At 49.9% G+C, this 52357-nt stretch carries 55 protein-coding genes; 9 read left to right on the top strand and 46 right to left on the bottom strand.

Features of this window, described 5'->3' with window-relative positions:
- The coding region (locus tag G548_RS18180; RefSeq protein ID WP_022794566.1) for a transposase at positions 1 to 377 on the top strand (377 nt) is incomplete at its 5' end.
- Positions 378 to 421: 44 nt separating this feature from the next.
- Here G548_RS18180 and murA read toward each other — a convergent pair.
- The 20 genes from murA to prfA all read right to left on the bottom strand — a co-directional run bounded on the left by murA (position 422) and on the right by prfA (position 17622).
- Positions 422 to 1723: a UDP-N-acetylglucosamine 1-carboxyvinyltransferase gene (murA, locus tag G548_RS0112890; RefSeq protein WP_022794567.1), complete on the bottom strand. Its 1302-nt coding sequence runs from the start codon at positions 1721 to 1723 to the stop codon at positions 422 to 424.
- Between the two features lie 221 nt (positions 1724 to 1944).
- Positions 1945 to 2190, bottom strand: coding sequence for a DUF1146 family protein (locus tag G548_RS0112895; protein ID WP_022794568.1), 246 nt, complete (start codon positions 2188 to 2190; stop codon positions 1945 to 1947).
- Positions 2191 to 2528: 338 nt separating this feature from the next.
- Positions 2529 to 2933 (bottom strand): F0F1 ATP synthase subunit epsilon, encoded by a 405-nt coding sequence (locus G548_RS0112900; RefSeq protein WP_022794569.1) that lies wholly within the window; start codon positions 2931 to 2933, stop codon positions 2529 to 2531.
- A 27-nt stretch (positions 2934 to 2960) separates the two neighbouring features.
- Positions 2961 to 4376 (bottom strand): F0F1 ATP synthase subunit beta, encoded by a 1416-nt coding sequence (atpD, locus tag G548_RS0112905; protein WP_022794570.1) that lies wholly within the window; start codon positions 4374 to 4376, stop codon positions 2961 to 2963.
- Positions 4377 to 4427: 51 nt separating this feature from the next.
- Positions 4428 to 5294: an ATP synthase F1 subunit gamma gene (atpG, locus tag G548_RS0112910; protein ID WP_022794571.1), complete on the bottom strand. Its 867-nt coding sequence runs from the start codon at positions 5292 to 5294 to the stop codon at positions 4428 to 4430.
- 40 nt (positions 5295 to 5334) lie between these two features.
- On the bottom strand, positions 5335 to 6843 hold the full coding sequence (gene atpA / locus G548_RS0112915; protein WP_022794572.1) for a F0F1 ATP synthase subunit alpha: 1509 nt from the start codon (positions 6841 to 6843) through the stop codon (positions 5335 to 5337).
- Positions 6844 to 6858: 15 nt separating this feature from the next.
- A complete protein-coding gene (locus tag G548_RS0112920) occupies positions 6859 to 7407 on the bottom strand; it encodes a F0F1 ATP synthase subunit delta (RefSeq protein WP_022794573.1) in 549 nt (182 codons plus the stop codon).
- On the bottom strand, positions 7404 to 7895 hold the full coding sequence (gene atpF / locus G548_RS0112925; protein WP_022794574.1) for a F0F1 ATP synthase subunit B: 492 nt from the start codon (positions 7893 to 7895) through the stop codon (positions 7404 to 7406). Before atpF ends, G548_RS0112920 begins: the two co-directional genes overlap by 4 nt.
- Positions 7896 to 7985: 90 nt before the next feature.
- A complete protein-coding gene (gene atpE, locus G548_RS0112930; protein ID WP_022794575.1) occupies positions 7986 to 8198 on the bottom strand; it encodes a F0F1 ATP synthase subunit C in 213 nt (70 codons plus the stop codon).
- Positions 8199 to 8267: 69 nt separating this feature from the next.
- Positions 8268 to 8996: a F0F1 ATP synthase subunit A gene (gene atpB, locus G548_RS0112935; protein ID WP_051143874.1), complete on the bottom strand. Its 729-nt coding sequence runs from the start codon at positions 8994 to 8996 to the stop codon at positions 8268 to 8270.
- A 58-nt stretch (positions 8997 to 9054) separates the two neighbouring features.
- On the bottom strand, positions 9055 to 9423 hold the full coding sequence (locus tag G548_RS0112940; RefSeq protein WP_022794577.1) for an ATP synthase subunit I: 369 nt from the start codon (positions 9421 to 9423) through the stop codon (positions 9055 to 9057).
- Between the two features lie 470 nt (positions 9424 to 9893).
- Positions 9894 to 10523 carry a uracil phosphoribosyltransferase gene (upp, locus tag G548_RS0112945; RefSeq protein WP_022794578.1) on the bottom strand — a complete coding sequence of 210 codons (630 nt, stop codon included), beginning with the start codon at positions 10521 to 10523 and terminating at the stop codon, positions 9894 to 9896.
- Positions 10524 to 10715: 192 nt separating this feature from the next.
- Entirely contained in the window at positions 10716 to 11210 is a 495-nt protein-coding gene (locus G548_RS0112950; RefSeq protein WP_022794579.1) for a peroxiredoxin family protein, read from the bottom strand.
- A gap of 160 nt (positions 11211 to 11370) precedes the next feature.
- Positions 11371 to 12630, bottom strand: coding sequence for a serine hydroxymethyltransferase (locus tag G548_RS0112955; protein WP_022794580.1), 1260 nt, complete (start codon positions 12628 to 12630; stop codon positions 11371 to 11373).
- Between the two features lie 215 nt (positions 12631 to 12845).
- Complete coding sequence (locus G548_RS0112960) at positions 12846 to 13391, bottom strand: TIGR01440 family protein (protein ID WP_022794581.1); 546 nt, start codon at positions 13389 to 13391, stop codon at positions 12846 to 12848.
- 24 nt (positions 13392 to 13415) lie between these two features.
- Positions 13416 to 13853 carry a ribose 5-phosphate isomerase B gene (gene rpiB, locus G548_RS0112965; RefSeq protein ID WP_022794582.1) on the bottom strand — a complete coding sequence of 146 codons (438 nt, stop codon included), beginning with the start codon at positions 13851 to 13853 and terminating at the stop codon, positions 13416 to 13418.
- 72 nt (positions 13854 to 13925) lie between these two features.
- Positions 13926 to 14381, bottom strand: coding sequence for a low molecular weight protein arginine phosphatase (locus G548_RS0112970; protein ID WP_022794583.1), 456 nt, complete (start codon positions 14379 to 14381; stop codon positions 13926 to 13928).
- 25 nt (positions 14382 to 14406) lie between these two features.
- On the bottom strand, positions 14407 to 15459 hold the full coding sequence (locus G548_RS0112975; protein WP_022794584.1) for an L-threonylcarbamoyladenylate synthase: 1053 nt from the start codon (positions 15457 to 15459) through the stop codon (positions 14407 to 14409).
- A 223-nt stretch (positions 15460 to 15682) separates the two neighbouring features.
- Positions 15683 to 16549 (bottom strand): peptide chain release factor N(5)-glutamine methyltransferase, encoded by an 867-nt coding sequence (prmC, locus tag G548_RS0112980; RefSeq protein ID WP_022794585.1) that lies wholly within the window; start codon positions 16547 to 16549, stop codon positions 15683 to 15685.
- Positions 16549 to 17622: a peptide chain release factor 1 gene (gene prfA, locus G548_RS0112985; protein ID WP_022794586.1), complete on the bottom strand. Its 1074-nt coding sequence runs from the start codon at positions 17620 to 17622 to the stop codon at positions 16549 to 16551. The genes prmC and prfA overlap by 1 nt, the downstream gene beginning before the upstream one ends.
- A gap of 210 nt (positions 17623 to 17832) precedes the next feature.
- Between prfA and G548_RS0112990 the strand changes: the two genes are divergently transcribed.
- Entirely contained in the window at positions 17833 to 19161 is a 1329-nt protein-coding gene (locus G548_RS0112990) for an FAD-dependent oxidoreductase (RefSeq protein WP_022794587.1), read from the top strand.
- Positions 19162 to 19219: 58 nt separating this feature from the next.
- Here the strand turns inward: G548_RS0112990 and G548_RS0112995 are convergent, their stop codons facing one another.
- The 8 genes from G548_RS0112995 to G548_RS0113035 all read right to left on the bottom strand — a co-directional run bounded on the left by G548_RS0112995 (position 19220) and on the right by G548_RS0113035 (position 26662).
- Positions 19220 to 19798, bottom strand: coding sequence for a thymidine kinase (locus G548_RS0112995; protein WP_022794588.1), 579 nt, complete (start codon positions 19796 to 19798; stop codon positions 19220 to 19222).
- An 84-nt stretch (positions 19799 to 19882) separates the two neighbouring features.
- Entirely contained in the window at positions 19883 to 20125 is a 243-nt protein-coding gene (locus G548_RS0113000; RefSeq protein WP_022794589.1) for a type B 50S ribosomal protein L31, read from the bottom strand.
- An 88-nt stretch (positions 20126 to 20213) separates the two neighbouring features.
- Positions 20214 to 21491 (bottom strand): transcription termination factor Rho, encoded by a 1278-nt coding sequence (gene rho, locus G548_RS0113005; protein ID WP_022794590.1) that lies wholly within the window; start codon positions 21489 to 21491, stop codon positions 20214 to 20216.
- Between the two features lie 385 nt (positions 21492 to 21876).
- On the bottom strand, positions 21877 to 22848 hold the full coding sequence (gene glpX / locus G548_RS0113015; protein WP_022794592.1) for a class II fructose-bisphosphatase: 972 nt from the start codon (positions 22846 to 22848) through the stop codon (positions 21877 to 21879).
- An 18-nt stretch (positions 22849 to 22866) separates the two neighbouring features.
- Entirely contained in the window at positions 22867 to 24153 is a 1287-nt protein-coding gene (locus G548_RS0113020; protein ID WP_027847403.1) for a UDP-N-acetylglucosamine 1-carboxyvinyltransferase, read from the bottom strand.
- A 241-nt stretch (positions 24154 to 24394) separates the two neighbouring features.
- Positions 24395 to 25039 carry a fructose-6-phosphate aldolase gene (gene fsa, locus G548_RS0113025; protein WP_022794594.1) on the bottom strand — a complete coding sequence of 215 codons (645 nt, stop codon included), beginning with the start codon at positions 25037 to 25039 and terminating at the stop codon, positions 24395 to 24397.
- Positions 25040 to 25181: 142 nt separating this feature from the next.
- The gene (gene fba / locus G548_RS0113030) at positions 25182 to 26045 is read right to left on the bottom strand and encodes a class II fructose-1,6-bisphosphate aldolase (protein WP_022794595.1); all 864 of its coding nucleotides are present in this window, start codon (positions 26043 to 26045) and stop codon (positions 25182 to 25184) included.
- A gap of 248 nt (positions 26046 to 26293) precedes the next feature.
- Positions 26294 to 26662, bottom strand: coding sequence for a response regulator (locus G548_RS0113035; protein ID WP_022794596.1), 369 nt, complete (start codon positions 26660 to 26662; stop codon positions 26294 to 26296).
- A 114-nt stretch (positions 26663 to 26776) separates the two neighbouring features.
- Here G548_RS0113035 and G548_RS0113040 point away from each other — a divergent pair, with 114 nt between their 5' ends.
- Positions 26777 to 27298 (top strand): DUF2529 family protein, encoded by a 522-nt coding sequence (locus G548_RS0113040; protein WP_022794597.1) that lies wholly within the window; start codon positions 26777 to 26779, stop codon positions 27296 to 27298.
- Between the two features lie 60 nt (positions 27299 to 27358).
- Here the strand turns inward: G548_RS0113040 and G548_RS0113045 are convergent, their stop codons facing one another.
- The 4 genes from G548_RS0113045 to G548_RS0113065 all read right to left on the bottom strand — a co-directional run bounded on the left by G548_RS0113045 (position 27359) and on the right by G548_RS0113065 (position 31924).
- The gene (locus G548_RS0113045; RefSeq protein ID WP_022794598.1) at positions 27359 to 28960 is read right to left on the bottom strand and encodes a CTP synthase; all 1602 of its coding nucleotides are present in this window, start codon (positions 28958 to 28960) and stop codon (positions 27359 to 27361) included.
- 542 nt (positions 28961 to 29502) lie between these two features.
- Positions 29503 to 30039, bottom strand: coding sequence for a DNA-directed RNA polymerase subunit delta (rpoE, locus tag G548_RS18185; protein WP_169435249.1), 537 nt, complete (start codon positions 30037 to 30039; stop codon positions 29503 to 29505).
- 161 nt (positions 30040 to 30200) lie between these two features.
- Entirely contained in the window at positions 30201 to 31652 is a 1452-nt protein-coding gene (gene panF / locus G548_RS0113060) for a sodium/pantothenate symporter (RefSeq protein WP_022794601.1), read from the bottom strand.
- Positions 31652 to 31924, bottom strand: coding sequence for a YhdT family protein (locus tag G548_RS0113065; protein WP_022794602.1), 273 nt, complete (start codon positions 31922 to 31924; stop codon positions 31652 to 31654). Before G548_RS0113065 ends, panF begins: the two co-directional genes overlap by 1 nt.
- Positions 31925 to 32115: 191 nt before the next feature.
- Between G548_RS0113065 and G548_RS18190 the strand changes: the two genes are divergently transcribed.
- Positions 32116 to 32307, top strand: coding sequence for a hypothetical protein (locus G548_RS18190; RefSeq protein ID WP_022794603.1), 192 nt, complete (start codon positions 32116 to 32118; stop codon positions 32305 to 32307).
- A 275-nt stretch (positions 32308 to 32582) separates the two neighbouring features.
- Here G548_RS18190 and G548_RS0113075 read toward each other — a convergent pair whose 3' ends face one another.
- Positions 32583 to 33068: a GNAT family N-acetyltransferase gene (locus tag G548_RS0113075; protein ID WP_022794604.1), complete on the bottom strand. Its 486-nt coding sequence runs from the start codon at positions 33066 to 33068 to the stop codon at positions 32583 to 32585.
- Between the two features lie 183 nt (positions 33069 to 33251).
- Between G548_RS0113075 and G548_RS0113080 the strand changes: the two genes are divergently transcribed.
- Positions 33252 to 34712, top strand: coding sequence for a carbon starvation CstA family protein (locus G548_RS0113080; RefSeq protein WP_022794605.1), 1461 nt, complete (start codon positions 33252 to 33254; stop codon positions 34710 to 34712).
- A 41-nt stretch (positions 34713 to 34753) separates the two neighbouring features.
- On the opposite strand, the gene argS is transcribed toward G548_RS0113080, so the two are convergent.
- From argS to G548_RS0113125, 9 genes are all read right to left on the bottom strand, one after another.
- Complete coding sequence (gene argS / locus G548_RS0113085; protein ID WP_022794606.1) at positions 34754 to 36424, bottom strand: arginine--tRNA ligase; 1671 nt, start codon at positions 36422 to 36424, stop codon at positions 34754 to 34756.
- Positions 36425 to 36428: 4 nt separating this feature from the next.
- The gene (locus tag G548_RS0113090) at positions 36429 to 36866 is read right to left on the bottom strand and encodes a YwiB family protein (RefSeq protein WP_022794607.1); all 438 of its coding nucleotides are present in this window, start codon (positions 36864 to 36866) and stop codon (positions 36429 to 36431) included.
- Between the two features lie 159 nt (positions 36867 to 37025).
- Complete coding sequence (locus tag G548_RS0113095; RefSeq protein ID WP_022794608.1) at positions 37026 to 37844, bottom strand: carbohydrate ABC transporter permease; 819 nt, start codon at positions 37842 to 37844, stop codon at positions 37026 to 37028.
- Positions 37844 to 38788: a carbohydrate ABC transporter permease gene (locus tag G548_RS0113100; protein WP_027847406.1), complete on the bottom strand. Its 945-nt coding sequence runs from the start codon at positions 38786 to 38788 to the stop codon at positions 37844 to 37846. Before G548_RS0113100 ends, G548_RS0113095 begins: the two co-directional genes overlap by 1 nt.
- A gap of 89 nt (positions 38789 to 38877) precedes the next feature.
- Positions 38878 to 40194, bottom strand: a complete 1317-nt coding sequence (locus G548_RS0113105; protein ID WP_022794610.1) for an ABC transporter substrate-binding protein — start codon at positions 40192 to 40194, stop codon at positions 38878 to 38880.
- 143 nt (positions 40195 to 40337) lie between these two features.
- The gene (locus G548_RS0113110; protein WP_022794611.1) at positions 40338 to 41714 is read right to left on the bottom strand and encodes a response regulator; all 1377 of its coding nucleotides are present in this window, start codon (positions 41712 to 41714) and stop codon (positions 40338 to 40340) included.
- Positions 41711 to 43159, bottom strand: coding sequence for a sensor histidine kinase (locus G548_RS0113115; RefSeq protein ID WP_022794612.1), 1449 nt, complete (start codon positions 43157 to 43159; stop codon positions 41711 to 41713). Before G548_RS0113115 ends, G548_RS0113110 begins: the two co-directional genes overlap by 4 nt.
- Positions 43156 to 44145, bottom strand: coding sequence for a substrate-binding domain-containing protein (locus tag G548_RS0113120; RefSeq protein ID WP_022794613.1), 990 nt, complete (start codon positions 44143 to 44145; stop codon positions 43156 to 43158). Before G548_RS0113120 ends, G548_RS0113115 begins: the two co-directional genes overlap by 4 nt.
- Before the next feature lie 125 nt (positions 44146 to 44270).
- A complete protein-coding gene (locus tag G548_RS0113125; protein ID WP_022794614.1) occupies positions 44271 to 45257 on the bottom strand; it encodes a cyclodeaminase in 987 nt (328 codons plus the stop codon).
- Positions 45258 to 45397: 140 nt separating this feature from the next.
- On the opposite strand from G548_RS0113125, the gene G548_RS0113130 reads away from it, so the two are divergent.
- Positions 45398 to 46381, top strand: coding sequence for an aldo/keto reductase (locus G548_RS0113130; protein WP_022794615.1), 984 nt, complete (start codon positions 45398 to 45400; stop codon positions 46379 to 46381).
- Between the two features lie 75 nt (positions 46382 to 46456).
- Positions 46457 to 46696 (top strand): hypothetical protein, encoded by a 240-nt coding sequence (locus G548_RS0113135; protein ID WP_022794616.1) that lies wholly within the window; start codon positions 46457 to 46459, stop codon positions 46694 to 46696.
- A gap of 66 nt (positions 46697 to 46762) precedes the next feature.
- Here the strand turns inward: G548_RS0113135 and G548_RS0113140 are convergent, their stop codons facing one another.
- The 3 genes from G548_RS0113140 to G548_RS0113150 all read right to left on the bottom strand — a co-directional run bounded on the left by G548_RS0113140 (position 46763) and on the right by G548_RS0113150 (position 49362).
- Positions 46763 to 47596 carry an STAS domain-containing protein gene (locus tag G548_RS0113140; protein WP_022794617.1) on the bottom strand — a complete coding sequence of 278 codons (834 nt, stop codon included), beginning with the start codon at positions 47594 to 47596 and terminating at the stop codon, positions 46763 to 46765.
- A gap of 82 nt (positions 47597 to 47678) precedes the next feature.
- Complete coding sequence (locus tag G548_RS18195) at positions 47679 to 49115, bottom strand: NAD(P)H-binding protein (RefSeq protein WP_022794618.1); 1437 nt, start codon at positions 49113 to 49115, stop codon at positions 47679 to 47681.
- 64 nt (positions 49116 to 49179) lie between these two features.
- On the bottom strand, positions 49180 to 49362 hold the full coding sequence (locus G548_RS0113150; protein WP_022794619.1) for a hypothetical protein: 183 nt from the start codon (positions 49360 to 49362) through the stop codon (positions 49180 to 49182).
- A gap of 182 nt (positions 49363 to 49544) precedes the next feature.
- Here G548_RS0113150 and G548_RS0113155 point away from each other — a divergent pair, with 182 nt between their 5' ends.
- Both G548_RS0113155 and G548_RS19265 read left to right on the top strand, forming a co-directional pair.
- Positions 49545 to 50507: an L-lactate dehydrogenase gene (locus tag G548_RS0113155; RefSeq protein WP_022794620.1), complete on the top strand. Its 963-nt coding sequence runs from the start codon at positions 49545 to 49547 to the stop codon at positions 50505 to 50507.
- A 163-nt stretch (positions 50508 to 50670) separates the two neighbouring features.
- Complete coding sequence (locus tag G548_RS19265) at positions 50671 to 51717, top strand: SEC-C metal-binding domain-containing protein (RefSeq protein WP_022794621.1); 1047 nt, start codon at positions 50671 to 50673, stop codon at positions 51715 to 51717.
- 47 nt (positions 51718 to 51764) lie between these two features.
- On the opposite strand, the gene G548_RS0113165 is transcribed toward G548_RS19265, so the two are convergent.
- A complete protein-coding gene (locus G548_RS0113165; RefSeq protein ID WP_022794622.1) occupies positions 51765 to 52151 on the bottom strand; it encodes a DoxX family protein in 387 nt (128 codons plus the stop codon).
- Positions 52152 to 52357: the final 206 nt, after the last annotated feature.

Genomic DNA, 52357 nt, shown 5'->3' on the forward strand with positions numbered 1-52357 from the left:
CCGACCGCTATGGGTACCAGCGGGATCTCAAACGGTATGAAAGCGAAGACTGCAGCGAGTGTCCGTTGAAACCCCAATGCACCACCGCCGAGGGCAACCGGCAGGTTCGCATCAACCCGGTATATGAAGAGGGCAAGGCGATCGCCCGCCGGGCGTTAACGAGCGACGAGGGAGCGTCCACCTATGCCCGGCGCAAGATCGAAGCCGAAAGTGTTTTTGGGCACTTGAAAGCGAATCGTCGCTTTCGCCGGTTTGCCCTGCGGGGCACCGCCAAGGTGACCACGGAATTTGGATTGTTGGCCGTCGCCCATAACTTACGGAAAAAAGCGGAAAAAACGAAAAAAGAAGCCGGAGAAACATCTCCAGCTTCCGCTTAAAAGAGCTATCATTCGATTTTTGGGACAGCCCCTGAGTCGTTAAACTAGGAGCGTTGGGCTGTTTTCAGGGAAGTGTCTGCTTCCTCGTCTGCATTCACGCGCTTTACATTCGCGCCGAGACCCTGCAGCTTTTTATGAAAGTCAACATACCCGCGGTCAAGATGACGAAGCTCTGTTACCGTTGTTTCTCCCTCCGCTACGAGCCCGGCAACGATTAAAGCTGCTCCGGCGCGGAGGTCAGTAGCTGATACTTCAGCGCCCTGCAGTTTTTTCGGACCGCTGATGATTGCGGTGCGTCCTTCGATCTTGATGCTTGCATTCATGCGCTGAAATTCCTCGACGTGCATGAAGCGGTTTTCGAAAACCGTTTCTGTAATAAGGCCGGTGCCCTTCGCCTGGGTTAAAAGCGCCATAAACTGCGCCTGCATATCTGTTGGAAAGCCGGGATGCGGCATCGTTTTAATATCCACCGGCTTTAAAATATCCGGGCCTGTGACAAGCATGCCTCCGTCGCTTTCTTCAATCTTTACGCCCATTTCGCGCATTTTTGCTACAAGCGGACGTAAATGTTCATGCATTGCGCCTTCGACGAATACTTCTCCCCCGGTAATCGCAGCAGCAATCATAAAGGTGCCTGCTTCAATCCGGTCCGGAATAATTGTATGCTCCGCTCCGGTTAATTTATCTACACCTTCAATGCGGATAGTACCGGTTCCGGCGCCGCGCACTTTGCCTCCCATGGCATTAATAAAGTTGGCAAGGTCCACGATTTCCGGTTCCTCTGCTACATTTTCAAGCGTGGTAGTGCCTTCTGCAAGAGCAGCGGCCATCATAATATTTTCAGTAGCGCCGACGCTTGGAAAATCAAGATAAATGCGTGCTCCCTGCAGGCGTTCTTCTACTTTCGCTTCAATATAGCCGTTGCCGATTTCGACGTGAGCTCCCATCGCTTCAAACCCTTTAAGGTGCTGATCAATCGGCCGGGAGCCAATCGCGCATCCCCCCGGAAGCGCAATATGGGCGACCCCTTTTCTTGCTAAAAGCGGGCCCATGACGAGAAACGAAGCCCGCATCTTGCTGACATACTCAAACGGGGCTTCTGTGGAAAGATCACCCGTAGCGTCAGCCGTCCAGCGGTGATCCTCGTAATTAACTTCTGTTCCGACGTGGCGCAAAACATTGGAGATCGTGTCTACGTCTGCGAGCGGCGGCACATCATAAAGTGTGCTGCGTCCTTCTTCTGCCAAAAGAGTAGCTGCAATAACAGGCAGAACCGCGTTTTTTGCTCCTTCTGCTTTGACGGACCCCTTTAGGCGTCTGCCTCCCTGTACAATAATTTTATCCAATTTAATTCCCTCCGCTATACTTATGCATATTATCTTTTTGTGCTGCGTACTTTACCTAAAGAGCTGTGCATTTCTTTCGTCCATTTGTCTAGCCTTTTCATTAGTCGCTTCCCTTCTCAAAACGTTACAGTGGCAAAGAGACAGTTTTTCCGTGTCAATTCCGGCAGCATCGATGAATTTCATACAGAATCCTTTACCCGCTCCCGCATTTTCATAATCTTTTATGCCAAAAGTGTGAAAAACAGGTAACGGAGGTACAAAGAAAAATCAAAATAATCGATAAAGAAACTGCTTACAGAGTAGCTGATTGCAATAGCGAACAATATAATCAAAAGCCTTCCCTTCAGGCTTTCCGGTCTTCGGATAAAAACGTCAAACCGAAACGCCTGCAGACACCACCAGGTCAGGATAAAAAAAGAGAGATGAAGCAGGATATGTATTAGTGCTTCCTGGCCGTCCGGATTCATGCCATCATGCCTTTCTTTGTTGCCGTACAACGTTCTTTGCGAATTTTGAGCCACGTTTTAGAATAATCAAATGCATAAGAGAAAACAAGAGACAAAGGTTCTGCTACTATGTGCGGCGGTTGTTGGGTTGATGGATCTTGTAATGTTTTTAGGAATGTTTATATAACTATAAGCATATTTAATTATAAAGGACTCGTATTCAAACATCTATAGTTCTATCTTCTTTAGAAAGGCATATATTGTTAATATGAATTTCCGTTTTCCCAGCCGGGTCCAATACGAATGTAAAACAAAAGAACCGTTTCTCCTTTTGGAAAAACGATTCTTCAGATGTATCTTTATGAGCCTTCGGAAACCTTCAGGCGGGTATTAGCCCGTTTTAAGGCAAGCCGTGCCCGCATGACGTCTATTTCCTCTTCATTTATCCGATTCAGTCGTTCTTCTGCCCGTTCTTTGGCGATGCGGGCCCGTTCCGGATCGATCTCTCCTGGAGTTTCTGCAGATTCCGCCAAAATATTAACGGCGTCAGAGCGGACTTCTACGAATCCTTCACTCACGGCCAGTAACTTTACTTTGTTGTCATACTTAATGCGGACTGCATCAATTTTTAGAGGAGCCACGGTTGGAACGTGGCCGGGGAGAATCCCCATTTCGCCACTTTCCGCACGAACACTGACCATCTCTACTTCTCCATCAAAGACGGACCCGTCCGGAGTCACTACGCTGAGATGCATCGTTGCCATCTGTGTTCTCCCTCCCCCGTGTCGTCCTTAGGACATAGATTTTGCTTTTTCTACTACATCTTCAATCGGGCCGACAAGGCGGAAGGCGTCTTCCGGCACGTCATCGTGCTGCCCGTCAAGAATTTCCTTGAATCCGCGTACCGTATCCTGCACGGATACGTACGTACCCTTCTGGCCGGTAAACTGCTCTGCCACGTGGAAATTCTGTGAAAGGAAGAACTGAATGCGGCGGGCACGGTTTACCGTGAGCTTGTCTTCTTCGGAAAGCTCTTCCATCCCGAGGATGGCGATAATATCCTGGAGTTCATTGTATTTTTGAATTGTTTGTTTTACCTGCTGGGCGACATCGTAATGCTCTTCGCCAACAACCTCCGGTGCAAGCGCACGTGATGTGGAGGCGAGCGGATCTACAGCCGGATAAATACCCATCTCTGTTAACCGGCGCTCCAGGTTGGTTGTTGCGTCCAGGTGGGCAAACGTTGTTGCTGGTGCCGGGTCCGTGTAGTCATCGGCCGGTACATATACTGCCTGAATCGAGGTAACCGAGCCTTTTTTCGTGGATGTGATACGCTCCTGCAGCTGACCCATTTCTGTTGCAAGCGTCGGCTGATAACCAACGGCGGACGGCATCCGGCCGAGAAGGGCGGATACTTCCGAGCCTGCCTGCGTGAAACGGTAAATGTTGTCGATAAAGAGAAGCACGTCGGCCCCTTCTTCATCACGGAAATGCTCTGCCATTGTCAGGCCGGTCAGAGCTACGCGCATCCGGGCACCCGGCGGCTCGTTCATCTGGCCAAACACCATGGCTGCTTTGTTAATAACCCCGGAATCGCTCATTTCAAAGTAAAGGTCGTTCCCTTCACGGGTACGCTCCCCTACTCCCGCAAAGACGGAAATCCCGCCGTGCTCCTGGGCAATGTTGTTGATGAGCTCCTGAATAAGTACGGTTTTCCCTACGCCGGCACCGCCGAACAGGCCGATTTTTCCGCCTTTAACGTAAGGTGCAAGCAGGTCTACGACCTTAATGCCTGTTTCAAGCACCTGCGTTTCCACAGCGAGCTCGTCAAACTTCGGCGGCTTGCGGTGGATCGGCTTGCGTTCTACGCTGTCTGCCACCTGCTCTTTCATGTCAATCGGTTCACCGAGAACGTTAAATACGCGGCTTAGCGTATCGTTTCCGACCGGTACCGAAATAGAGCCTCCTGTGTTGGTCACCTCAGTTCCGCGAATAAGACCGTCTGTCGAAGACATCGCGATCGTACGCACGGAGTTATCGCCCAAATGCTGCGCAACTTCGAGGGTGACATCTATTGCATCTTTATTTTCAGTTGCCGGCTGTGATACGCGAAGCGCGTTGTTTAGTTCCGGAAGCTGGCCGCTTGGAAACTGAACATCAATAACCGGTCCCAAAATCTGAGTAATTCGACCGTTTTCTTCACTCATTGTAATCGTTCCCCTCCTTACTGTCCGGCTGGGCCGGACGAAATGGTTCTTTTATTCAAGCGCAGCTGCGCCGCCGACGATCTCTGTGATTTCCTGCGTAACAGCCGCCTGGCGGGCACGGTTGTAGGAAAGTGTTAAATCATCGACCATGTTGTTGGCATTATCGGTTGCTGCACTCATCGCTGTCATCCGGGCCCCGAACTCACTCGCCTTGGCATCGAGGAGGGCACCGTAGATTAAGCTTTCCGCGTACTGCGGGAGAAGCTGCTTTAAAATTGCTTCCGGCGAAGGCTCGTACTCGTACTGAGCTGTGCCTTTGCTGTCTTCTTCACTTACTTCCTCCGTCAGCGGCAGCAGTTTCTTTTCGGTCACCTTCTGCTGGATCGGATTAATAAAATGGTTGTACCAGATATACAATTCGTCCACGTCTTCATTTGCATACAGATCGACCGCAAGACGCGTAACATTTTTAATATCGTTAAAGGACGGCTGGTCCGGCAGGCCCGTGATTTCATCGAACATCGGAATGCCGTAGCGCTTTAACAGGTCTCTTCCTGTCCGGCCGATCACAATGACGCTGTATTCGTCCTTCGACTGGTGGCGCTCCCGCAGCTTTTGCATTAAATCCCGAAGAATATTCGAGTTGTACGCCCCTGCAAGCCCCTGGTCTGTAAATATGGCAATATAGCCGGTTTTCTTTACAGGCCGTTCTTCAAGCATAGGGTGGGAAATACCGCTGCTGCCGGCGGCGATGCCGGAAACAACGTCTTTAATTTTTTTCGTGTACGGCTCATATCGCTGAGCGTTTTGCTGGGCCTTATTCAGCTTCGACGCAGAAACCATTTCCATGGCACTTGTAATCTGCTTCGTTTTTTTCGTCGACTGAATACGGCCTTTAATTTCTTTTAAGGAAGCCATCTGTTCACCACCTTTTGAACCTTTTTACGTGCGGGACTCTTTATTTTGAAGGATTAAATGACTTCTCAAACGATTGAATCGCCTGCTTGAACTCTTCTTCGTCCGGAAGTTTTCCAGTGTCACGAATGCCTGCCAGAAGCTCTGAATGACTCGATTCAAGATACGCAAGCAGTTCTTTTTCATAACGGCGGATGTCTTCTGTCGGAATGTTGTCCAGGAAGCCTCTTGTCAGGGCAAACACAATTGCTACCTGCAGCTCCATGCGAAGCGGCTGGTGCAGTCCCTGTTTGAGCACTTCTACTGTTCTTCCACCGCGGGCCAGTTTATCCTGTGTCGCTTTGTCCAGGTCGGAGCCGAACTGGGAGAAGGCTTCGAGTTCACGGAACGAGGCCAGATCCAGACGGAGCGTACCGGAAACCTTTTTCATTGCCTTTGTCTGGGCCGAGCCGCCGACACGGGATACGGAAATACCCGGGTTGATGGCCGGACGCACACCGGAGTTGAAAAGGTTCGCCTGCAGGAAGATCTGGCCGTCAGTGATGGAAATCACGTTTGTTGGAATGTAGGCGCCTACGTCCCCTGCCTGGGTTTCAATGATTGGAAGTGCTGTCATTGAACCAGCGCCTTTTTCATCACTCAATTTCGCTGCCCGTTCGAGCAGACGGGAGTGAAGGTAAAAGACGTCCCCTGGGAAGGCTTCACGGCCCGGCGGGCGGCGAAGAAGGAGGGAAAGTTCACGATAGGCGTTTGCCTGTTTTGTTAAGTCATCATACACAATAAGCACGTGCTTGCCGTTGTACATAAACTCTTCGCCCATGGAAGCTCCGGCGTACGGCGCCAGGTAAAGCATTGGGGCCGGCTCGGAAGCCCCTGCGTTTACGACAATCGTGTAATCAAGCGCGCCTTTCTGGCGGAATGTATCCACGACCTCTGCCACCGTGGAGTCTTTCTGGCCGATGGCTACATAAATGCAGATAACATCTTCGTCTTTCTGGTTCAAAATCGTATCGATCGCAACAGCCGTTTTACCGGTCTGGCGGTCGCCGATAATGAGCTCACGCTGGCCGCGGCCGATAGGAATCATCGTGTCCACGGCTTTAATGCCGGTTTGGAGCGGTTCGGATACCGACTGACGATCCATAATGCCAGGCGCTCCGCTTTCAATCGGCCGGCTTTTCGTCGTGTTTGTGGAGCCGAGTCCGTCTACAGGCTGGCCGAGGGCGTTAACTACACGTCCGAGCAGCTCTTCGCCGACCGGCACTTCCATGATGCGGCCGGTCCGTTTAACCTGGTCGCCTTCACGAATTTCTTCATAGGCACCGAGAATAATAATACCTACGTTGCCTTCTTCAAGGTTCTGCGCCATACCCATGACGCCGTTTTCGAATTCCAGAAGTTCACCGGCCATGGCGTTGTCCAGGCCGTAGGCACGGGCGATACCGTCCCCTACCTGAATGACGATGCCGACTTCTTTGGATTCTGTCTCCGCTTCAAACTGTTCAATCTGCTGTTTAATTAAAGAACTAATTTCATCGGGTTTGATACTCACCAGGATTCACCCCATTCATGATAAATTCGTTTGCGTTATATTACGCTGCAATCGGTCTAGCTGACCTTGAATGCTTCCGTCAAAAATTGTATGTCCGACGTGCACCTTCATGCCGCCAATGAGCGAAGGATCCACTCTGTTTTCAATATAGAGTTCGCGCTTGCCGACCCGCTGGGCAAACTTGCGGGAAACTGCCTGCTTCTCTTCATCCGATAATGGTTTCACGGTATAAACGACCGCATTGGCAATGCCGAGACGGTCGTTAATCAGTGCAATCACTTCCACTGCCACTTCATCAATCAGGTGAAGCCGTTTCCGGTCAAGCAGCACGCTCAGCATTGAACGGCTGCGCTCACTCCAGGAACCAAAAGTACTTGCTATGAAAGACTGTTTTCTTTCACGGCTGATGGACGGATACCTGAAAACCTGGGCAATCTCCGGATGCGTGTGGAACACTTCGAGCATCGCTTCCCATTCCTGCTTGGTTTCTTCAAGAGCACCGTGTTCTTCTGCACTTTTTAAAAGTGCGCGGGCATAGCGTTTCGCCAGGGTTGGATTACTCATAAGCGACCGCCGCTTTCCTGTACGTATTCCTGAATCAGTTTTTCCTGTTCTTCTTCATCCAGTTCTTTTTCAATAATTTTCGTCGCAATTAACACAGAAAGCTGGCCGACCTGGGCACGAAGCGCTTCCACTGCCTGCTCCCGCTCTCTCGTAATATCAGCGAGGGCATTGTCTTTCATACGGTTGGCTTCTTCGTGAGATTCCCGGATGATTTCCTTTGACTGCTCCTGAGCTGTTTTACGGGAGGTTTCGATAATAGACTGCGCTTCTTCACGCGCTTTCTCCATTTCCACCCGCTGCTCTTCTAAATATTTTTCCGCTTCCTGACGGTGATTTTCCGCTGTCTCTATTTCATTGGAAATGTGGTTTTCGCGTTTTCTCATTTGTTCCACAATTGGACCCCAGGCGAACCGGCGAAGCAAAAGCAGTAAAATGACAAACGTAAAAAGTGAGAAAAGCACATCTCCTAACGCAAATGTAGATGGCAAAAGATTTCACTCCTTTCTTAGATATACAAAAGGAATGGCGAAGCCAGTTCCCCCACTCCGCCATTTTGCTTCCCTTTCCAAAACGTATGTTTATTGGAAAAGCGTGATAAAACCAACAACGACTGCGATGATCGGAACTGCCTCAACAAGACCAATACCGATGAACATAAGTGTCTGCAATCTGCCGCCAAGCTCCGGCTGACGGGAAGTACCGTCGATCGCCCCTTTGATTACGATTGCGTTACCAATACCTGCACCAATTGCTGCTAAACCTGCTGCGATTGCAGCTGCTAAAAGACCCATGTGCAAATCCTCCTTAAATTAGTTTAAAACTATATTGTTGTTTCGTTGTTTCTGCAGATGCTGCTGTGATTAATGCTCTGTTTCCACTTTATGCGAAATATAGACCATGGTCAGTACCAGAAAGATAAACGCCTGGATAAAACCGATAAATATGCTGTATCCCTGCCAGGCAACCATTGGAATAATGCCAAGTGCGGTCCCGATGGGAAAAGTTGTCCCTACCGTCGCCAGAAGCGTCAGCAGTATTTCTTTGGCATAAAGGTTGCCGAAAAGCCGCGCTCCGAGTGTCAATGTGTTGGTAAACTCTTCAAGAATATTAATTGGGAAGAGAAATTTCTTTGGACGGAAGTAGTTCTTTCCGTACTCTTTCACTCCGCGGATCTTGATGCCGTAGAAGTGCGAAAGCACAATGACCATTACGGCAAGCGTCATCGTTACGACCGGATCCGCTGTTGGTGATTTCCACCAAAGCACGTGTGTCTCATGATTAATCAGCATGAACGGAATCCCGAGCATGTTCGCTACCAGAATGAACAGAAAGATCGTAATTCCAAGTCCGAAGAAACGCTCCCCGGTTTTCCAGTCCATTGTGCTTCCAATCATGTTGCGAACGAATTCAATAATCATTTCAAACACGTTCTGCATGCCGGTCGGTCTCATCGAGAGAGTCCGCGCACTCACCACACCAATGATAAATACAATGACTGCTGCAATAGTCAGCATCATGACATTGGAAAGATTAATGTGGAAGCCGGGTATACCAAACAAATCATAGATATACGGCGATTCGTGCTGTATATTCAAGTCTCAGTCACCCCTTTACTATGTTAGTCGATTGTGCGCTGCAGCCAAAAAATTACTTTTCTTTGCTGAAGTGAACGGATAAAGCGTAAAGCAGCAGATAAGGACTGAACAATCCAATCACCAGGTAAAGCAGACGGAATTGTTCCGGAAACCGGACATACAGCATGGCAATGACTACCCCTACTGCGAGCCTTGTGGCCATGCCAAACGGAAAAATCTTTTTTTCCGCGAGTACCGCCTTCTGGATTCGTTTTGTCTCCCGGTGGGCGTGCCAGATGTTAAAAGCTCCTCCGCACGCTCCTGCAAATAAGCTCACTGCTTCCTGCCGGAACGTTGGAATCAGCGCCGGAGCTATGTACAATACAAGCATTCCAGCCAATCCTATAAATAACGAGCGGAGATACAAGCTTGTATCATTCATGCGCGGGCCACCTTTTCCTCCGAAACAGACTGATTAGTCCGTTAATACACTACGAAATCCATTGAGAGAATTTTTACACAACTTTACGTAACAATAGTTGTCCCTTACATGTTTTAGGCAAAAAAAAGAAACAATTGCGTGAACCATGCCTTTTATGCAGGAATTCCAAACTTCTCCCATATGTAAACCTTATCATACGTTCTTCATCATCGTACAATAGCCGCCCCGTAATGTCAATGGACGAAAATTAATAAAACCCTGTGTTGTCGCGTGTTTCAGGCATTTTTTATTTTGTGTCCATTAAGTGACATTTTCATAAATTTAAGTCAAGAAAAAGTTGGTCAGATAGCATGAACGTCCGGCATTCATTCTATGCGTAAAAGCTATCTGACTGTCCCGCTTCATTATTAGAATACACCTTTACAAATCAAAGAGCTTTTCCTTCCGTATGGGAAAAGCCCTCTCCTGTATTATTTGGTGCCAAACAAACGGTCGCCCGCATCTCCGAGACCCGGAACAATATAGCCTTTGTCGTTTAACTTTTCATCCATCGAAGCCAGGTAAATGTCCACATCCGGATGTGCTTCCTGAACGAGCGCCACTCCTTCAGGAGCTGCGATTAAACACATGAGCTTGAGATTCTGGGCTCCGCGCTTTTTCAGACTGTTCAACGCTTCAATAGCAGAACCGCCCGTTGCAAGCATCGGATCAATCACAATAAATTCCCGCTCTTCGACATCACTTGGCAGCTTCACGTAATACTCGACCGGCTGCAGTGTTTCCGGATCCCGGTACAGGCCGACGTGCCCTACTTTCGCTGCCGGGATCAGTTTGATGATACCGTCGGTCATGCCAAGCCCTGCGCGCAGAATTGGCACTACTCCGAGCTTTTTGCCTGCAAGCGTATAGGATTTGGCCGGCCCTACCGGAGTTTCCACCGTGACTTCCTGCAGCTGAAGGTTTCTTGTAATCTCAAATGCCATCAGCGTGGACACTTCATCGACAAGCTCCCGAAATTCCTTTGTTCCTGTTGAGACGTCCCGGATGAATGTAAGTTTATGTTGAATGAGCGGGTGATCCAGTACATGTACATTTCCCATAAGTATAGTCGGCTCCTTTTTCCCCGGCGCCAGCCGGTGCTTATTAACCCATGTCCCTATCGAACATATTCTTTAGAAATTCTACCTAAAAAGCGTGATGGATTCAAGGTTATATAAAATGACAGAAATATGCCGCAACTTCTGCCTTCTGCTGGAAATAACAGCAGCGCCCGGATGCACTGCTGCAGACGTTTATTTTAAATTGTCTTCAATATACTTTACTGTTTTGCGCAGCTCCTTCGGGCCCGGCCGGCCGAATGGATTGGTCTGGCGGTGCTGGTATAAAAACCTGCCTTCTTCGTCGAGCAGAAAATATGCAGGCTCCCCGTGCGCTCCGTGGTCTTCATACGGCGCTTCCGAGCTGTGATAAAAGACGCCGTAATCGTCGAGCACCTTCAGCGCTTCGTCGACGAGCACCGGAAACGTGAGGCCGTATTCTTTGGTCATCGCGCTCAGATCCTCCGGGTTGTCGGTAGAAATCGCTGTAATATTTACGTTATTGTTTTCAAAAAAACCGCGGTGCTCTTCCCATGCCTGCAACTCTTCTTTACATACCGGGCACCATGATCCCCGGAAAAACACGAGCAGCTGCCAGCCTTTCCCTATTTTATCTTCGAGCTTAAATTCTTCGCCGTTCACGTCAGCAAGCGTGAACATCGGCGCTTTTTCATTTAGTGCAAAAACCATTTGAACTCCTCCTTTTCCCAATTTATATATACCCTAACACACTTGCCTTCACCCCTGAAAAACAAAGAGTTTTTCCAAAAATGACAAAGAAAAACAGCTGCCTTCCTTAAATAGGAAAACAGCTGTATTAACGCCCCGTTTGCTGGCCGGAACTGCCAGCTTACAGGTATTCGTAAATTGGGAAACGGCCCGTTAAAGCTTTCACGCGGTCCGCCGCTTCTTTTAATGCTTCCGCGTCTTCATGATTTTTCAGCGTGTAGGCAATGATGGCGCCTATTTCTTTCATTTCTTCTTCGCCAAAGCCGCGGGACGTTACGGCTGCAGAGCCTAGACGGATACCGCTTGTGACAAATGGCTTTTCCGGATCGTACGGAATAGCGTTTTTGTTCGCAGTGAGGCCGACTTCGTCCAGCGCTTTTTCCGCTATTTTCCCTGTCAGCTCCAGGCTGCGGGTATCCATCAGCACGAGGTGATTGTCGGTGCCGCCCGAGACCACGGTTATTCCTTCATTCTGCAAAGAGCTGCTTAAGCTGCGGGCGTTTTTCACGACGTTTTCAGAGTACGTGACAAAGTCCTTTTGCAGCGCTTCGCCGAACGCAACAGCTTTCGCTGCAATCACGTGCATAAGCGGCCCGCCCTGCAGACCCGGGAATACGGCTTTATCAATCTTTTTGCCGAACTCTTCCTTACAAAGCACCAGGCCGCCGCGTGGTCCGCGCAGCGTTTTGTGTGTTGTTGTTGTCACAAAATGCGAATGAGGAACCGGGTTTTGGTGCACCCCTGCTGCTACCAGTCCGGCAATGTGTGCCATGTCCACCATTAAATACGCGTCTACCTCATCGGCGATTTCGCGGAATTTTTTAAAGTCAATCTCACGCGGGTACGCACTTGCGCCGGCAACGATTAATTTTGGCTGTGTTTCTTTTGCCACGCGAAGCACTTCATCGTAATCAATTACCTGGTCTTCTTTAGTCACACCATATTCTACGAAATTATACTGCACACCGCTGAAGTTGACAGGGCTTCCGTGGGTTAAGTGGCCGCCGTGGGAAAGGTTCATGCCAAGCACGGTGTCGCCGTGATTTAAAATTGTATAGTAAACAGCCATATTGGCCTGGGCTCCGGAGTGAGGCTGCACATTCGCATATTCTGCCGAAAATAGTTCCTTTGCCCGGTCAATTGCGAGCTGTTCGACCGTATCCACGTGCTCACATCCGCCGTAATAGCGGCGATTCGGGTAGCCCTCCGCATATTTGTTGGTAAGCACAGACCCCTGTGCTTCCATTACTGCACGGCTCGTGAAGTTTTCTGAAGCGATCAGCTCAATCTTGTCGCGCTGGCGCCCCAGCTCCTTCTGCATTGCCTCATATATGGCCGGATCCTGCGTCTGTACGCTTTCTGCATTTACCTTGGTTTCCATTTGTAAATCTCCCTTCCCTTCCGGTGCAATAGCGAACGATTATCTTTTCCATTAATATTTCGTTCGTTATTTTTCTCTCCATGTTACTATGTTTTTCATTGTAACACGTATTTTTTATGAATTTCCGTACCTTGCGAAATTTTTTAGGATTTCTTTATTTTCCTGCCGGCATGTGAAGAAAAAAGAACCGCAGCATGCGATTCTTTTTTCGGCGGCTATTCGTAACGGGCGCGCTCGCCGCCAATCAGTTTTGGCCGGGTTTTCGCCATTGTTACATAGGCAGAGCCAATCTGCTTCTGCGGGCCACGCACCGGCACCGCCACCGGCTTCAAATGCATACCGATCAGAGTCGAACCGATATCAATACCCGCATCTGCTTTTACCGCTTCGATAACGACCGGTTCCCTCATGTGTTTATACGCATACGAGCTCATCGAACCGCCCGCTCTTGGATGGGGCACCACATTTACTGCTTCGAGGCCGTAAGCGTCTGCTGTTTCCCTTTCCACCGTAAGCGCACGGTTAATATGCTCACAGCCTTGAAACGCAAGGCGTACGCCGGTGTCTTCCCGAAATTCCTGAAAGACATCAAATAATGCTTCGGCGACTTCTTCAGAGCCTGCCTTACCGATATGCTCTCCGAGCACTTCACTGGTGCTCGTGCCGATTACAAGCATCTGGCCCCGGCGGAGCGATGCCTGTTCTTTTAATGAAGCTAACAATTCCCGTAAAGGCTGCTGCCATTCTGCTTTGTTCACCATGACAACTCATCCTTTCTTCGTTCCTTATTGTTCAATCGCCGCTACTTTTTGAATACGGTCGGCGTGCCGGCCGCCTTCGTGCTCTGTGCTGATCCAGGCTTTGACGATTTCGCCGGCAAGGCCGGAGCCAATGACTCTCGCACCCATGGCCAGTACGTTGCTGTCGTTATGAGCCCGGGTCATCTTTGCACTGAATACATCATGGACAAGCGCGCAGCGGATGCCGTTGACTTTATTCGCAGCAATCGACATGCCGATGCCTGTGCCGCAGACAAGAATCCCGCGGTCCACTTCGCCGGCTGTTACTTTTTCAGCCACCGGAACCGCGTAGTCCGGATAGTCCACAGAATCACTGCAGTCACAGCCCAGGTCCTCGTATTCCACCCCTGCTTCGTCCAGTACAGATTTAATTTCCTCTTTTAAGTCATACCCGCCGTGATCGGCACCCAATGCTACTTTCATGTCAACCTCTCCTCCGTTTGATTATACTGTTTCCAGTCTCTCACGTATCCATCAGCCTGTAAATCTCCAGGCTCAGTCCAGCGTCTTTTCTTTCATATACCGCTCCCATGCTGCCTGCAGCGCCTCTTCCATTTCCTCTGCCGTTTCGTGGTACACCTTCGAACCACCGCCGATAGGATCTCCAATATCCTTATCTCCATCAGTTCCGGCATATTCCTTTAAGAGCACTGTTTTCTCTTCCGCACCCGGAAACATCCGCTGCATAATATCTTTGTGCCCCCGGGTCATCGCAAAGATGACATCCGCCCAGTCGATTAATTCCTTCGTGAGCGGCTGGGATTCATGATCAATTTCCACCTGTCTTTCATCCATCGCCCGGACGGCTTCTGTCGCTGCCGGCTCTCCATTTGCAGCCATCACGCCGGCGGAAGCCACTTCCACCTCGGGATAGTGATGCTTCATCAGCGCAGCGGCCATCGGGCTCCGGCATGTGTTCCCTGTACAAATAAACAATACGTGATAACTCATCGTCATCGACTCCTTGCAGAAGTTTTCATTGTTCTGAAGATGCTGCTTTTTCCAGACGGTTCATGAGCGCGGTCCCGATCCCTTCTTTTGAAAAAACTTCACAGAACGCAGCGTCCACCTCCATTGTATCTAATTCACGAAGAACAGCGTATAATTTTGCTGCCGTTTCTTCGGGTGCCCGGCGCGAGCCTAAACTAAGAAAGGCGTCCGCCTGTGTCCAGGCTGTTTTGTTTTCTTCCACAGCAAGCACCGCTACTTTTTTTCCGTCCTGCTGGAGGTCCTGGAGCTTTCGCTGCCATATCTCCTCCGGTCCCTTCATTAAATAAAGAGAGGTCGCCGGCGAATAGTGGCGGTATTTCATTCCAGGTGCCGCCGGTGCTTCCTCCGCAGGAGCGCTTTGCGAATAGCGGACTGTTCCCGGACCTAGCACCTGCTCGATCTGCTCTTTAGTAACTCCCCCCGGACGCAGAATCCAGCAGATTTCTGCCGTACAGTCCACGACGGTGGACTCCACCCCGTACCCACAAGGGCCGCCGTCGATCACCGCATCAATTTTCCCATGCAGGTCATTGTATACGTGCTCCGCCGTGGTCGGGCTCGGGGATCCGGAACGATTGGCGCTCGGTGCTGCAACCGGTACACCTGCGTATTTCAGCACTTCCCTCGCGACTTCGTGCTCCGGGATCCGGACAGCCACTGTGGACAGTCCTGCCGTTACAAGGGGAGAGAGAGGGGTTTCTTCTGTCAGTGGGAATATAAGCGTTAAAGGGCCTGGCCAGAACGCATCCATCAGCTGTTCCATATTCTTTGTCCATGTAACTCCGAGCGTGTCGAGCTGGGCACGCTCAGCAATATGAGCAATCAGCGGATTGTCCGGCGGCCGGTTTTTAGCTTCAAAAATCGCCCGGACGGCTTCGGTGCATACAGCGCTTGCCCCGAGGCCGTACACGGTTTCTGTTGGAAGAGCCACTGTCCTGCCCTGTGTTATCCACAGCCCTATTTCCTTCAGTACAGACTCCTCCGGGAGAGCTTTATTTATTTTATCCACATTTCTTATGACCGTCTGTTTATAACTCATGTGGCTTTCGTTCCTTCCAAAAAGTTAAAATGCTTTCATATCAGGGATAATTTTGCATTATTTTCGTTTTTTCACACTATCAACAGCCGCTTATTTTCTGTGGATAACTGCATTTTTTCCTGATAGTTCAGCCTTTGAATTTACATTTTTTACAACAATTTAATGTTTTCCACAAAAATGGGGGTATTTGTATTCTGTTATCCACAGGTCGTGGATAACCTTCTTACTTATTCACAACTGTAACGATTCGGTCATTTCCATTCAAGTCCTTTATTACCTGAATTCTTTTTCCGGGGAAAGCTTTTTCAGCTGCTTTTTTTACCGCTTTTCCCTGCTGCCAGCCGATTTCAAAAGCAAGCAGTCCACCCGGGGCCAGAACTTCGGCAGCATGTTTGATAATTTCTTCATAGCTGTGTATTCCTTCTTCACCTTTACCAATCAATGCGATCGCAGGCTCCTTATCCCGGACAAGCGGATCGAGCTGCTCCCATTCCTCTTTTGGAATGTAGGGAGGATTGGATACAATAACATCGACCTGATCCTTCCGGGACGCTATACCTTCAAGAAACGATTCCTGATGAAAGACGACCGGTGCCCGCAGCCGTTCTGCATTCCGTTTGGCCACCTCAAGCGCCCAGCTGTCAATATCCACAGCCTGCACCCGTGCCGTTGAAAGCTCCAGGGCGAGCGTGACTGCGATGATTCCGCTGCCTGTCCCGACGTCGACGATCCTTGGGGATTTCAGCTCTTTGTTTTTTTGCACCCAGTCGATCACGTGCCAGACGAGCTCCTCGGTTTCCATCCGGGGAATCAGCACGTCCGGATTAACAGAAAACTCGCGGTCGTAAAAAAAGCTGCTGCCTGTTAAATGCTGCACCGGTGTCCCCGCTGCGTGGTTACGCACGTTTTGCTCAAAATGCTTCCACGTCTGCGGCTCTACCCTCTCTCTCGCTGCAGCCAGCAGCTGCGGGCGGGAGAGCTGCAGATGATGCTCCAGAAGCCAGTCTGCTGCCGTTTCTTCTCTTCCATGCTCACTCAAAAAAGAAGAAGCCCATCTCCGGGCTTCAAATACAAGTGGTTCTTCCTTCATTACGCTTCGCCTGCTTTTTCCATCAGCTCGGCCTGCTCTTCCATTACAAGCGGCTCGATAACCTGATCGAGCTCTCCCTGGAGAATCTGATCAAGCTTTTGCAGCGTCAGGCCGATTCGGTGATCGGTTACGCGCGTCTGCGGGAAATTGTACGTCCGGATCCGTTCGGAGCGGTCCCCGGTCCCCACCGCCGATTTCCGGTTTTCGTCATATTCGGCCTGGGCTTCCTGCTGGAATTTGTCGTACACACGGGCACGAAGAATTGTCATCGCTTTTTCTTTGTTTTTAATCTGGGATTTGCCGTCCTGACAGGAAGCGACAATACCTGTCGGGACGTGGGTCAGCCGTACTGCCGACATGGTGGTGTTTACGCTCTGGCCGCCGGGACCGCTCGCTGCAAACGTATCAACGCGGATATCCTTATCGTGAATATCCACTTCCACTTCCTCGGCTTCCGGCAGGACAGCCACCGTAGCTGTTGAAGTATGCACGCGTCCCCCGGATTCCGTGCTTGGCACCCGCTGGACCCGGTGCGCGCCGTTTTCATATTTCATTTTCGAATACGCCGAATCGCCGTTAATCATAAAAATGATTTCCCGGTAGCCGCCAAGGTCGCTTGCAGTCGATTCCACGATTTCTGCTTTCCATCCCTGTTTTTCTGCGTAACGGGTATACATTTTGTATAAATCAGCAGCAAACAGCGCTGCTTCTTCACCGCCCGCGGCTCCCCGTATTTCAATAATGACGTTTTTATCATCGTTTGGATCCTTTGGAAGAAGGAGCCTCCGCAGCTCTTCCTCCTGGTTTTCGATACGCTCGCTCAACTCTTCGACTTCCGATTTTACCATGTCTTTCATTTCCGCATCGAGCTCATCCTCAAGCATCGATTTGGCTTCATCAAGCTGCTGCCGGGCTTCTTTATATTCCCGGTACACCTCCACGGTCCGCTGCATCTGTGCCTGCTCCTTGGACAGCTCCTTGATTTTATTCGGATCGTTTGCGATTTCCGGATCGCTCAGCTGTTCGTTTAAATATTCATAACGGTCTTCTACCGTCTGCAGTCGCTCTAACACACCGTTCACCTCTATTTTTTAAATTTTATCCGATTGAAATGTATTTCGTTACGTTTTACACGTTCCTCGTTCTCCTTTACAGTATACTAATTATAATACAGGGGCATAGGGGCGTCAAAATACCGCCGCGTCTATAAATTTCGTTTGACCAGTGCAGGAGCGGGGAACCGCCCTGTAAGTGCCTATTGTTTAAGCAGAAGGGGGAAAACCATGAAATACGTTATTATCGGCGGAGACGCCGCCGGCATGAGTGCAGCCATGCAGATCTACCGGCAGGACGAGAACGCAGAAATTATTACGCTCGAAGCAGGAGAAATATATTCCTACGCTCAGTGCGGCCTTCCTTACATGCTTGGAGGCGAAGTCGAGGACAGCGCGAATTTAGTCGCCCGCGACGTTGATACATTCCGGGAAAAATACGGCATTGATGCCCGGGTAAACCACGAAGTGACCGGCGTCAATGCGGATAAAAAAGAAGTGAACGGTGTACATACCGGCACCGGCAAGCCTTTTCAGGTCACGTATGATAAGCTGCTGATTGCTTCCGGCGGGCGTCCGCTTCTGCCAAACTGGCCAGGACGCGAGCTTGAAGGGGTGCATACACTAAAAACGATTCCGGACGCCGAAACAATCAAAGCAGACCTGGCCCACGTAAACCACGTCACTGTTGTAGGCGGCGGCTATATCGGCCTGGAGGTGGCAGAAAACTGCATTCATGCTGGAAAAAAAGTAACGCTTTTACAGCGCGGCGACCAACTTGCCGGTATATTCGATCCGGACATGGCAGAATACATCGCTGAGGAAGCAGAAGCGAACGGCATTGAACTGCTGTTTGGGGAAAACGTTCAGCATTTATCAGGCAAAAGCCGGGTCGCAGCTGTCCATACCGACCAGCGGGTAATTGACACCGATGCAGTGATCGCCGGCGTCGGCCTGCGTCCTAATACGGAAATGGTGTCCAAATGTGGACTGTTCCGGCACGGCAACGGAGCCCTTCAGGTGAACCGCTATATGCAAACCAACATCTCTGATATATACGCCGCCGGGGACTGCGCCACCCAGTTTCACCGGATCAAGGAGATCGATGATTACCTTCCGCTCGGAACCCACGCCAACAAGCAGGGACGGGTCGCCGGCCTGAACATGGCTGGAAGCGTAAAATCATTCAAAGGAGTAACCGGCACGTCCATCCTCCGCTTTTTCAGCCTGACACTCGGAAAAACTGGTATCTCCGAAGCGGAGGCTGCTGACATGCGCTTTCCCCACCGCAGCGAAATGCTTACTACATCAAGCCATGCCGGTTATTTCCCGGGAAATACCAAGCTTCACATTAAAGTCACGTACTGCCCGGACACAGGTATTATCCTCGGCGGCCAGCTTATCGGCGGCGACGGCACGGATAAACGGCTCGATGTACTGGCAACCGCTCTCTTCCACCGTATGACGATCAGTGAGTTTGAGGATTTGGACCTGAGCTACGCTCCGCCGTACAATAAAGTGTGGGATCCGCTCCAGCAGGTGATCCGCCGGGCGAAGTAACTCTCCGCCTGCAATAGATAAAGCCAGCCGGCAATGCTCCGGCTGGCTTATTTTTTGTTTACAGGGCAATAGGCGGATTGGCGTGACATCTCCGGCATACCGGATAATAGGAGTCATTGCCGCCGATATGAATCTGATCGCCTGTATAAACCGGCCGCCCCTCGCCGTCGAGTCTTAAATTCATGACCGCTTTTTTATGACAGAACCAGCAGATGGTTTTCATTTCCTCGATTTTGTCCGCGTAAAGCAGCAGATGCTTGCTGCCTTCAAACAGTTCATTTTGAAAATCGTTCTTCAGGCCAAAGCTCATCACCGGGATATCAAGGTTATCAACAATCTCCGCCAGCTGAATGATGTGCTCCTGGGACAGAAACTGCGCTTCGTCCACGAGGATGCAGAACGGCCGCTCTTCTTCCTGGCGGACGATATCATAAATGTTTGTCTCTTCAAATACTGGAACAGCCTCACGTTCCACGCCGATTCTGCTTGCTACAAATCCCACCCCGCGCCGGTCATCCAGACCGGAGGTGAAGATGAGCACCGGCTTGTTCTGCTCTTCATAATTGTGGGCCACCTTTAAAATTTCGATGGACTTGCCGCTGTTCATTGTGCCGTATTTAAAAAATAACTGCGCCATATTATTCTCCCCTGCTTATCGGTTTAGGTTCATGATATAAAAAAGACGGAAGCCGCAGCTTCCGCCTTTACCCAACCATTGTGATTAGCGGTTATATTTTCTTTTGAACTTGTCCACACGGCCGCCGGCAGTGTTCTGCTTCTGCTTGCCGGTATAGAACGGGTGGGAATCGGAGCTTACCTCAATTTTGATTACTGGGTACGTGTTTCCGTCTTCCCATTCGATAGTTTCAGACGAGCTTTCTGTCGAACCGCTCAAAAACTTGAATCCCGTACTTGTATCCATAAACACAACTTTATGATATTCCGGATGTACTTGTTGTTTCATAGCTGGTCACTTCCTTTCGATTCTTCTCTTTTTCACACATAACGAGATTATAACAACTTCCCCGAAATTTATCAATCGTTCATTTCGTTTATTTCTTTCCGGTCGTTACTTTTCCCTGCTTGTCCTTTTGAAGCTCCTCAAAAAATTCTTCATTCGTTTTGGTCTGCTTAATGCGCCGGATAAAGTGATCCACGAAATCCGGCGAATCGTTCATCGTCTTGCGGATCGCCCATAAATTGTCCAGATGCTCCTTGGAAACGAGCAGCTCTTCTTTCCGGGTGCTTGAGCGGCGGATGTCGATTGACGGGAAGATACGGCGTTCGGCCAGACGGCGGTCGAGATGAAGCTCCATGTTGCCTGTACCTTTAAATTCCTCATAAATCACATCGTCCATTCGCGAACCGGTTTCTACAAGGGCCGTCGCCAGGATGGTCAGGCTTCCGCCTTCTTCAATATTGCGGGCCGCCCCGAAGAAGCGCTTCGGACGGTGAAGCGCTGCCGGGTCAATACCACCGGAAAGCGTCCGGCCGCTTGGCGGCAGCACCAGGTTATACGCACGCGCAAGCCGGGTGATACTGTCGAGCAGAATGACGACATCTTTTTTATGCTCCACAAGCCGCATCGCCCGTTCAAGCACAAGCTCCGAAACTTTAATGTGGTTTTCCGGCACTTCATCAAACGTCGAGCTGGCAACGTCCCCGTCTACGGAGCGCTCGATGTCGGTGACCTCCTCCGGACGCTCGTCCACAAGCAGCACAATCAGTTCGGTTTCCGGATGGTTTTCAGTGATACTGTTGGCGATTTCTTTCAACAGCGACGTCTTTCCGGCTTTTGGCGGAGCCACAATGAGCCCGCGCTGGCCGAAGCCTACCGGGGTGATCAGGTCAATAATCCGTGAAGACGCGCGATTGGGCTGGGTTTCCATCTGCATGCGCTCTTCCGGGTACAGGGGCGTCAGCGCCGGAAAATGCGGGCGCTCCTTCGACGAGTCCGGGTCCTCCCCGTTGACTGCTTCAACCTGCAGCAGCCCGTGGTACCGCTCCGAATCCTTCGGCGGCCGCACCTTTCCAGAAACTTTGTCCCCGTTTCTCAGATCAAAACGGCGGATCTGGGAGGCAGAGATATAAATGTCCTCCGTGCTCGGCAGGTAGTTAATCGGACGAAGAAAACCGTAGCCTTCGGTCTGGATAATTTCAAGCACGCCTTCCATAAACATCAGGCCGTCTTTTTCCGCCTGTCCTTTTAAGATCGCAAAGACGAGCTCCCGTTTGTTTAATTTGCTGTAATACGATACCTTGTATTCTTTGGCGAGCCGGTACAATTCTTTCAGCGTCATTGTTTCGAGCTCTGCGATGTTGACTGCCAATGCGGTCACCACTTTCTTTTTCTATTATGAATGCAAAAAAATAATCATGTATATTAGTGCCGTCAACGTGAAGAAACACTTACACTTTATGAATGTAAGCTGCCTGTTTTATTTCCGTTATGGCTTTCCGGCAAAACGTGTTGGGATAATTGGAAGATAAGAAAAGGAACGGATGCCCTGCATTCTTTGGAGCATTGAAGCAGATGTGCCTTCGCTCTGCATAAAGGAGAGGAGAACTGTTGGATGGCAGTAAATGTTTTTCGTATATGGATTGTACTTCATTATTTTAACTTTGAACGCCTCTGTCTGCAAGTGAAATTATCAGCACGGAACACCTCCGGAATAAAAATGAGAAAAGGACAGGTGCCCCTGTCCTCTGCCCGTTCTATTCGTCTCTGATGACAAAGTCCGGCTTTTTCTGCACGTTGTGCTTGCCGTCGACAAAGCGGACCGTTCCTGATTTCGCCCTCATGACAAGGGACTGAGTCGTAGCCTTGGAGCTTTTAAAATTCACGCCCTTCAGCAGCTCTCCCTCTGTTACGCCGGTAGCGGCGAAGATGCAGTCCTCTCCGCCGACCAGATCCGACATAAGAAGCGGCCGGCTGACGTCATCAATGCCCATTTCTGTGCACCGGGCCAGTTCATCGTCGTTCTGCGGAAGAAGCTTGCCCTGCATTTCCCCGCCCAGACATTTGAGTCCGACCGCGGCAATAACACCCTCCGGCGCTCCACCGGAGCCAAGCAGTATATCCACGCCTGTTTCATCAAAGGCAGTGTTAATCGCACCGGCGACGTCTCCGGCAGGGATCAGCTTGATCCGGGCCCCGGTATCGCGGACATCCTGAATCAGCTTGGCATGGCGCTCTCTGTCTAAAATAGTGACCACAACGTCCTCGATGTCCTTGCCTTTGGCCTTGGCTACAGCGTGCAGATTGTCTGCGACCGGGGCATCGATATCAATTTTTCCGATCGCTTCAGGTCCTACCGCAATTTTATCCATATACATATCCGGAGCATGGAGAAGCCTTCCATGGTCAGCAATAGCAAGTACCGCAAGGGCGTTCCAGGATCCGCTGGCAACGATTTCTGTACCCTCAAGCGGATCTACCGCCACATCGACTCTCGGACCAAAGCCGGTACCAAGCTTTTCCCCAATGTAGAGCATCGGTGCCTCATCCATTTCCCCTTCGCCGATGACCACGGTCCCTTTCATCGGGATCGTATCAAATACATCGCGCATTGCGCTTGTGGCAGCATCGTCGGCCTCGTCCTTTTTTCCCCTGCCCATCCAGCGTGCAGACGATAACGCCGCTGCTTCTGTCACTCTTACTAACTCCATCGATAGACTTCTTTCCATTGTTATACTCCCCCAAGCTTATGAATTTTGAATTTCCTGCATTTCCTGCTCGCTGATAGTCTCTAAACGGATCTCAGCGCCTAAATAACGCAATTTGTGCTCAATTTTTTCATAGCCCCGGGCTACATGCTCAAACCCGGTAATAACGGTCCGGCCTTCGGCCATCAGTCCGGCTACAATCAGGGCAGCCCCGGCCCTCAGATCACTCGCTGTTACCTGGACGCCCTGAAGGTCCGCCGGGCCCCGCACAATCGCTGTGCCCTCACTTGTGGTCACATCTGCCCCCATTCGTGCCAGCTCATCCACATGCTTGAACCGGGACGGATAGATGGTGTCGTGAACGATGGTTTTTCCTTCGGCTCTTGTCATCAGCGCTGTGAACGGCTGCTGCAGATCGGTTGGAAAACCCGGATAGACGAGAGTTTTTAACTGAACGGGCTGCAGCCTTTGCGCCCCGGTGACACGGACCGAATTATCATACCATTCAACGCCGGTTCCTGTTTCCCGGAGCTTGGCCGTTAACGCTTCGAGGTGATCGGGGATAACGTTGTCTATTACTACTTCACTCCCCATAGCCGCCCCGGCAATCATATAAGTACCCGCCTCAATCCGGTCCGGTATAATCGAATGCGTGCATCCGTTTAATTCTTCCACGCCGTCAATGCGGATAACGTTTGTTCCCGCGCCTTTAATATTTGCACCCATATTTGTTAAAAGCGTGGCTACGTCGATAATTTCCGGTTCTTTCGCGGCGTTTTCGATGACTGTCCGGCCCTTGGCCATAACTGCCGCCATCATAATGTTAATTGTTGCCCCAACGCTCACCACATCCAGATAAATGCGGGCGCCTTTCAGCTCTTTGGCGTGAATATGGAGCGACCCGTGTTCATTTTCGACCGTAGCCCCCAGAGCTTCGAAGCCCTTAATATGCTGATCAATCGGCCGCGGACCAAGATAGCAGCCGCCCGGCATGCCGATAACCGCTTTTTTAAACCGACCGAGCATCGCCCCCATCAGATAGTAGGAAGCACGCAGCTTCTTGACTTTACCGTTTGGCATTGGCAGCGGACGAACATTCTTCGCGTTGATTTTCATTCGGTGATTTTCCGTTTTTACATTCGCTCCCACGTCCTGCAAAATTTCAGCCAGCGTGTCGATATCGTGAATGTCTGGAAGGTTCTCGAGAGTTACATGGCCATTTGCCATCAATGCAGCCGGAACAAGCGCCACTGCGCTGTTCTTCGCTCCGCTGACCGACACCCGTCCTTCTAAAGGCCTGCCGCCTTCAATAATCATTTTCTGCATGCAATCATCCTCTATAATCATTATCCGGCATCCTCAGCTAGTCTGTATGAACCGGTATGTAAAAGCTGAATCCCGGGCCCGGATCCAGCCCTTTTTATGCTATTTGTGTCCTACTAATCGTTAAAAGTGTTTTCTTTTTTCAGCATAGATGTTTTTCCACTTATTAGCAAGAGAATTTGGCTGAATTTTCATACAAAAAAAGCTTCCGCAGAAACCCTGCAGAAGCCTGTACTGTTTTATTTTACTGCTTACGGTTTTCCCAGTCGCTCAGGAATTTTTCAATGCCCTGATCTGTCAGCGGATGCTTCAGAAGGCCGGGAACAACCTTAAACGGAATGGTCGCGATATGGGCACCGCGGGCCGCCGCTTCTGCCACGTGAGTGGAATGGCGCACGGATGCAGCAATAATTTTCGTTTCGATACCGTGAACGTTAAAGATCTCGGAAATCTCACTGATCAAGTCCAGACCGTTATGGCCGATATCATCCAGACGCCCGAGGAATGGGGATACGTATGTCGCTCCTGCTCTTGCCGCAATTAACCCCTGTACGGAAGAAAAGACGAGCGTAACGTTTGTTTGGATGTTTTCTTCTGTAAAGACCTTTACGGCTTTCATGCCCTCAAGTGTCATTGGAACTTTGACTGTAATATTCGGAGCGATTTTTGCGAGCTCCCGGCCTTCTGTGATCATGCCTTCTGCTTCGGTCGAAATGACTTCGGCACTGACGGAGCCGTCGACGATAGCAGTGATCTCTTTTAAGCGTTCATGAAAGTCGACGCCTTCCTTGGCGACAAGGCTCGGGTTCGTGGTGACGCCGGCGAGAATCCCGAGGTCATTCGCCTCTCTGATTTCATCGACATTCGCTGTATCTACAAAAAAATTCATACATGTTCCCTCCTATTATTTAGTACTCTTTATCCAGATCAAGCAAACGCTTGCAAATCATTTTACTATGAAAAGAAGAAAGTAAGGCGGAGAAAGAGGCGGCCCGTTTCCGGGCCCCTTTTCTTCGCTTTATGCTCATTAATTACGCCTGGTTGGAAGAACCAAATTCCTGCATTTTGAACTTCACTGTTTCTTTGACAGCATCGCGTGCCGGGCCGAGGTATTTACGAGGATCATACTGATCCGGCTGCTCTGCCAATACCTCGCGCACTTTCGCCGCAGAAGACATCTGGCTTTCCGTGTTTACGTTCACTTTAGCGTGACCGTAACGGATCGCTTTTTTCACGTCTTCTGTCGGAATGCCCGTGCCGCCGTGCAGAACGAATGGCACGTCCACAAGCTGCTGGATTTCTTCCATGCGGGTAAAGCTCAGGTTCGGCTCGCCTTTGTAAGGGCCGTGTACAGAACCAAGCGCAGCTGCGAAGCAGTCAACACCGGTCTGCTCTACAAGCTCTTTACATTCTGCAGGAATAGCGTAAGCTTCTTCCGCTTCAGAAACGACCAGGTCGTCTTCCTGTCCGCCTACACGGCCGAGCTCGGCTTCTACAGATACGCCGATCGCGTGCGCAGCATCTACAACGCGTTTAGTCATTTCAATGTTATATTCGAGCGGGTGGTGAGAGCCGTCGATCATTACAGAAGTAAATCCTGCTTTCATTGCCTTCATGCAGTTCTCAAAGCTCGAACCGTGGTCGAGGTGAATGGCTACAGGTACTGTTACGTTGTATTCTTTCATCAACGCTTTTACCAGCGTAACGACTGTTTCGAAGCCACCCATGTAGCGGGCCGCACCTTCAGAAACGCCGCAGATTACTGGCGACTTTTCTTCTTCAGCCGCCTGAAGAATAGCCTGGGTGAATTCCATGTTGTTCAGGTTGAACTGTCCTACGGCATACTGATTTTTTTGTGCTGTTTTCAGCATTTCCGTCATTGATACCAATGGCATAAAAAATATCCTCCCTCTTCGTTTCAAGCAAAATGTTTGAGCAGCTTCCATACATAGTAAATATATTTAAGCGCACGAAAGCATCTGCAGCTTTTATTCAGGCTGCATCGAATAGTGTGTATTAAAGCGTAATGATGATATGATCAGAGCGTCTTCACTATCAGATACTTTCGCTTGAAAACAGACCGACTATGCTATGTAGATCTTACTCAAATTCTTTTTTCATTATAGCATATCGAGTCCAGTTGTCACCCTTCTTGCGAAAGTTTGCCGATGATGCTCTTTAAGTTTTCAATGTCAAAAGGCTTGGTGATATAGTGATCCGCTCCGTTTTGTTTGGCTGCTTCCACTTGTTCTTTTTCACCAAAGGCAGTCATAATAATCACACAGGCATTTTCGAGGCGGGAGGAGCTTTGAAGCTCTTTAAGCAGCGTGAGCCCGTCGATTCCCGGGAGTTTCATATCGATGATAAAAATTTCCGGCCTCCATTCTTCTACCATATGTAAAGCAAGCTCGCCGTTATGTGCTTCCTTGACGGTGTACCCTTCTTCTTCGAGTACCTCTTTTAAGAGAAGCCGGATCCCCATTTGATCATCTACAATTAACACCCGTTGCATTGCATGAATTCCTCCTTCTCTACTTTCTTCTCCCTGCAGTATATATTACTATGAGATTTATGACCACGCATGTTTCAGCAGGGCATCAATTTCAAAGCAGAAAAGAGGATTTTCATGAAAATTTTTTCGACCCAGCTTCAGGGTAAATTTCAAAGCATCATGGACCAGGAGGAAGAATTTGAAGATGCGGCACGTCTGGCCGTCCAGGCTGTAAGGGGACTGGGCAGGCTCTGGGTCGCGGGATCACCGTCCGCCTACTCCATTGCCCTCGCGCTGGCCAGCCATCCGGACGCCCCGGGAGGCACCACGGCCATTGTGCCTTCTTCCGACACTGAGGCCCTGTCCGAGGTCGACCGTTTGTTTCTCATTATTCATCCCGACGAGCAGGAGGACATGCTTTCGTTTATCCAAACATGTGAAAACAGCGAAACACCTTTAATTATTTTCACGCAGGATGACGCCCGGATCAACGAGCTGCTCGGCCCGTTAAACTGCCATATTTCAGCACCTTCGGCCGACCCGGTCATCCCGGATGAAAAGGGAGAGCGCTACGGGTATCCATTTGACTTGTCCGCAATGTTCGCCGGCCAGCTTTTATATTTATATATAAAAGAATTATCGGATGAACTCGACTAAAGCAGAAGTATTATGCATAAAGAAGCCTGGATGATCTATGCCATCCAGGCTTCTTTTCGTTTATTCTCCTGCAGAGTGACGGATAAATTCGCGGAATAAAGGCTGCGGACGGGTCGGCCGGGAGACAAATTCCGGGTGGAACTGCGAAGCAACAAAGTAAGGATGGTCTGCTACTTCAATAATCTCTGCCAGACGTCCGTCCGGGCTCGTACCGCTGAAGATAAATCCGTTGTTTTCCAGCTGCTCTCTGTAAGCGTTGCTGAATTCATAGCGGTGGCGGTGGCGTTCATAGACGATCTCCGCCTCATCGTAAGCTTCCTTCGCCCGGGAGCCTTCTTTCAGCTTGCAGGGGTAAAGGCCAAGCCGAAGCGTTCCGCCGAGATCTTCGACATCCTTCTGCTCTGGAAGCAGATCGATGACTGCATTTTTAGCATCAGGATGAAATTCTGCCGAGCCCGCATCCTCTATGCCAGCCACGTTTCTTGCAAATTCCACGCTCGCAAGCTGCATGCCAAGACAAATTCCGAGAAACGGGATCTTCTGTTCACGGGCGTAGCTGATCGCTTCAATCTTGCCCTGGATACCGCGGTCTCCGAAGCCTCCGGGCACAAGAATTCCATCAGCATCCTTCAGGCGTTCAGCTACATTATTTTTATCCAGATCCTCCGACTGCACCCAGTCGATTTCGATGTCTGCATCAAAGTGATAGCCGGCGTGCTTCAGCGACTCCGCCACTGAAAGATACGCATCCGGAAGCGCAACGTATTTTCCCACAAGAGCAATACGTACAGTTTTGCTTAAGTTTTTCACCCGGTCGACGAGCGCAGTCCATTCCGTCATTTCTGCCGGCGGTGCTGTCAGCTTCAGATGATCGCAGACGATCTGATCCATATGCTGGCGCTGGAGTTCAAGCGGGATCTGGTATAATACTTCTGCATCTCCGGCTTCAATTACCGACTCGGAAGGCACGTCGCAGAACGAAGCGATTTTTTCCTTCATGTTTTCCGGTACCGGCTTTTCTGTCCGGAGTACAATGATGTTCGGCTGGATGCCGATACCGCGCAGCTCTTTGACGCTGTGCTGCGTCGGTTTGGATTTCATTTCGCCCGCTGCGGATAAGTATGGAATTAACGTGCAGTGCACGTACATTACGTTGTCGCGTCCAACATCGCTTTTAATCTGACGAATGGCTTCAAGGAACGGGAGGCTTTCAATATCGCCGACCGTACCGCCGATTTCTGTAATTACTACATCGGCTCCTGTTTCTCTTCCTGCACGGTAGACACGTTCCTTAATCTCATTTGTGACGTGCGGAATAACCTGTACGGTGCCGCCCAGATAGTCGCCGCGCCGTTCTTTGCGAATAACGGATGAGTATACTTTTCCGGTCGTGACATTGCTGTTTTTGCTGAGGTTAATATCGATAAAGCGTTCATAGTGTCCGAGATCCAGGTCTGTTTCCGCTCCGTCGTCTGTAACGAAAACCTCCCCGTGCTGATACGGGCTCATTGTTCCCGGGTCCACGTTGATATATGGGTCAAACTTTTGGATAGTAACACTAAGTCCTCTGTTTTTAAGCAGTCTCCCAAGGGAAGCTGCTGTAATGCCTTTACCTAACGAAGATACAACGCCGCCAGTAACGAAAATATATTTACTCGCCATATACCTATCTGCCTCTCTTTATATAAATGTTCTTTAAAATAGTGCTTCCAGGGCCCGCACGATGCGGGTCAGTTCGATGTTGCTACAGGATGTAGCGATTTTAATCGAACATCCTTTAAATAACACCCTTCGCTTTTCTTTGTCCAGCTCCGGAAGCCAGCGGCAGCGTGTCCCTTCAGATCTTTGTTAAAGGGAAAAAACCCCTTTATCCAAAGCTCTTCCAGGGCCCGCGCCGCTAAACAGGCTTCCTCCGCTTTTCTTTGTCCAGCTTCGAAGCCTAACCGCTCGGGGTTACTTCCCAGCCGACTCCGGGCAGCAGGCTGCCCTGCACGTCTGGGAAGTACCTGTCGCGGTTGAGCAAGGCTTCTGCGCTTTTCTTTAATCATAAAAAAAACAAAAGTGGCGCCCTGCCACCATATGGAGGGGGCACACTTTTGTTTGTCGTTCATGCTTATATAGGTATCATTTTCACCTTTACGTCACAGCCCAAAAATGATTGTACCTATACGAGCTTCGAAAGTCAAGATATGACCACGATAAAATTACCGGCTCTCTTCTTCACTTTCCTCTGTATTGTCGCTTCCACTGTCTTCTTCGTCTTCATCTTCGTCCTCGTCGAAGCCTGGACCGGAATTACCTGGCTCAAAGCCTTCGAGATCATTATCATCAAACGTGTCTTCATCGGCGTCGTCTTTTTTAGAGATGGCGTCCAGATCGTCGGAAATGTCCACCAGGTCATCGTCATACGTTTCTTCTTCCGGATCGATCTCATCGGCAAGCTCATCAGAGCCCTGTACAGTATGGCTCAGCTCTTCATCTGACTGATCGAGAGGATACCATCCGCGAAGACCCCAGTGGTTTTCGCCCAGGTGCACAAACCGTCCATCCAGATTCATGGATGTAAACAATTTGATCATCCGGCTTTTTCTTTCTTCTTCCGTGTAGCCTTTTAATTCTGTCAGACGGTCCATGACTCTCGTATAGCCTGATGCTCCGCCCTCTTCTTCGAGAATCATATATGCCAGTTCCATCGAAGACATTTCCCGTACTTTTTCTTCGCTCAACTCGTTTATTTTCACAGCTTCATCGCTCCTTTTCACGAACATGCCCTTATGCTGATTCCTTTATATTAATCGCTTCATCGCTACGAAAATTCATACCTAAAATTATAAACATATTTCGAAGGAAAATTCCATAATTATTATTCAATTCTTCCTGATAGAATTTACCGCCTGTCTGTTTAATTGTTTTCCAGAGGTGCCCATTCGTTCTGCTGCCGGTTCGTGAGAAGGGAAACGAGCACAAACGCCGCAAGTGAAAAAAGAACAGGCATGGCTACCTCGTGCATCCCGAGCCACCCCGGCAGCCAGATGGAAATAATCATGTATGAAGCGATACCTGTGACCATCGCTGCAAGCGCTCCCCAGCCGTTTGCCTTTTTCCAATACAGCCCTAAAACAATTGGCCAAATGAACGCTGCTTCCAGCCCACCAAAGGCAAACAGATTCAGCCAGATTAAAAACTCCGGCGGGCTCCACGAAATAGCTACAACAATAATGCCGACGGCTGCCGTAACAATCAGGCTAAGCAGGCGTATTCTGTTTTCTGACGCGTCCGGCTTGATATAGTTGATGTATACATCTTTCACTACTGAGGAGCTGATCATCAGCAGCAGGGAATCCACGGTGCTCATGATGGCCGCCATCGGCGCTGCCAGGACGATACCGGCCAGCCATCCGGGAAGGACAGTCATCGTAAGCTCCGGCATAACGGTATCGGCCACTTCAATGCCCGGAACAACGACGCGGCCCATAACCCCGGCCATATGCATTCCAAACATCATAAAAGCAACCACTGCCGTTCCGATCAGAAGTGCACGGTGCATAGCAGCCGAGCTTTTATACGACATCGCCCGCACGGCCACCTGAGGCAGCCCGACCACTCCCACACCGACTAAAATCCAGAATGACGATACATAGAGCGCGGTTAAATCTCCGTCTGCGCCGAACGGTGTAACGAGGTTCGGGTTTTCCTGATACAGGGAGGTCATAATATTGTTCATGCCGCCTCCGGCTATCAGTGTAGCGGTAAAAATAATCAGCGTGCCGACTACCATAATAATGCCCTGCACCGCGTCTGTAACCACTACTGCCCGGAAACCCCCGATAATTACGTAAAACAGGACAGCTGCTGCAAACAGGAACAGAGACGCCTGATAGCTCATGCCTGTGACCGATTCGATGAGCCTCGCGCCACCTACCCACTGGGCAGCCATAGCGGAAAATAAAAAGATGACAATGCTAAATGCCCCTAAAATAACAACAAGTCCGTTATTATAGCGGGAGCGGAGAAAATCCACGAGTGTTACAGCCCGGTACCGGCGGGCCATGACGGCAAATCGCTTGCCGAGAATCATCAGCGTGAAATAGCCGGTAACCACCTGGGCCATGGATAAAAGCACCCAGCCAAGCCCGCGGTCGTAAGCGATGCCGGGGCCCCCGACAAAGCTGCTCGCACTGCCGTACGTCGCAACCATTGTCATTGCAAGCACGAGTCCGCCAAGTTCACGGCTTCCTAAATAGTAATCATGAAGAAAAGAAGCAGCTCCCGTCCTTTTTCTAGCAGACCAGATACCGATCGCAAACGTAAAAAGTAAAAAAACGACTAATGGCACAATCACTTCTATATTCATTAGTCTTCCTCCTGATCAAGAGGAATATCACGGAGGACGAACTTCACGACAAACCATAGAGTGACGAGTAAAAGCACTGGCCCGAGCACACAGCTGTAAAAAAGCCAGTCGGGCATACCGAGTATGTACTGATAATCCTGGGGGTCTCTGCCTCCAAGACCATACGCAAAACCAAACCACCAGATAAAATGGCCCACAGCAATAGCAACCCCAAGAAGCGCTTCCTTCGCTGTGAGCTGCTGCAGCTTTTTCTCTTTTTCTTCCAGGCTCATGACCATCCTCCAATTTTTCGTTCCTTCAAAAACTTCAATTAGTTTAGCTGATTTACCAGTCTGCTGCAACCTTATTGACAAATCGTTCCCGTTTCACGAAAATATACGTATTGTGTCTGTAATTTCAAGCGACGTTTAATCATTATAAAAAAGGGTATTATAATTTAATAAAGTTAAAGGTGTTGATGTATATGGCTGGCGAAAAGCAATTTGACCAATTCGAACCTGGAGAAGTCGTCCATTACGAAGGCTATGAAATGAAAGTTATTTCTGAATTTGAACGCACAGTTATCGTAGAGTTCAGTGATTATCCAATTGTGGGAAAAGAAGAAGAATTTCCTTACCACCGCATCGTCCTATTAAAAAATGAAGTAACCCATTAAAATAATCATCTATCAAGTGCAAAGCTGCTTCCTCACACAAGAGGAGCAGCTTTTTTGATTTATAGAATCTTAGATCAGGACCCAAATGAAGCAGGGCCGTTCGACGTTGCTACAGGACGTAGCGGTTTATTAGTCGGCCGCGTTTTCCCTGGCTAGCTCCGCCTCCTAGCCGTCCGGTCCATTGGCTTCACCCTTGTTTCACCGTCTAACGACGCTTCCAACAAGGTTTACGCCAGCCGTCCGGAACGGCTGTGCAAGTCGGCTCCGCTTTTCTTTTACATCTCCTTCTCCATAATCAGCATTGGAATCTGATAGCCGCCGAATTCTCCCTGAAGCTTTTCTTTTTCCTCAAATCCCTGAGCTTCGTAGAACTTCTGCCCGCGGGTATTTTTTTCCTCTATATACACCCGGATCTTTTTAGCGTTCGGCTCTTCCATCAGCGTTTCGTCAAACAGCTGTTTTCCAATTCCCCGGCTCTGATACTCAGGAAGCAGGTACATAGCAGACATTTTACAGCTTCGTTTGTCGTCGATCGGCCCTAAATCAGAAAACCCCACGACTTTCCCATCCACTACAGCTACTTTGGACGTATGACTTGATATCCGGCGCATCAGCATTTCATCGTTGTAGGCCTGACTCAAATACATCTCCTGGGCCGGCAACGGAATAATGCCCTCATAGGCGTCATGCCAGCAGTCTCTTGCTACTTCGCGGATCCGGTCCAAATCTTTATACTCCATCGGGCGGATAATAACAGCCATCGCACTTCCTCCTTCTGCATGGTAGCATGTCTTCCTGCTATTCTTCTAGATCTACCATTATTTACCCTTCCTACCTGCAATAAAAACCGCGCGGAAACGCTTCCTTTTTCTGCTTGACGTTTATGATTTCCAAATGTATAACTAACCTGTAAGCGTATTCAAATTTACCAGGGGGACGACATCATGATTACTTTTATCATCGCAGTAGCATTACTGATTATCGGGTACTTTACATACGGTGCTTTTATTGAAAAATTATTCACTGCAAACGACAAGCGGGCGACCCCCGCCTTCACTAAACAGGATAACGTAGACTACCTTCCTATGGGAACGAAGCGGAACTCCATGATTCAGCTGCTGAACATTGCCGGCGTCGGCCCAATCTTCGGCCCGATCATGGGCGCTCTTTACGGACCTGTTGCTTTTTTGTGGATCGTGTTCGGCGCCATTTTCGCTGGAGCGGTACACGATTACTTAACCGGCATGATTTCTATCCGCAACGGTGGCGCCCACCTTCCGCAGCTTGCCGGCAAATTTCTCGGCAAGTCAATGAAGCATATCGTAAATGGATTTTCTGTGCTTCTTTTATTATTAGTTGGCACCGTTTTCGTCACCGCTCCCGCGGAACTGCTGAACGGGATTCTTCCTGGATGGATCGGTCTTGCTGCCATTATTACAGTTATTTTTGCCTATTATACGCTCGCGACACTTCTTCCGGTGGATAAAATCATCGGAAAAATCTATCCGATCCTCGGGGCGCTGCTGCTGCTAAGTGCTGTCGGTATTGGAGGCGGGCTTATCGTTCAGGGGCAGCCGATTCCAGAGCTTTCGTTTCAAAACATGCACCCGGATCAGGCGCCTATTTTTCCACTGCTCTTTTTAACTATTTCCTGCGGGGCTATCTCCGGCTTTCATGCCACCCAGACGCCGATCATTTCACGGACTACACAAAACGAAGGCAGTGGAAGAAAAATTTTCTACGGGATGATGATCGCAGAAGGTATCATCGCCATGATCTGGGCTGCTGCTGCTATGAGTATTTTTAATGGGATTTCCCTGAATGAACTCATCGCTGCAGGCGGACCCGGGGCTGTGGTTAGCGAGGTTTCAATGACGATGCTCGGAGCTGTCGGCGGTACACTTGCCGTTCTCGGGGTCATTGTACTCCCGATTACGTCCGGCGATACGTCGTTTAGAAGTGCACGGATGATTATTGCGGACTACTTCCGGATCAATCAAAAGAAAATGCCGAACCGGCTTTGGATCGCGCTTCCGTTGTTTGTCGCTTCGTTTGCTTTAACAAACATGGACTTCACCATTTTGTGGCGGTATTTTTCCTGGGCCAATCAGTCCACCGCTATGATCGCCCTGTGGGTCGGTGCCATGTATCTCGTGCTCGCCGGGAAAAACCACTGGGTCGCTTCGATTCCGGCCACCTTTATGACCATGGCAACATTCACCTACATTTTAAATGCGCCGATTGGCTTCGGCCTGCCAATGGACATAAGTTATATTATCGCGGCTGTCGGAACACTAATCGTTATCGCCCTGTTTGTTAAACGGGCCCGCGCCTACGTGGGGACCAAATTTCCAGTCGACGAACAGATCGAATCGGCGTATGAAAAAGCACCCGCCAAAGCATAATAAAAAGGCACCGCCCATCCCGGGTGGTGCCTTCGTCGTTATTACATCGTTTCCGGCGCATTCACGCCGATAAGGTCCAGGCCGTTCTGCACCGTTGTCTGGACTGCCTTTGCCAGTACGAGTCTCGCCTGGGTTTTCGGCTCGTCTTCCGCGTCCATGACGCGGTCTGCATTGTAGAAGCTGTGAAATGCAGAGGCCAGTTCATGGAGATAGGTGGTCATGCGGTGCGGGGCATATTTATCCGCTGCAATTGCCACCTCTTCCGGAAATTCACCAATTTTTTTCAGCACGGCCAGCTCTTTCTCACTGTGGATCGGTGTCAAATCTGCCGCTGGATCAAAGGTGATGCCGCGTTCCTCCGCCTGGCGGAAAATGCTGCAGAGCCTGGCGTGAGCATACTGCACGTAGTATACCGGATTTTCATTGGACTGCGATTTGGCCAGGCTCAGGTCAAAGTCCATATGAGTGTCCGGACTCCGCATCGCAAAGAAATACCGGGTGGCGTCAATGCCGACTTCGTCCATCAGATCCCGCAAAGTTACCGCTTTTCCGGTCCGTTTGCTCATTTTCACGCGCTCGCCGTTCTCAAACAGATTCACCATTTGAATGATCTGTGTTTCAAGCTGGTCTTTGTCATAACCAAGCGCCTGCACCGCTGCTTCCATACGCGGAATATAGCCGTGGTGGTCCGCGCCCCAGATATTAATAACCTTTTCAAAGCCGCGGCCAAATTTGTCCCGGTGATACGAAATATCCGGCAGCAGATACGTGTAGGTGCCGTCGTTTTTCACAAGCACCCGGTCTTTGTCGTCACCGTAACGGCTCGAGCGGAACCATACTGCCCCGTCTTCTTCGTATGTTTCTCCCTGATCATGCAGGTACTGCAGCGTTTCTTCAACATTGCCGTTAGTATAAAGTGAGGTTTCCGAATACCACACGTCAAAACGGACTCTGAATTGTTCAAGATCCTGCTTCAGCTTTTCGATTTCACGCTTCAGCCCATATTCACGGAAAAACTCGAGCCGTTCCTCCTCTTCGACGTTTACAAACCGGTCACCCTGCTCACTGGCAAGCTCTTCACCGAACTGGCGCACGTCTGCTCCCTGATAGCCGCCTTCAGGCATTTCCATCTCCATGCCAAGCGCTTCAAAATAACGGCTCTCGACCGATCTTGCCAGGTTTACGATCTGGTTGCCGGCATCGTTAATGTAATATTCACGCGTCACCTCATAGCCGGCGAAGTCCAGAATGTTGCAGAGCGAGTCCCCCACAGCCGCGCCGCGGGCATGGCCGAGATGCAGGTTGCCGGTCGGATTCGCCGATACAAACTCCACCTGGACCTTTTTCTGTTTTCCTACATCAGAACGACCGTAGTCCGCTCCCTGATTGAGCACTTCCGGAATTACATCAATCAAATAACGGTTGTCCATAAAAAAGTTAATAAATCCCGGGCCCGCAATTTCAATTTCTTTGACAGAGGCTTTGTTTGTATTTAAGTGATTCACGATGTCTTCGGCGATCGCCCGCGGTGCTTTTTTTGCCACACTTGCGAGCTTCATCGCCGCATTGGACGCAAAGTCCCCGTGGCTTTTTTCCTTCGGGGTTTCAAGCACAATTTCCGGCACTTCCCCTCCCCGGGCAAGCCCCGCCGCTTCAATTGCCGCCGCAATTTCTGTTTTCAGCTGCTCTTTCACTTGATCCATTATATTCATGTGTTCATGCGTCCTCCTCAATAACGATCGAAATTTCGTAACGTCCTACCGGCGTCCCCTGCAGTACCAGCCGGTAATGAAAATCAATATGAAGCATCCAGCCGAGGTTGGCCTTTGTCACAGCCAGATGGTCCGTTACCGCTTCTGTATGAAGCCGGCCGTAGCCCATATCGTAGGTGCCTTCGGTACGTTCACCGTAGGCGTAGACCTGACGCATGGCCACGGCCCCGCTTCGGAGTACCATAACCTCTGCATTTCCTATTTTCAGTGTTGTCTGTACTTTTCCTATGCCCTCGAGCTCTTCTTCGAACCGGACATACGTCCACTCCTGTTTTTCGTACATTTCGCCATCTGCTTTCAGCTGGATAGTTTCACGTTCATCCTCCTGCTGCATGTTGGTTGTCATGGCTACTTTTACCGGGATTTTCGCTGTATCTGCCACGATGAGCCACCTTTCTCTATGCCTGCACATACTCGCTTTCAACGCTCCGGTTAATCACTGTCTTATTTTAACACGTCTTTGCGCATTGAGAAGGGAAAATTGATCAATTGAAAAGCCTGCAGACAAAAAAGCTTCCCTGCCGGAGCAGAGAAGCTTTGATCACCCTTTGACCGATCCGGCGAGCAGGCCGCGGACAAAGTATCTTCCGAGTACAATATAGACAATCAGCGTCGGCAGGGCGGCAAGCATGGCACCGGCCATCTGCACGTTCCACTGCACGATCTGGCTGCCGGATAAATTCTGAAGCGCCACCATTACCGGCTGGCTGTCGGCGTTTGTGATCGTTACTGCAAACAGAAATTCGTTCCAGATGTTTGTAAACTGCCAGATGGCCACGACGACAAATCCCGTAATGGAAAGCGGAATGATGACACGCCGGAATATCTGCAGAAAACCCGCGCCGTCAATTTTCGCCGCCTCGATCATCGTATCCGGAATATTGGCATAAAAATTTCTAAACATCAGGGTCGTAATCGGCAGGCCGTACACGACGTGGGTTAAAATCAGCCCCGGAATCGAGTTGTACAATTCAATGGTTCTGAGAAATTGAATGAGCGGAATGAGGATGCTCTGATACGGAATAAACATCCCAAACAGCAGCACAGTAAAAAGAATTTCCGAGCCTTTGAACTTCCATTTGGACAGCACGTACCCGTTCATCGCCCCGAGCAGCGCGGATAAAATTGTGGCCGGAATAACCAGATAAAAGCTGTTCGCCAGGTTCGGCGCCAGGGCTGTAAAGGCTTCTGCGTAGCTTGAAAAGTCGATTGCTGTCGGAAATGCCCACATCGTAGCGAGGCTCACTTCGTCGAGCGGCTTCAGGCTGGTGACTACGATGACGTAAATAGGTGATAAAAACAAAAGCGACATGAAAATGGCGAGTGCATATTTGAACACCGGCGTTAATCGAACAGCCATCACCCTTCCCTCCTTCGATTGGCGAGTAAGTACGGTACGATGAATACTGCGACCAGGATGAGCATCACCATGGCAATGGCAGCCCCGTTCGCGTAGTAGTTGGCCCGGAAGGTCGTTTCAAACATATACACGCCCGGCACGTCAGTTACGAAATTAGCTCCCGAACCGGTCATGGCATATACCAGGTCAAAGATTTTCAGCGAAATATGTGCCATGATAATAACAACACTTACCGTAATCGGCAGAAGCAGCGGAATAACTACCTTCATGTATACCTTCCACTCCGACGCTCCGTCGACCCGGGCAGCCTCCCGGAGCTCCTCCGGAATGCCCCGCAGTCCGGCCAGATACATCGCCAGGGAAAAGCCGGTCATCTGCCAGACAGCTGCAATAACAAGCGCGATGATGGCGACCGGGAGACCGAATTCAATACTTCCCCACTGAAAGCCGCCCAGAATAGTCGTATCAGTGTACCAGAGCGGTTCGATACCGAAGAAAGCCAAAAATGTATTGTAGCCGGTGGACGGATTCAAAAGCCACTGCCAGACGACACCGGTTACGACAAAGGAAAGCGCCATTGGAAAAAGAAAAATATTGCGGAAAAGCGTTTCGGCCTTTAGCTTTTGATCGATAAGCACAGCCAGGCCGAGCCCGCTCACAATTACAAACCCGATAAACAGAATCGTGAAAAACAGGGTGTTCCTTAAATCCGCCTGAAAACGGAAATCCTGGAACAGATATATATAGTTAGCAAACCCGGCAAACGAAAAGTCCGGCGTCAGGCTGTTCCAATTGCTGAGCGAAACGTACCCTGTCCATCCGATAAATCCGTATACAAATACAGCGACCAGTAAAAACGAGGGGACGATAAACGCCACGGCCCACCAGCGGTCCTTGACGACCTTTTTTCGTTTCACCCGGTCTTTTGCTGCTGTTTTATCCATTACTTCGTCGGCCATCTTCCATCCCTCCTTTAAACAAAAGAAGCCCGGCACCGCTTTCACCGGCACGGGGCTTCCTTCTGTTAATCATCCTATTGTTGTTCTTCATCCAGCGCTGTCTGCATCGATTCCATCAGTTTTTCTTCATCACCCTGGGTAACGAAGATATTGACTGCCTGGTTCGCTTTGGTCACGAAGCCTTCAGAGGCAGCTGAACCGTGAGCAAGACTTGGCGTAAGCGATGTTTCCTGGAAGTCTTCCATCGTGTCCTGGCCGTATTCGTCATATTTGGACTCATCCGCGTCCACCCGTGCCGGGATCGAACCTTTTAATGGGTTGAACGTGTCCTGTCCTTCCTTCGAACCGAGGACGCTCAGGAATTCTTGAACCTGTTCCGGATTTTCCACCCCTTTTGGCAGACCGAACGTATCCGTGATGACCATAAACTCTTCTGCTGTTCCAGGGAATGGCGTGTAGCCGAAGCCTTCATTTACTTCGAGGCCAAGGTCATTTACAAAGTAGCCCTTTGCCCAGTCGCCCATGTTAATCATGGCAGCTTCCCCGTCTGCAACCATCTGAGCTGAATCCTGCCAGTTTCTCGAAGCGTGATCTTCGTTTACATATTCAAGCATCTGCCCAAACTGCTCGGTGGCTGTTGCTACGCGCTCATCGTCAAAGCCGACTTCGCCTTCCCAAAGAGCTTCGTAGTCCTCCGGACCGAGGTTGGCAAGCAGCAGATTTTCGTAAATCTGTGTAGCCGGCCAGGACTCTTTATCGCCCATCGCAAGCGGAGTCACGCCCGCTGCTTCGAGCTCTTCTGCGACTTCAAAAAATTCGTCAATATCACTTGGCGGTTCGATGTCGTTTTCTTCAAACACTTCCATGTTGTAAAACATTACGTTACCGCGGTGAATATTGACCGGTACGGAATAGATATCGCCATCTGAGCTGACCATATCGACCAGCTCTTCCGGAAACTTGTCATTCAGCTCTTCCTCTTCGTAAAAATCATTGAGCGGCTCCATTTTGTCTGCCGCCACCCAACTGTCATTCAGCTCAGCTCCGCCGTGCACCTGGAACGTCGACGGCGGATCGTCGCCCTGCATTCTTGTGGCAAGCACCGCTTTAGCATTTGTACCGGCACCGCCGGCTACAGCTGCGTTTTCCACCGAAATATCGGGATTTTCCTCTTCAAACATTTCAATCAAAGCCATCAGGCCGTCTTCCTCGCCAGCGCCTGTCCACCAGCTAAAGATTTCTACTTCAGCGTCGCTTCCGCCTTCTCCCGAGCCGCTGGAGCTGCCTTCATTTTCCGAACCGGAGCCGGAGTCCGAACCGCCTCCCCCACAGGCTGCCAAACCGAACAACAGCAGTGAACTTCCTACCAGACCAACACTCTTTTTCAACATAAACCCTCCCCCTCGCAGGAATAAATATGATTTTATGATAACGCTTACAATTTTGATTATAAGTTAAGCTCCTGCGATTGTATGGAAGTATTTTCTATACAATCTTTTGATTCTCTGCATTATTTTTAGGTTACTTTATCCTATTACTTTTTACCTTGCTGGTATTGTTTCGGAGAGCATCCCACCTGTTTTTTAAAGACACGGCTGAAATAGTTCGGGTCTTTGTACCCGATGCTGATACTGATTTCCTTTAAAGGTCGTTCGCGGTCCTGAAGCATCCGTTTTGCTTCCTGCATCCGCACACGCGTGACGTAATCAACAAATGATACCCCGGTTACTTCTTTAAACTGATGGGAAAAATATGCAGAGCTCCACTGCACATATCCCGCCATGTCCTCGAGCTGGAGTGCTTTGGCATAATGCTCCTTTACGTAGGCCTTCACTTTTTCAATCTGGTGATGCTCCCGAAAATGAACTCCTCTGTACGCCCCTACAATATGAAGAAGCCGCTTCCATTCCGCAGCATCCGACGGCATATCTTCTTCGAGTGTGCCGCCCATTTCCTTGACCAGTTCTTCAAGCTGAAGCCACAGGTGCCTCCTCGATGATTTTTGGGGACTGGTCTTCCACCATTCGCTCCAATAATAGACAGCGGCTTTTTCTTCCCCGGTCCGCAGCGCATTCACAATAGAGGAGACCCACTGGCTGCTCTGTTCGGGCAGCGCGTACCGATCCTTTTCAAGACCGGACAATGCTTCCACATAAGCCTGAAACAGCTGTTTCATGTCATATTCTTTATCAGAAATTCCAATTGCCGCTTTTTCCCCAAGCTCAAAATGCATCCGGCGGCGCAGGCGCTCGATCTCTTCAGAGCCTCTGCTTTTGCCTGCATGAAAGAAAAAAGCACGAAACCAGCCGCCCGGCTGACGGTCTGTAAGAAAAGCATCAGTTGTCCAATGCGCCATTCTTTCTTCTATGTCCTCCGGCGTTTCCTCCTCGCGCATGACTGCTGCAAAGCCGCAGGAGGCATCCGGCACTGCTTCAGTAAGAAGATCTGCATGGTTTTCATACGGTTCCCCGTGACAGACACTTTGGAAAAGGAGCTTTTGCATTCTGCGGCTGTATTGCTTCTGTTCCTGTCTGCTTCGGTTTAACGCTGTCTGCACGCGCATGAGTGTCTGAATGGTCTCTTCTTTTTTGCCCGGCTTTAACAAATACTCCTTTACGCCCAGCCCGAGCGCCTCCCGGGCATAGTCGAAGGAATCGTAGGCGGTGACCATAATAAAGTGGATGCCGGAAACTGTCTGCTGAATGCGCTGTATGGCTTCAAGGCCGTTACATCCGGGCATTTTAATATCCATCAGCATAATGTCCGGCCTGCTTTCGATAGCCAGCTCCACTGCCTCGTGCCCGTTCTCTGCCTCTCCGATTACTGTAATTTCCGGTAAATGCGCCGCGATCAGTTTTTTCATCGCTTTACGTTCAAGCCATTCATCCTCTGCCATCAACAGTCGTATCATCCTGCCCGCCCCCCTGCTTTCTGCCATTCTTTGACCGGCATACAAAGCTTCACCGTTGTGCCCCGCGCCGGCACAGATTCCACATCCACGAGCTCGCCGGCCTGAAAAAACAATTCCAGACGTCTGCGGACGTTCTGCATGCCAAGACCAGTGGAATGGCCAATATGCGCTTTTTGCTCTTTACCCGCACCAAGAAGCTGCTGGCGCTCGTGTTCATTCATTCCTTTACCGTTATCCATCACCCGGACGACAATCTGTCCGTCCTCCAGACGCACCTGCACACGTACTTCGGCGTTTTCCTCCATCCCTTCCACCCCGTGAATAAAGGCATTCTCGATTACCGGCTGCAGCGTCAGTCTCGGGATAGGCACATCGAGCTCGTCCGTTTCGATTTCAATATGTGTAGACAAGCGGTTTTGGAACCTTGTTTCCTGAATGTGAAAGTAGCTCCGGATCACATCCAGTTCGTCCCGGAGTGTTACTTCTTTGTCGATATTTCCTAAGCTGTAGCGCAGCAGCGAAGAAACAGACTCGATCAATTCCGACGTTTCCTCCGCGTCTTCCAAATAAGCCATTTTTGAGATCGTGTTCAGGGTATTAAATAAAAAGTGTGGATTAATTTGGTTCTGCAGATGCTTCAGCTCCAGCTGCTTCATCAGCTGATCCATTTCTGCCTTTTTTTCCATTTCGCCGACGTAGGTGTGAATATCTGTCCGCATACGGTTGAATGTACGACCGAGAAGCTCCAATTCATCTCCGGAACGAATGCGGAGCGGCTCTCCCTGAAAATGGCCGCGCGATACTTCTCCTGCTGCCTGGGATAATTCGCCGACCGGCTTTGTAATGCTTGAAGAAAACTTGAATGCGATAAAAGCGGCAATCAACAACGATGTCGTAAACAGGCATATAATAAAATAGCGAAATGAGGTGTTTCGCTCCTGCAGCTGGGCATACAGCTGCTGATATTCTGTCAGGGACTGATCGATAAGCGTCAGCGTACTTTCCTGTATATATGCATTCGACTGCTCGGTTTCTGCGAGATTGCTTCCGTATTTTTCAATATCTCCCTGCAGCACAAACCCGGCAGTGGTTTCACTGTTTTGTTCCAGTGAATCAAGCAGCTGCATGTAGCTCTGCATTTCGACCGATCCCGGCTGGCTTTCTTCATTACCGAGCTCTTCTGTCAGCGCCTTCATTTCCCGGGATGCCTGATAATAAGCGGCCCACGTTTCCTGTGAAGGGTTGGTCGCGATCTGCTGCGTCGCCGCTGTCCATTCTTCGGCCTGCCGGGAAATGGAATTCAATAGCACAAAGCGGTCAAAGCTCGAACTGTATTCATTGGTGATTCGCTCTGAACTCCAGTAAATACCGATCGCTACAGCGTTAAACAACAGGATGAACGCGAAAGAAAAAAACATCATTTTCGAACGAATAGAATGTATCACTGCTCCGCGCCCCCTTCCCGGGCAGCTTCAGAAGATCTCCAAATAACCGTGTCTGTATGCTGAATTGCCGGTACGTGCTTCTGTTGATTCAGACGGGCCACGTCATAGACCGCCTGCTCCCCCATCTGTACGGGGTGCTGACGGACCGTTGCATCAATTGTTCCCTCTTCAAGCAGCTGTACTGTTTCGGGAAGCGTATCAAACCCTATCACATACAGGTCCCCGGCCCCTTCAATCTCTTCGATCCCCTGGGCTATGCCGACAGCATCCAAAGCACTTGTGCCGTACAACGCTGTGATGTCGGGCTCCTCCTTCAATAAGCTGTAGGTGGCCTGGGCGGCTCCAATCTCGGATATTCCGGAATATCCGATATCCTTAATTTCCACACGACCGCTTGCTTCCACAGTATTCCGAAAGCCTTCCACTCTCTCCTGCTGGTTGACCGTCTCCGCACTTCCCGAAACAATGCCGACATGCTGTATCCCTTCTGTATGTTGAAGCAGCTCTTCACCTGCCAAAACCCCGGCTTCGTAATTGTCCGTCCCTATATAGGCCCGCCGCCCGCTCTCCGGCACATCACTGTCCACCGTGATGACCGGCACACCCTTTTCGAGCGCTTTTTGCACCAGCTCCTGAAAAACAGGATCGTCGATGCCCTGGGTAATAATAGCGTCCACATTGCTCTCAATCATCCGATTCATCGTTTCAAGCTGCTCATTTTTATTCGCTTTGGACGGACCGTACGTTTCCACGTAGATGCCCGCTTCTTCCCCTGCTTCGACGGCTCCCTCTTTAATCTGTTCCCAGTAAGGGTTACCTGCTTCCTCCATAACGAGCGCCACTCTCGTCTGATACGTTTCGTTTTCCTCTGAATTGACCGGCTCCACGTAAAAAGCCTTCGTGCCAAAATAAACGGTTGCTGCCAAACTGGCCAGACAGCCGATAAAGAAAACAGCAAACATCCAACGCTTCCGCCGTTCACCCACAACCGCATCCCCCTTTAAATGAAACCGTTTACAAACAATTATATAACTTTTCCCAGAAATCGCCACCCTCTTCCGCTGGAAAGAGCATAAAAAAGACGCCGGAGTATTGAACCGGCGCCCTCTAATTATTCGTCCTCTGTTATTTCGAGCCCTTCTCCCGAGGCCTTAAGCTGATCGTACGTGTAGACTGCAATGGCTGTATCCTGCACCCCGGTGCCTGTCAGGTCACAGAGAGTTACCTGTTCCATCGTTTCCCGCCCGGGGGCATCTCCACTGATAATGGCCCCAATTTCCACGGTGCTGCTTTCATCGATGATTCCTGCTTCTTTAGCCGTCCGGTGTTCTCCGATGGAAAACACCTGCGAGGCGGCATCGCATGCAAGAATATCCACTGCTCCGAGTACGTCCGGCTCGATTTCATTCTTTTCCGAAGCATCTGAGCCCATCGCTGTAATATGAAGCCCCGGATGCAACCATTCTTTTTTAATGAACGGCTCTGTCGCTGGGGTCGTCGTGACGAGTACGTCGCAGTTTCGTACGACCGTTTCAAGGTCGGCAGCCTCCGTGGTAACACCAAGCTCATGCTCCATTTCACGCTGGTACGCCTCGATCCGTTCTTTTTTTCGTCCATACACATACACTTTTTCAATCGACGGCCGCACCATTTTCAGCGCCCGCAGCTGAAAGCGCGCCTGCGTACCGGTGCCGACAATACCGGCAATCCTTGCCCCGTCTTTAGCCAGATACTTGGCTGCCGCAGCTCCGGCAATTCCTGTGCGCACATCGGTCAGGTATCCGTTATCCTGCAGCACTGCTGCCGGGAAGCCGGTATCTGAATGAAATAAAAGCATCATGCCGCTGAGGCTCGGAAGCCCTTTGTCCGGGTTATCGAAAAAACCGGTCGAAATTTTCAGGGCAAACTGATCCATGCCTTTGACGTAGGCCGTTTTTGCATCCATCTCCCCATTTTTGTCGGCAATGGGCATGCTGAGCACAGGAGGCATGGTTACTTCTCCTGCCTGAAGGCGCCGAAAACCGTCTTCAATGAGGGAAAGCGCCTGCTGATTAACATCAATCGTATTTCTGATCGATTTTTCTTTAAATAAATACAAGGACTCCGCCTCCTTTTAAGTGAGTTGCTTTTATTATAGGAAACATTTCCCTAAATCAAAACCATTAATCATGAGAACGCTTAAATATTTACAGAACGGGAATAGCCTACCATACTTTGATTAAAAGGCAGGTGGACGGTGTGAAATATCGTCAGTTGGGAAATACCGAATTGGAAGTAAGTGAACTGAGCTTTGGCACGTGGGCCATTGGCGGCGCGTGGGGAGCAACAAACGATAACGAAGCGCTCAGGGGCCTTGAGGCTGCCATGGACGCGGGCGTGAATTTTTTCGACACAGCTGATGTCTACGGTGACGGCCACAGCGAAGAGTTAATCGGAAAAGCGACAAAGGGAAAAGAAGACAAGATTCACGTAGCCAGCAAATTTGCGCGCGGCGGCGATATCAATGACCCAAATACTTATTCGAAAGAAAGTGTAACGTCTTATCTGGATGCTACGCTGAAGCGTCTCGGACGCGAACGCCTGGATCTTTATCAGATTCACTGCCCGCCGATCGATATTTTAAAAGACGGCTCGGTGTTCCAGGTTCTTGATGACCTGCAGGCACAGGGAAAAATCCGGCATTACGGAGTCAGCGTAGAGACCGTGGAGGAAGGTCTGGAATGCCTTCATTATCCGAATGTTAAGGCACTTCAGGTAATCTACAATATCTTCCGCCAAAAGCCGGCAGAACGACTGTTTCCACAGGCCAAAAAGCAGGGCGTCGGCATCCTGACCCGCGTACCGCTCGCAAGCGGACTTTTGACGGGGAAATATACAAAAGAAACAACATTCGCTGAAGATGACCACCGCAATTTCAACCGGGACGGAGAAGCCTTTAATGTCGGAGAAACATTCGCGGGCCTTCCTTTTCAAAAAGGCGTGGAGCTCAGCACCTCGCTCCAGTGGATTAAAGAAGAACGGGGAACGATGGCGCAGGCGGCGCTGCGCTGGATTCTTGATAACGACGATGTTACCTGCGTCATACCAGGATTCCGGAATGAAAAACAGGTGTCCGACAGCCTCGAAGCAGTCAGCGTGCCTTCCTTCTCCAAGGAAGAGCAGGAGAAGCTGACGAAGTTTTATTTAGAGGATGTGGAACCAAATATCCGGGGCGGCTATTAAATCGTATGATTAATACCGTTTCATCCCGGGAAACTGTACTAGTGGACAAATTATAAAGCAAAGGAGCGATTATATATGGGAAGCCAATCCGTTTCCGAACTGACCGCAGGCACGAACTATAAAGCGAGTGAAATTGACAGCTTTGTAGAAAACAATCATGTCACGGTTATTTCCAACAACGAAAATCAATTGTTTACAGAACCTGACCGCGAGTACAAAGTCGTCTATAAATTCGGCGGCTATTTCGATCATTCGAAAGAACTCGGCGGAAAAGAATTCGTTGAAAAACCAACGTACGTTGTAGAAAAAGTCTAAAAGCAGAATGCTTCTGTATTAAAGACGAAAGAAAAGCCGGCATCCTTTATTAGGGAGCCGGCTTTTTTAATGCTTTTGATCCATTGCCTGGGCAAGCGAGGAGGCGATCGGCACGTCCTGAAATCTGATGCCAAGATTGACAGAGGTCTGAGCGATTTCGGGGCGCATCCCTGCCAGGACAGGCTGCACGCCGATCAGCTTTAACGAGCGGATCAGTCCGAAAATCTGATGGGCGACGTGGGTATCAATGCCGGCTACGCCGGAAAGATCGATAAACAATTCAGATACCTGCTTTTTCGAGCATGCCTCGAGCGAATGCTCGAGTATTACCGCCGCCCGCTCTTCATCAATTTCACCTATCAACGGAAGAAGGGCGGAGGATTTATTCAGTGAAATAATCGGAGCACTCAATTCATTAATAATGCTTTCCTTAGCTTCCAGTTTCTGCAGTAGCAGCCGGTTGGATTTTTCCACGTACGAAAGAATAATCTGATCCATGCCGTTTGTTACGAGCTCCCGCAGCTGTTCTTTCATATTGGTCGAAAGCTCTGCGTGCTCTTCAGCATAAAAACGCTTCAGATAAGCTGTGTACTGCTCCCGGTACCTCATCATTTCCCGGACCACCCGTGCATCCTTCGTCCGGAAGTACTTGGGATCACTTATAATACCGTCTAGCCATACTTCAAAGGCATTCTCCCACGTTTTCCGGTCTTCGATAAAAATGCTTGAAAAGTATAAATGAAACTCGTACGTCTGAGACTTCAGCTCCTCGACTTCTTTTGGATCCATCGTTGCGTAAGCAGATTCTCTGTCTGATTCCTCTAACGTTTCGTACCATGTATTCGCCATTTCTGCTGCATGATTGACAAAATAGTCACGGAGCAACTGGTTGGTGCTCATACGGCACCGTCTCCCTTCTGTTTACATAATGCTTCTACCCACTTCCATCTTCCTTAAAAAAGTTAAAGCTAAACAAGGAATATTATGACTCCGGCTGAAGCTGGAGGGAACTTCTTAGCGTCCACTGATCTTTTTCCAGATGTTTCTTAAAGCGGTTCATGATCCAGAGGTGAATAAAGGCCTGGGTATACTGATAGAAATACCACGGCATAGCCGGAACATAATCATGCACCGCCACAATACACTGATTCGTATGAGGAATTTTGCGAAATTCCAGCCGGCCCCGCTCTCCTTCATTTACCTGGGCAAGCAGCCCTCCGGTAATATAGTACAGCGCGCGGTCTTCTTCACTGCGCTCTTTGGAGTAGGAAAGCTCAAGAAACGTTCTTTTCATAAAGGCAGGCCGCAGGCCGTACTGGTAGCGGTCGGTGGTCTCCACCTTAACGAACGGCCTCAGCAGCTTCGGGAGCCACTTGATATAATAACGGGCGGCCCAATCTGCATCTCTTCCATTTGGAATGGTCACGCGCTGAACCGATCGGACATTTCGCTCCACAGGTGCCGGCTTCAGCCGCGCCAGAATGGAGGACTGCTCCTTCCTGCTTTCTTTCAAGGAGTTTTCCGCTGCCTCCTGAAATGAAATTTTCCCATCACTAATGCCCTTCACACTTTTGGCGGGATCAGCGACCATTGGGTGAATCAGGCTTTCAATAAGCGGATAAACCAGGCTTTTCGGCGTTCCTGTCGTCACACTTACCCACAGCCTTGAAAGACGCACGGTGAAAAACGGCACAGTGACTGCATACCTTTTTTTCCCCATGACCTTTGAAGTAATCCCCATCATTTTCCGGTAGGTCATTACATCCGGCCCTCCGACATCGATGGAACGATTGTAGAGCGATTCTTCCCCGATGCTCTTCTGCAGACTGTTTAATACGTCAGCAAGAGCGATCGGATGAGTCTTTGTCTGCGTCCATTTCGGCAGAATCATGACCGGCAGCCGCTTCACCAGCTTTGCGAGAATAGGGAATGAGGAACCCTGCGGGCCGACAATTAAGCCTGCACGTATAGCAGTTACCGGCGTCCGGTATGATTTCAGAATGTTTTCCACCTCGAGCCGGCTGCTTAAATGGCGGGAGAGACGGTCAGCTTCAGGAATAATGCCGCTCAAATAGACGATCTGCTTCACCTGCTTCTGCTCGGCAGCACGTGCAAAATTATCCGCCAGGATGACGTCCATATCCTCAAAGCGTCCCTGGGTTAATTTGGACGTCGGCATCATCGAATGAACTAAGTATAGAGCGTAATCTGCGCCTTCGAGTGCCTGTTCTGCGTCTTTTAATGAAAATAAGTCACACGAACGCCACGTTACATGCTCTTCGTTTTCTTTTGTCTCTATGTTTCTTGATAGAGCAATAATATCCGCATGCTTTTTCAGCTCCGTCATCAGGTTTCGTCCAATGTATCCGCTTGCGCCGGTAATTGCTATGACCGGCCGCCGGCTGTCTGTCTCTTCCATTCTCCCACGCTCCTTCTCGCTTTTAAACCTTACAAACACCATTCCCTAATTTCTCCGGGGCTAATTACATATTTATTTTAGAAATAATCCATTGCGCAATTATTACTGTAACAAAGCTGACGAGAAATCCAAAAACTACGAAAGCAAGCACCCACAGCCAGCCTCTGTCGAGATTCAGGCCGGCGAGAAGACCAATCACTGCCCACGTCAACGCCGTCGGGAGCGCATATTTTAACACGTTTTCCATTGAGTCATCCCTCCTCTTCTGCTCCTTTCCCGTTTCAAATTCCCCCCAATACTTAAGTTCATCATTTGGTCACAACTATATATTTTCCTCGCTTGCATTTAATTGTGAAATGTTGCACAATGTAAATAGATAAAGATTGCTCAATCATTCACATGATTCATATTTGAAAGGGGATTTTATATATGAAAAGAAATCACGTCCACCGGGTTGTTGTTGTTGGAGCCGGGGCTGTCGGCAGCGGATATGCATTTTCGTTAATTAATCAGGGCGTCGTCGAGGAGCTCGTGATCATCGATCTGGATGAACGCAAGGCCGAAGGGGACGTGATGGACCTGAATCACGGCAAAGCCTTTGCCCCGCATCCTACGAAAACATGGTTTGGCACCTATGAAGACTGCCGGGATGCCGATATTGTCTGCATCACTGCTGGCGCCAACCAAAAACCCGGGGAGAGCCGTCTCGATCTTGTAGGGAAAAATACAGCTATATTTAAAAATATCGTCGGCCAGGTGATGGATAATGGCTTTGACGGAATATTCCTTATCGCTACCAATCCTGTAGATATTCTTACGTATGCCACCCAGCAGTTCAGCGGGCTTCCGAGAGAAAGGGTCATTGGAAGCGGCACAATCCTTGATACCGCCCGTCTCCGGTTTATGCTGAGTGACTATTTCGACACTGCCGCCCAGAACGCCCATGCCTATATTATTGGCGAACACGGTGACACGTCGCTTGCTGTCTGGAGCCAGGCAAACGTCGGCGGCCGAAACGCCGTGGAGCTGGCGGATGAAAAAGAAGGTAAAAATGTAGAGGAAATGAAAGGCATGATTAAAGATGTACGCGGGGCTGCCTATGAAATCATTGAGCGCAAAGGCGCCACCAGCTATGGTATCGCGATGGGGCTCACCCGTATTACAAATGCGATTCTCAAAAATGAAAACAGTGTCCTGACCGTCAGTGCTCACCTTGAAGGCCAGTACGGGGAAGAAAATCTGTGCATCGGCGTCCCGGCTGTGATTAACCGCGAAGGTATCCGGGAAGTGATCGAACTGCCGCTCGACGAAGAAGAGACCGAAAGCTTCCGCCACAGCGCAGAGACACTCCGGACCGTATGGGAAAATGCGAACGGGCAGGCGGCTAATTAAACGAGCCACTAATTATACAAACACAGTCCTGAAGAGCCCTTCCACTGCGAAGGGTTTTTTCACGGCTCCATCTGCCTTGAAGCGCAGGGATTCCCCATTTTGGGGCAATGTATGTTAGAATTTGAAGGAATAGCAACATACTAGTGAGAAGGAGCCTGAATGTATGAGTATTTCACGTAACGATCCGTGTCCTTGCGGCAGCGGTAAAAAATACAAAAAATGCTGTGGCGATCCCGCCAACCAGCCAGCTTATACGACTGAAGAAGTAACCAACATACAGCTGGACCTTGCAGCCGCTGCAAACAAAGACAGCCGGAAGGATTTCAGCCATTATTACCGCCGCGTCTACCGGCCGAACTATTTCCCTTACGCCTGGCATAAATTTGTCCAGAACCTGGCGCTTGCCGACTTTTTACTGCACGGCAATGAACGCCGGAAGTGGATGAACATTCACCAGCAGTTAGAGCAGAACAATCAGCATCCGCGGCTTCAGCGGCTTTATTCCAACTGGACCGGACATAACCTGTCACTGTTCCGCCTGAATAAAATGACCGACGACTGGTATGAAGTCACTGACCTGCTGAGCGAGGAGGTTCACCACATTGAGCCACTTTCCTTTTTCCGGGACCTGCAGGAAAACATTGTGTTTCTCGCCTTTTTAGTTCCCGTGGAGGACAAATGGTATCCAATGCTCGGCCTGCTTCCATTTCATCCGGATTTCGCCGATGACGTTATTAAAAGTGTTACCGGCTCTGTTCCGGATAACGAAGCGGATAAAGCCGGCTGGATCACGCATCACCTGCCGGACGTGCTTCGCACACTGAAGGACGATCTTCAGGAAAAATACCAGGAAGCAGATAACACCTCCGTCTCTTCTGAAATAAATTCAGATGCTGCAGCCGAAACAACCGAGGATGCTGCAGCGTCCGCTTCGAGCCTGAATGACGACCAGCAGAAAGTAGTGGAGGCGCTCGAAAGCTCCGATCAGCTGTCCAAAGAAGCAGTATCTACAGCCGCAGAGCTGTGGGCCCGCTTTTGCGAACAGGAAAACCCTGTGATCCGAAAACCCGAAGCCCAGGCAGCAGCTCTGGAATATGCGGTCGGCGGCGGCACCCAAAAAGAAGTAGCCCAACGCTACGGGGTGGCCTCCTCTACTATTCGTACGCAGTGGAAAAAGATGGAGCCTTATACGTCAAATGAAAATGCATAAATACTAACGGCCTGCGGGGATTGATGCCCCGCAGGCCGTTTACTGTTTCAGAAAGAACGCTTCTTTTTTCGTTTTTTCAAGGCAAGCATACGGCTTCCGGTAAGCGCGAGATGGATGGAAGCGGCCATCAGTATAAGGTCGAGCTCGAAGCCTCCAATCAGCCCCTGCTGCCATTTGACTGTTATAATCGCTCCAAGCATAATGAGCGCAAACAGGCCGGCAATCACACGCGTCAGTACACCGAGAATAAGTAAGAGTCCTCCCGCTGCTTCGATAACCGCTACGGCGTAAGCAGTGCCGTCCGGCATGCCCATGCTGCCAAACGACGCAGCTGAAGCGCCCATCCCGTTCAATAATTTATCAGCCCCGTGGGCTAAAAATATCACACCCGTCACGACCCGGAGAATCAGCAGGCCGGCTTCCATATTTTTCATATGAATTCCTCCTCTTTCTTTTTCACCAGTATGCCGAAAGCCTGCAGGTTTGAAAAGGCACTATAATAAGATACATGATTTCTGCCTATAAAAAAAAGAGGCCGCAGCGGCCTGATATGCTCCCCTTTAAGTAGACAGATGAAATAAATCATCTGTTTTGCTTAGAGGGGAGCATTTTTATGCCTTATCGAGGATATACGACCGAG

Source organism: Marinococcus halotolerans DSM 16375 (assembly GCF_000420725.1).
GTDB classification, from domain to species: domain Bacteria; phylum Bacillota; class Bacilli; order Bacillales; family Marinococcaceae; genus Marinococcus; species Marinococcus halotolerans.

Coding starts and splice junctions, on each gene's coding strand:
- G548_RS0112895 (WP_022794568.1), bottom strand. CDS start 2,190: ATGAATCCGGACGGCCAGGAAGCACTAATACATATCCTGCTTCATCTC.
- G548_RS0112900 (WP_022794569.1), bottom strand. CDS start 2,933: ATGGCAACGATGCATCTCAGCGTAGTGACTCCGGACGGGTCCGTCTTT.
- atpD (WP_022794570.1), bottom strand. CDS start 4,376: ATGAGTGAAGAAAACGGTCGAATTACTCAGATTTTGGGACCGGTTATT.
- atpG (WP_022794571.1), bottom strand. CDS start 5,294: ATGGCTTCCTTAAAAGAAATTAAAGGCCGTATTCAGTCGACGAAAAAA.
- G548_RS0112920 (WP_022794573.1), bottom strand. CDS start 7,407: ATGAGTAATCCAACCCTGGCGAAACGCTATGCCCGCGCACTTTTAAAA.
- atpE (WP_022794575.1), bottom strand. CDS start 8,198: ATGGGTCTTTTAGCAGCTGCAATCGCAGCAGGTTTAGCAGCAATTGGT.
- G548_RS0112940 (WP_022794577.1), bottom strand. CDS start 9,423: ATGAATGATACAAGCTTGTATCTCCGCTCGTTATTTATAGGATTGGCT.
- upp (WP_022794578.1), bottom strand. CDS start 10,523: ATGGGAAATGTACATGTACTGGATCACCCGCTCATTCAACATAAACTT.
- G548_RS0112950 (WP_022794579.1), bottom strand. CDS start 11,210: ATGGTTTTTGCACTAAATGAAAAAGCGCCGATGTTCACGCTTGCTGAC.
- G548_RS0112955 (WP_022794580.1), bottom strand. CDS start 12,630: ATGGAAACCAAGGTAAATGCAGAAAGCGTACAGACGCAGGATCCGGCC.
- G548_RS0112960 (WP_022794581.1), bottom strand. CDS start 13,391: ATGGTGAACAAAGCAGAATGGCAGCAGCCTTTACGGGAATTGTTAGCT.
- rpiB (WP_022794582.1), bottom strand. CDS start 13,853: ATGAAAGTAGCATTGGGTGCCGATCACGGCGGGTATGACTTAAAAGAG.
- G548_RS0112970 (WP_022794583.1), bottom strand. CDS start 14,381: ATGAGTTATCACGTATTGTTTATTTGTACAGGGAACACATGCCGGAGC.
- G548_RS0112975 (WP_022794584.1), bottom strand. CDS start 15,459: ATGAGTTATAAACAGACGGTCATAAGAAATGTGGATAAAATAAATAAA.
- prmC (WP_022794585.1), bottom strand. CDS start 16,549: ATGAAGGAAGAACCACTTGTATTTGAAGCCCGGAGATGGGCTTCTTCT.
- G548_RS0112990 (WP_022794587.1), top strand. CDS start 17,833: ATGAAATACGTTATTATCGGCGGAGACGCCGCCGGCATGAGTGCAGCC.
- G548_RS0112995 (WP_022794588.1), bottom strand. CDS start 19,798: ATGGCGCAGTTATTTTTTAAATACGGCACAATGAACAGCGGCAAGTCC.
- G548_RS0113000 (WP_022794589.1), bottom strand. CDS start 20,125: ATGAAACAACAAGTACATCCGGAATATCATAAAGTTGTGTTTATGGAT.
- glpX (WP_022794592.1), bottom strand. CDS start 22,848: ATGGAAAGAAGTCTATCGATGGAGTTAGTAAGAGTGACAGAAGCAGCG.
- G548_RS0113020 (WP_027847403.1), bottom strand. CDS start 24,153: ATGCAGAAAATGATTATTGAAGGCGGCAGGCCTTTAGAAGGACGGGTG.
- fsa (WP_022794594.1), bottom strand. CDS start 25,039: ATGAATTTTTTTGTAGATACAGCGAATGTCGATGAAATCAGAGAGGCG.
- fba (WP_022794595.1), bottom strand. CDS start 26,045: ATGCCATTGGTATCAATGACGGAAATGCTGAAAACAGCACAAAAAAAT.
- G548_RS0113035 (WP_022794596.1), bottom strand. CDS start 26,662: ATGCAACGGGTGTTAATTGTAGATGATCAAATGGGGATCCGGCTTCTC.
- G548_RS0113040 (WP_022794597.1), top strand. CDS start 26,777: ATGAAAATTTTTTCGACCCAGCTTCAGGGTAAATTTCAAAGCATCATG.
- G548_RS0113045 (WP_022794598.1), bottom strand. CDS start 28,960: ATGGCGAGTAAATATATTTTCGTTACTGGCGGCGTTGTATCTTCGTTA.
- panF (WP_022794601.1), bottom strand. CDS start 31,652: ATGAATATAGAAGTGATTGTGCCATTAGTCGTTTTTTTACTTTTTACG.
- G548_RS0113065 (WP_022794602.1), bottom strand. CDS start 31,924: ATGAGCCTGGAAGAAAAAGAGAAAAAGCTGCAGCAGCTCACAGCGAAG.
- G548_RS18190 (WP_022794603.1), top strand. CDS start 32,116: ATGGCTGGCGAAAAGCAATTTGACCAATTCGAACCTGGAGAAGTCGTC.
- G548_RS0113075 (WP_022794604.1), bottom strand. CDS start 33,068: ATGGCTGTTATTATCCGCCCGATGGAGTATAAAGATTTGGACCGGATC.
- G548_RS0113080 (WP_022794605.1), top strand. CDS start 33,252: ATGATTACTTTTATCATCGCAGTAGCATTACTGATTATCGGGTACTTT.
- argS (WP_022794606.1), bottom strand. CDS start 36,424: ATGAATATAATGGATCAAGTGAAAGAGCAGCTGAAAACAGAAATTGCG.
- G548_RS0113095 (WP_022794608.1), bottom strand. CDS start 37,844: ATGGCTGTTCGATTAACGCCGGTGTTCAAATATGCACTCGCCATTTTC.
- G548_RS0113100 (WP_027847406.1), bottom strand. CDS start 38,788: ATGGATAAAACAGCAGCAAAAGACCGGGTGAAACGAAAAAAGGTCGTC.
- G548_RS0113105 (WP_022794610.1), bottom strand. CDS start 40,194: ATGTTGAAAAAGAGTGTTGGTCTGGTAGGAAGTTCACTGCTGTTGTTC.
- G548_RS0113110 (WP_022794611.1), bottom strand. CDS start 41,714: ATGATACGACTGTTGATGGCAGAGGATGAATGGCTTGAACGTAAAGCG.
- G548_RS0113135 (WP_022794616.1), top strand. CDS start 46,457: ATGGGAAGCCAATCCGTTTCCGAACTGACCGCAGGCACGAACTATAAA.
- G548_RS0113140 (WP_022794617.1), bottom strand. CDS start 47,596: ATGAGCACCAACCAGTTGCTCCGTGACTATTTTGTCAATCATGCAGCA.
- G548_RS18195 (WP_022794618.1), bottom strand. CDS start 49,115: ATGGAAGAGACAGACAGCCGGCGGCCGGTCATAGCAATTACCGGCGCA.
- G548_RS0113150 (WP_022794619.1), bottom strand. CDS start 49,362: ATGGAAAACGTGTTAAAATATGCGCTCCCGACGGCGTTGACGTGGGCA.
- G548_RS0113155 (WP_022794620.1), top strand. CDS start 49,545: ATGAAAAGAAATCACGTCCACCGGGTTGTTGTTGTTGGAGCCGGGGCT.
- G548_RS19265 (WP_022794621.1), top strand. CDS start 50,671: ATGAGTATTTCACGTAACGATCCGTGTCCTTGCGGCAGCGGTAAAAAA.
- G548_RS0113165 (WP_022794622.1), bottom strand. CDS start 52,151: ATGAAAAATATGGAAGCCGGCCTGCTGATTCTCCGGGTCGTGACGGGT.